Source organism: Sphingomonas sp. BL-S-30 (genome assembly GCF_055521475.1).
In genome coordinates this window covers 117,343-175,013 of sequence record NZ_CM145481.1, presented here as the reverse complement: position 1 = coordinate 175,013, position 57,671 = coordinate 117,343, and the positions used below count along the sequence as shown (strand labels likewise).

Genomic DNA, 57,671 nt, shown 5'->3' with positions numbered 1-57,671 from the left:
AGGTGGGCCAGGGGACGATGGTCTGCATCTATCTTCCCCGCCATTTCGGCGAGGAAGACGTGCAGGGTGACGAGAGCGACGCGGCCGGCTCCCCGCAGGGCAGCGGCGAGCGGATCCTCGTCGTCGACGACGAACCGACGATTCGCATGCTCGTCGTCGATGCGCTTGGCGAGCTCGGCTATCACTGCGCCGAGGCGGCCGACGGTCCGGAAGGTCTCAGGGTGCTGCAGTCGAGCGACCGGTTCGACCTGCTGATCACGGATGTCGGCCTGCCCGGCGGGCTGAACGGCCGCCAGGTCGCCGACGCGGCGCGCGCGCTTCGTCCCGATCTGCGCGTCCTGTTCATCACCGGCTATGCCGAAAACGCGGTGCTCAATCACGGCCATGTCGAGCGCGGCATGGAGATTCTCACCAAGCCGTTCGCGGTGAGCGATCTTGTCGCACGAGTCGAACGACTGCTGCGCGGGGTGTTGCCGAGGGCTTGAGTTGGGTAGGTGAGCGGCCGAGATCAGGCAACGAAGTCAGTCCACGCTCCGCTGTCAGGCCATCGCAGTCCTAGGCGCGCTTGCCCACGATTACCGCCAAGGTAACGGACGCGGCAATCGCGACGATCGTTTCCGAAATAGAATGGCTGTTCCATTCCCAGACTTCGAGGCCAGCAAAGGCCGGCATATTTGCGCGGCGGCCGCCCCCGAACTGTTCAATCCATTGATATTCGCGCTGGGTTATCTCACGCATGACGCAGACAGCGGCACCGGCGAAGCAACCGATCCAGATCGACGCCCTGGCAGGTGCCCGGAACAGATGGCCTATGCCCCAACACGCCAGCTGGATACCAATCGAGATCGGAACATGTGCGAGCATGTCAATCGAACGCCTCATCGCAGTGGGTTGCACTATGGAAACATATCGGTTCCGCCATCCTTGACCAGCGCGTCGATCGCCACCAGTCCTTCCAGCAGTCCTTCCAGCCGATCGAGCGGCCAGCTATTAGGTCCGTCGGATAGCGCGCGATCGGGATCGGGGTGGGTTTCCATGAAAAGGCCCGATATCCCCGCCGCCACCGCCGCTCGGGCGAGAAGCGGCACGAATTCGCGCTGGCCACCCGAGCGATCGCCCTGCCCGCCCGGAAGCTGCACCGAGTGAGTCGCGTCGAATACCACCGGGCATCCGGTGTCCCGCATGATCGCGAGGCTGCGCATGTCCGACACGAGGTTGTTGTAGCCAAAGCTGGCACCGCGTTCGCACACCATGAAATTATCGGTCGGAACACTCGCTGCTTCGGCAGCGGCGCGTGCCTTGGCAACGACATGAACCATGTCTCCGGGAGCAAGGAACTGCGCCTTCTTGATATTGACCGGCTTGCCCGATGCCGCGACCGCCGCGATGAAATCGGTCTGCCGCGCCAGAAAGGCGGGCGTCTGCAGCACGTCGACGACATCCGCCGCCATCCTGACCTGATCCTCCGTATGGACATCAGTCAGGACGGGAAGTCCTGTTTCCTCCCGCACCTTCTCCAGGATGCGCAGCCCTTCTTCGATGCCAGGGCCGCGAAAGGACGTTCCTGAACTGCGATTGGCCTTGTCGAAGGAGCTCTTGTAGATCAGCAGAACGCCCAGCCTGTCGGCAATTCCGGCGAGCTTCGTCGCCGTTTCAATCGCGAAGACCTCGCTTTCGATGGCACAGGGGCCGGCGATGAAAAAAATGCGCCGATTTGGACCAATCTCTTTCCCGCACAGACGCATGTTACCCCCTTCTCGCTTGCCCGCAGGTGGCCTGTCTCTTTAGAGCAACAAGCGATCGCGTTGCGAGGCCTTGCGCTGCAGAAACACTGGAAGTCAACGTGATAGCACTTTAGAAGGTGACCGATCGGTTTGCTGCGCTGTGGGTTTTGGGGAGTTTTATGCAGGCGACGGCTGCAAGTATATTAGACGAGTCGGGTTTGCTTTCCGCACTCCGTACAACGCGGATTGAGATTGATGCGCTCCAGGCCTTTGCTGAGGCGTTGCGCGCGCCGCCGCTACGTTATGGCTTTGTCAACGCAATATCCGCGATCAGCGCCTTGTCGGGGCGCCTGATCGTCACCGGCATGGGGAAGAGCGGATTGGTCGGCCGCAAAATTGCAGCGACCATGACATCGACCGGCACGCCTTCGCTGTTCCTGCATTCCAGTGAAGCGAGCCATGGCGATCTCGGGATGATCGGCCTCGACGATATCGTGTTCGCCTTGAGCTGGTCGGGCGAGACGACCGAGCTCGGCGATATCATTGCCTATTGCCGGCGCTTCGGCGTGAAGCTGATCGTCGCGACCGCAAATGCAGACAGCACAGCAGGCCGGGCGGCCGATATCTGCCTCGCCCTGCCCTCGGTTCGCGAGGCATGCCCGAACGAGCTGGCGCCAACATCGTCGACCACGGTCCAGGCGGTGCTTGGCGATGCACTTGCAGTGGCGCTCATTGAGCGGCGCGGCTTCACCCGGTCCGATTTCCTGACGTTCCATCCCGGCGGCCGGCTCGGCGCGCAATTGACGACGGTTGCGCAGTTGATGGCGCGGGGCGACAATGTACCGATGGTACGGGGCGGCGCCACCTTGCTCGATGCGACCTTCGAGATGAGCCGCAAGCGCTATGGGTGCACCGCAGTCGTCGACGATGACGACCACCTCGTCGGCGCTTTTACCGATGGCGACCTGCGACGCAGCTTCGCGAGCAAACACCTTGGCGACGATATCCGCGAGCATATGAATGCGTCGCCGATCTCGGTAGGCCCGGAAACGCTGACATCGGATGCCCTTCGAATCCTTAACGACAACGCTGTGTCAGTCCTTTTCGTTTGCGAGAATATGCGTCTGGTCGGGGTGATTCATCTCCACGACATCCTGCGTGCGGGCGTTGCCTGATAGCATTTCGCCCGACCTGATTGTGGTCCCCGCGCGGTTCGCGTCCCAGCGGCTGCCGGGCAAGCCGCTTATCCAGATCGCGGGTCGGACCTTGCTGTCGAGGGTTGTGGCCGTCGCCCAGGAGGGCGCACGCCGCGTCGGCAACACCGATGTCATCGTGGCCACCGATGACGTTCGCATCCTGGACCATGCCCGAAGCCTGGGCTGCGACGCCGTCCTGACCGATGCTGCGATCAGCTCCGGTTCGGGGCGCGCCTGGGCGGTGGCGCGCGATCGCGAGATCGCGCCCGCGATTGTCGTGAACTTGCAGGGTGACGCACCCTTCGCGCAGCCGGTGATGATTGCCGCGCTCATCGCCGCGCTGCGTCGTTCGAGCTGTGCGGTGGCGACGCCCGTCGTGCAGCTTTCCTGGGACGCGCTCGATGCGCTACGCGGGCACAAACTGGCCTCACCCTTCAGCGGCACGACCTGCGTGCGGCACGCGGACGGCCGCGCATTGTGGTTTTCGAAGTCGGTAATTCCCTCGATCCGCGGCGAAACGCAGCTCCGGGACCAGAACCCGCTTTCGCCCGTGTTCCGGCATGTCGGGCTCTATGCGTATCGCTTCTCGGCATTGGACCGCTTCGAAAACACCGCGCCGACGCCGTACGAACTGCTCGAAGGCCTTGAGCAGCTGCGCTTCCTCGAGTCGGGCGAAGATATTCTGACAGTAGAAGTAGCCGCATCTCCGCACGCCATGTCCGGCATCGACACCAGGGATGATGTCGCGCTGGCGGAAAGCCTCATCGCGCAGCATGGCGAACCTTCTCAATCATGGATCTGATCGTCACGATCGTCCGACATGGCAACACGTTCGGCTCCGGCGAGGCCCCCCGCAGGATCGGCGCGCGCACTGACCTGCCGCTCGTGCCGAGCGGTCATGAGCAGGCACATGCGCTCGGCGCGTCGTTCGCCCGACAGGGCCGTCGATTCGACCGCGCCCTGGCGGCAGCGCTGGAGCGGACTCAGGCGACGATCGCCGATATTCTCGCTCATCTGCCGGATACTCCCGTCGTCGAGTCCGCCCATTGGCTGACGGAGATCGATCATGGCCCGGATGAGGGGCAGACCGAGGACAATGTCGTCAGCAGGATCGGGCACGAAGCGCTCTCTGCCTGGGATGCGGAGGCAAACGCGCCAGATGGGTGGATCGTCGATGCCGACCAGCGGATCCAGGGCTGGCAGGATTTGTGGCGAGCGGGCGAAGGCCAGGTGTTGATCGTGACCAGCAATGGCGCGGCGCGCTTTGCGTTGCTATCCGATCCGGCGCTGGCGAGTCAGGCGGCTGGGCTTCCCTCACTCAAGCTGCGAACCGGCGCCTATGGCCTGATCGCCCGTGAACGAGGCAAGCTCCGACTCCTCGCCTGGGATCAGCGACCCTGACCATAGCTTGCATCGGAAGCAGCATTGCGGGAAAGCCGGGCGATGACACGCGCCCGATCCCTGCCATCGACGTTATGGACTCGCCGTCGTCCGCAACGAGGCGCCTGCGCGTGAGCGCGGCGGGACCAGTGCGAGCCGCTGTGATGGAGACGAGCAGGCCGCTGCTTCGCGCGCCGCCATTTCCCGGAGCGGATGCGTCGGTCACCCAGCCATGCGGAGCCGTCACCGCGGACCTCACGCCCGACGCGATCGACCAACTCTTTGCGGTGATCCGCGATGCGCGCGTCGGGGGAGCCTTCTGGGCACCACATAGCCAGGACAGCAGGGCGACCTTGATCCTCCGCGCCCGCTCGTCGACCGAAGTCGATTCCACGCTGGCGGCACTGCCGGAGGCGGAGCGCGCCTCAACATTGTGGGTTCCTCCAGCCAGTGACGCCGGCCGAGTCGTTCCCACCCCCGCCGTTTCCCAGGGGTTCGTTGCGACCGGGCCGATCGACCCCTGGTCCGTCCTGGATCGCGGAGTCGCGCTGGTTGCCCATGGTGACGACGAGTGGGTCGCGCTTGGGGTGATTGCTGGTGCGCGGGTGCATCTCCTGTCAGAGGGCCGGTTCGGCGCGCCTGGCGACGACGTCGCCCGGCTGCGAAGCATTGTCGCCGGAGACCTGATGTGCGTCCGTTATCGGGACCCCTTTTTCGCAAGGGAAACGAGTATCGAGGCGGTGGTGGCATTGCTCTCCGAATGGCGCGGAATGTTCGAAGCCAATCGCACGATCATCGCGGCATGCGGATTCAGCTGGTGGAAGCGTCCGGAAATTGCGCGGTTCCTGTGGACACCCGAGCACGCGCTGCGGTTCTTCTGGTCCGAAAGGCGAGCACTCGCTTACGCCGCCCGGCATGGCGGTGCGGTCGCGATATGGCCGTCGCGCGTATCCGGTAACATGGCCGCGACGGCGGCGGCGAAGAGCGTGGCGTTGATCCGCGTCGAGGACGGATTCATTCGGTCGGCGGGCCTTGGCAGCAATCTCGTGCCGCCGTCCTCGGTCGCGGTCGATCGGCGCGGCATCCATTATGATCCGGGTGGGCCGAGCGACCTCGAAGCCCTCCTCGCCGACTCAGACTTCCCGCCCGCGTTGCTCGCCCGGGCCGCGCGATTGCGTACGACGATTCTGGAGGCGGGAATCAGCAAATATGGCAGCGACGCCGGCCATGCCTTCCCTGCTCGCCGGAATGGAAGCCGACTGGTACTCGTACCGGGTCAGGTTGAAGACGACATGTCGGTCCGCCTGGGCGGCGGGGGGGTGTCGACCAATCTGGAGCTGTTGCGCCGCGCCCGCGCGCGGGAGCCCGATGCGGAAATCTGGTTCCGTCCACACCCCGACGTGATTGCGGGGCATCGCAAAGGCGCAGTCAGCGAAGCGGATGCGCTCGAATATGCCGACCGCATCGTCCAGGGCGGCGGGATGGCGGCGTTATTGGATCAGGTCGATGCCGTCCACGTACTGACGTCTCTGACCGGATTCGAGGCGTTGCTGCGCGGGCGCGAGGTGGCGTGCCACGGTACGCCCTTCTATGCCGGCTGGGGACTGACCCGCGATTTCGCACCTGTGCCAGGTCGGCGCGGACGTCATCTGACGCTGGAGCAACTGATCGCAGCGGTGCTGATCGTCTATCCGCGCTATCTCGACCCGGTGACCGGCCTGCCCTGCGCGCCCGAGGTCCTGATTCAACGCATCGGCCAGGGAGCGGCCCGCAATCGCCTGGGGTGGGTGACGCGTTTTCGTCAGATGCAGGGCCGGTTGCGGGGGCAACGGGCCTGATGGCCAGGCAAGTCGTCCTCGACCTGTCTCGCCTGGTGTCGCGTGCGCGGCATCACACGCCATCGGGCGTCGATCGCGTTGAGATGGCCTATGCGCGCGGGCTGCACGCGCGGCTCGGCGACGGGCTCCGCTTTGCGGCGGTGCACCCGTTTGGCCTGTATGGCAGGCTGCCGAATCCAAAGGCACTGCGCTTTCTCGACACGTTGGAAAGGCGCTGGGAAAATCAGGAGGGTGGCGTCGAGAGGCGTCCGCTCGTTGAAGTGCTCCCGACATTGCTGGGACTTTTGCCGGAGGTGGCACGCGGATCGCCCGGAAGCGTCTATGTTCAGGCGTCGCCCCATCATCTTACCAGGCCGGCGTTGGTCAGGCGCATTCTGGCGCGGGAACGGGCGCGATTCCTCTGCCTGGTGCATGATTTGATTCCGATCGAATATCCCGAATATGCGCGTACCGACGGCGCCAGGTTGCACAGGCGCCGGATCGAGACGATCGCAGAGCTTGCCGATAGCGTCATCGTAAATTCGGGCGCGACGGGCGAGTCGCTGCGCCCTTGGCTCGATCGGACCGGCCGAAATGTCGCGATGCGCGTCGCGCTGCTCGGCACGCACGACATTCCCATTCCTTCGCTTACCCCGGCAACGCCGACCGAGCCCTATTTCATTTGCGTGGGCACGATCGAGCCGCGCAAGAATCACCTGCTGTTGCTCAACTTGTGGCGGGCATTGGCGGTCGCGCTGCCGCCGGGCAGCGTCCCGCGCCTGATCATCGTCGGCCGACGCGGCTGGGAGAATGAGCAGGTAATCGATATGCTCGAACGCTGCACCGCGCTCCAGGGACATGTTGAGGAGCTCAACGGGTGTTCAGACCAGCGCATGCGGGCACTGCTGCGCGGCGCGCGCGCGCTGCTGCTGCCCTCCTTCGCGGAAGGCTATGGGATGCCGGTCGCCGAGGCATTGTCGATGGGGACGCCGGTGATCTGCAGCGATCTGCCCGCGCTGCGCGAGGCAGGGGGCGGAGTGCCCGACTTTCTCGATCCGCTGGATGGCCCAGCCTGGAGCGCACACATTCTCGATCACTTCCGTGCTGGCCCGCTCCATGCCGCACAGATGCAGCGCCTGGTGCAGTGGCGCGCGCCCACTTGGGATGATCACATCGCCACCGTGTGCGATGCCATCCGGGAACTGCAGCAGTGAGCGATCGCCCGGTGCGTTCGCTCAGGGCCGTTTTGCTGGAATGTCCGTTCCGAAGACACGATCCCAGAATGTGGCCGTGATCGAGAAATTGCCTTCCTGCTTGGCGTAATGGTGCCGGATATGGTGGCGTCGCAGCTGGCGCAGCACTGGGCTCCGCATCGGCAGCTGGTGGCATGCATAATGAATGGCGTCGTACACGACATAGCCGATCCCGAAGCCCAGATAGACCACTGATCCCGGCGGTCCCAGGAGCATCCAGAATCCGAGCCAGATCAGGGCAGACAGGACGACGCTGACCATCGGCGGCATGATGTTGCGGTATCGATCGCCCGGAGCCTCATGGTGGTTGCCATGCGTCAGAAAAATCAACCAGCGCCCAAATTCCGACTTCAGCTTCAGATGGAAGATGAAACGGTGCATCGCATATTCGAACAGGGTCCAGATCAGACCGCCAAGAAGCACGAGCGCGAGTGACACCGGCAAGCTCGCGACCCCCCAGCTCGCATAGAATGCAAGGCCGAGAAATACCGTCCACGTCAGCGCGAACGCAAGCGGCGATACCAGGGTCAGTCGTTCCAGCAAATCGTTGCGAAACAACCTGATACGCGGCGAGGCAGACCTGTACTTCATCATTCGCAGGTCTCGTTTTCTCCCGTCGGAACATCGGCATGCGCACAGGGGCACGGCCGCTGTCAAGTTTCAATGCGTCGGAAACTGCCGCATCTGCGAAAAAGCGGCAGATTGCCTGGAAGCCTTGCCGCGAGACCGCCATAAGCTTCTCATGAGGGCCCCCGAACCGAATCGAATCCTGATCACGGGCGCTTCAGGCGGCCTGGGTGGAGCACTCGCGCTTCACTATGCGCAACCGGGCCGAACATTACTGCTTTGGGGTCGGGACCATAAGAAGCTGGAGACGATCGCCGTTGCGTGTCGCGCGGCGGGCGCAGCAGCGATCCCGCGCTCGCTCGATCTTTCCGATGGCGCGACAGCCGTCGCCGCACTCGAGCAGGAGGACGATGCAGGCGCGATCGGCCTGGCGCTGTTCGTCGCAGGCGCCGGCGATGTACAGGCATCGGGCGACTTAGTGGAGGACCCGACGCAGGTCGTGCGACTGGGGATGGTGAATTTCGTAACTGCCAGCGCCATGGCCGCGGCCCTGGCGGGGCGCATGGCGCAACGCCGGCAAGGCCGGATCGTCCTTGTCGGATCCGCGTCCGCCTTTCACACCCTGCCCTTCGCTGCAGCCTATGCAGCGTCCAAGGCCGGCCTTGCCCATTTCGCCCAGGCCCTTCGGATCGGCGTGAAGCAATATGGTGTGCAGGTCACGTTGGTCTCACCCGGATTTGTCGATACTGATGCGGGGCGACGGGTGGTCGGCCCCAGGCCGTTCCTGCTCCAACCGTCGGACGCCGCGACTCGAATCGCCCGGGCGGCCTCCCGGGGCAAGTCTCATCTCATCTTTCCCTGGCCGTTCGCGCTGCTACGCTGGATCGATCTCCTCCTACCGGCGGGAATACGCGATCGGCTCCTGCTCGGGCTCAGACCTCCGAGCGACTGAACATGGTCGCGCCGTCCTCCTGCACGCAGCGAAGAATGGCGTGATGAAGCGCAGCCGGAGAAAGATCTGTGCGGCCCGGGCCGCCCTCCCATAGCGATCCGCCGGCACCGAATCGAACGATCACATAAGGCGTATGGCGCGCTCCGCCTGGCGCCGTCGCGCCAGGGATGCTCGGCCGGTGGTCGCCGAAAAACACGAGCAGCGCGGACCGGCCGTCCTTGCCGAGTCGCTCGACCAAGCCGCTCAGCATGGCGTCGCTGCTCTGGAGACGGTGGAGATAGGCTTCCAGCCGCCCGCGGGCGTCGCGCGCATTGTCGCTGTCCCAAGGCCCGTGGTTCTCCATGGTCACGGCGTAGATCAGCGTGGGGCCAGCGGCCTTGTCCAGAAGCTCGGCCAGCGACGCACCGAGAGTGCGGTCATCGACATAGCGGCCACCTCGCGACGAGGTCGGCGGGAACCCTTCTTCGCCTATCATCCGATCGAAACCGAGCGCAGGCATCAACCTGTCGCGATTGTAGAATCGCAGGTCGTGCGGATGGACAAAGGAACAATGATAGCCGGCCTCTCGCACCCGCGCCGGCAGCGCATAGGACGTTTCGCCCTGCGCGCTCAAAAACGGGTCGTAGCGACGGAAACCAAGCTCGTCCTCGCTGCGGCCAAACAGGACCCCATATTCCGTGCGCATCGTATAGGCACCGAAGCCGCTGACATCGAGGTCGCCCCATTGCCACGCGACCTTCCGCGCGCTGGCAAGGCCGGGCAGCGCGTGGTGCGCCTCGCCGGTAATCTCCACCGGATCTCCGAACGACTCGCATTGCACGATGACGATCAGTTCGGGGGGGGCGGGATCGGTTTCCCAGGTGACGCTGAGCGGAGGACAGGGTTGCGGGTCCGGACTATGCCGCCAGCGCCGCCAATAGAGAAACAGACTGGCGATTAATCCATATCGGACAAAGTCGCCTGCAAGGTCGGGCGTCTGAGCCACTGACTCGAGCCATTTACTGCGAGCGAGCAATAGCGCTGCTCCGCTCCCTACCGCCAGCAGCACGGCCCCCACAAGGTGAGGTTGAAACGACATCGAGAACAGCAAGAGCAGAACGATGAGCGCGATCGCCGCGCCGATCGCCAGTAGGGCGCGCTGGCGCACTGAAAGCGCGGTAAAATAGAAGCGGGGATGCCGAAACACGGCAATTATTAGCGCCAAATCGGAGAAGATTAGCGGCTCGCCCAGCATTTTGTGCTTGGCATTGGAAGCGCCCGCAAGGAGCGCCATCAAGGCGCTCGCCAGAATGGCCGCGACCGGGGCATTGCCGGAGACTGCGAGCCAGAAGCCGAAAAGAGCCGTCATGACCAGCAGGTGCAACGCAAGCCCGCGCCGGTCCCGCAGATACGCGCGCGGCCGCACGGCCGCGTCGAGCATCAGCGATGCGACCAGCATCGCCAGGAGAGAGATCACACCATTCGCCACAGAGAGTCGCCGCGTTGCCAGTCTCGATTAAGCCGTGCCCTCTGGCCGCGAAAATGAATCGTGACCTCGTCCTCTAGCGGAGCTTCGCGGCACTGTCACTGTCCCGGCGCATCACACCGCAACTTGGAAAAATCCAACGCGATCTGTATGCGTTGTCGGAATGGCGGTCTGGTTGACGAGGCCGCCATTGGAACCCGAAAGTGAAATTCGCGAATGCCAGACATGTTTGCCGAAGGCCCGGTCCTGATGCCGCAAGTCGCAGCACCAGGACCCGCGCAGCCGCTGGCGAACCGCAACATCTTGCTGCTCCAAGGATTGATGGGTCCGTTGTTCCACAAACTCGGTCGGGCGCTGCGGCGAGACGGCTATGGGGTCCACAAGGTCAATTTCAACGGCGGCGACCGGCTGTTCTGGCGCCTCCCGAACGGAATCGATTACCGCGGCTCACTGGCGGAATGGCCGGATGCGCTGAGGCAGTTGATCGCCGATCGCGAGATCACGGATGTCGTGCTGTTCGGCGACTGCCGCCCGATCCACATGGCGGCCACCGCCGTTTGCCGGGACCTGCATGTGCCGGTCCACGTATTCGAGGAAGGATATATCCGCCCGGACTGGGTCACGCTCGAACTGGGCGGCGTGAACGGCCATTCGACATTGCCGCGCGACCCCGCCTGGTATCGCGCCGAAGCCGCAGCGCTGCCGCCGGCGCCGGAACATCATCCGGTGCCCTCCTCTTTCCGCCGCCGCGCGACTGAAGGCGTGATCTACAATGCCGCCGATGTGCTGACACGGTGGCACTATCCCTATTGGGACAATCATCGGCCATGGCACCCGCTGATCGAAGGGATGGGATGGGCGCGTCGGCTGTTGCGACGCAAGGCCGCGGCAGCAAGGACGGCTGATGTCCTCATAAGGCTCGAGTCAAGCGACGCGCCCTACATGATCTTCCCGCTGCAGCTCGATTCGGACGCGCAGATCCGACTGCATTCCTCCTTCGCAGGCATCGCTGACGCCCTCCGGCTGGTAATCGCGTCGTTCGCTGCCAATGCGCCGCCTGAGATGCGGCTGGTGGTGAAGGAACACCCGCTCGACAACGGCGTACGCGACTGGCGGCTCGAAACGCAGGCGCTCGCCGAACTTTATGGGGTGGACGGCCGGATAGACTATCTCGAAGGCGGCGACATCGTCCCGGTCGCGCAACGCTCCAGGGGCATGGTGACGATCAACAGTACCAGCGGCACCCTGGCGCTCGCGCTCGACGTGCCGGTGATCGCGCTCGGCCAGGCGGTCTATGATATCGAGGGGATCACCTTTCAGGGCGGGCTCGACAATTTCTGGCGCGATCCGGGAAAGCCCGATGCCGAGACCTTCGCCGCTTTCCGCCGCGTGCTCATCGATCGCTGCCTCGTGGCGGGTGGCTTTTTCTCGGACGAGGCACTCACCAAGGTGACTGAAGGCGTGATCGCGCGTCTGGAGGCGGCAAGTCCGCTTAAACTTGCGTCCGGCGGTCAGAAGAGCGTTCCCAAATCCTGGAAAAGGGTTCTGGTCCGGGATTGAGTGGATTGATTTCGTCCGGTAGGACGCAAGACATCAGGCGCCGGGCGCCTTGACACTCCGGCGTGGATGCTGACGGAGGAAGGTTTGAGCTGGAACGACACGGTTAACGCGCGCGGGTGGAAAGTCCCTTTCGTGCGCAAATCCCCGTACCAGATCGGCAAGGAATTGCGCCCCCGGATCGATGCGATCATCATGCGTCGGTCACCGGTTCCGGACGAACCGATCATCGACAAGGCATTTTTCCCCTGGATTCCAATTCTTGAAAGCCGCTGGCGCGACATCCGAACCGAAGCGACCCGAATCCGGACCGAGGATATCCCTTCACTCGGTGACATCTCGTTCGACCATGGCCGGATCGCAAAGGATCGCCGTTGGAAGTCGTTCTTTCTCAAAGGCTATGGCTACCGGCTGGAAGGAAATTGCGCGCGTGCGCCGATTACAGCGTCCCTGATCGAACAGGTGCCTGGCCTCGTTACCGCGACATTCTCGGTTCTCGAGGCCGGCGGCCATATTCCGCGCCATACTGGCATGACGAAAGGAATGCTGACCTATCACCTCGCGCTCAAGACGCCCGTCGAGCGCGAGAAATGCCGCATGAACATCGAAGGCGCCGACCAGCTTCACGTTTTGCCGTGGGAGGAGGGCCAGTCCTTCGTCTTCGATGACCTGTACAACCACGAGGTGTGGAACGAGACGAGCGAGGATCGCTACATTCTCCTGATTCAGGTCAAACGCCCCTGTCGCGGACTGGGCAATTTCATCCAGAACCTGTTTCTGTTCTGCGTGCGCTACTCGCGCTTCGTTCAGGATATCGTGCGCAATATCAATGATGCGGGTCATAAGCTCTCGACCACGGGAGCTCCGGCGTCGCCCGTGCATTGATCGCGTGTCCAGGCGTCAGCGTCGCCGCGCCTCCCGATGGCGCAATCGTTTCCAGACCACCCACGCAAGGCGCAGGTTCCGCCTGCTGAGAGCCTGGCGAAAAATCTCCTGGTGCTCGCGTCGATTCAGGAGACCGGGTTCGATGCCCTTGAAAAGCGCGACGAGCTCATCGGGCGATACGTGGTCGAGCATATTGAGCGCACCATGAAAGCCGAACTCGTCGCCCGTCGGTATCATGCGCTCATAGGCAAAGCGCCGCGCCACCTCTTCGGGCGCAAAGCGTAACCCGAAGCGCTCCTCCAGCAACCGGCGATGGGTGCGGCAAATTGCAATATCTTCGGGCTCTTCGGAAATCGGAAGCGCCGCGCAGGCCTCAATAAGCCTACGAGATCGCAGGGAAAACCCCCCGTTTCCGACCCGCGGTCCATCAGCGAAATGAGGCCAGGGCGCACCGATATAGTCATAGTCGAGAAAGGCGGAGTCCCACCGGGTCGAGTCGAGAACATAGCCGTCCCACTGCACACAAAGGGCATGTGGGGTCGTGAGATGCGCCGCGAGCTGATGCAACATAAAGCGCGAATATCCGGCTCGCGAACCGAGGGGCGGAATTGGCCTCCACTCGGCCCGCGTACCCGGCGGCGGTGGACGATCGCTCAGGAACAATACTTCGCCGAAGCGTAGCCCTCGCTGCGAGAGCTCCAGCGCATGCGCGGTCGCCGCCAGGCCGACGTCCGTCACCGTCAGCAGAGTTACCTCCGGCAAGGGGCGAGTCGGCGGCACCGCCGCTTCCTGCGAGGTCAGAATGCCAGCAGGCATCGTTCGGATTGTCGGCGAAACAAGGTGCTGTGGTACGGATCGACAGCCGTTTCCGTGCCCCAGCGGGAACGCAAGGCGCCAAGTTCGCGCTCGAATCGAACAAGGCTGGCGCCCCGGCGTATCTTGCCGCGTGAGCGGGACTCATGATGGATCAGCGTCGCGTGCGCGCAATATACCGTTCGCCATCCTCGCGCGGCCAGTCTCAGGCACAGATCGACATCGTTGAAATCAATTGCGAAGTGTCGTTCGTCCATACCGCCGACCGCTACAAACTTTGCCCGGTCGACGAGCAGGCACGCGCCGGTGACAGCGGATACGGTGCGGGTTTCGTCATGCCAGGGCGCGAACTTTCCCGGAACGGGCCGAACCCCCTTGTCGACATGCCCGGCGGCGCCGCCGATCCCCAGCGCGACTCCGGCATGTTGAATCGCGCCGTCGGGATATAGCAGCCTGGCACCTACTGCGCCGACCTCATCGCGCAACGCCAATACCGTCATCTGTTCAAGCCAGTCGGACGAAGCAATTTCGATGTCGTTGTTGAGCAAGCAGACCAGATCCCCGCTCGCCGAGGCGACGCCGACATTGGCCAGCGCCGCGAAGTTGAAGGGACCTGGCTGTGCGACGATACGCGCGGCTCCCGTTGCCTCCAACTGCTCGAACAGCACCCTCGTGCGGGGTTCCCTGCTATCATTGTCGACGATGATGATTTCGCGGGCACCAGGAAACCTGGTTCTTGACAGGCCGTCCAGGCAGATTTCCAGCAGATCCGCCCCGTCGCGCGTCGGAATGATCACGCTGATCGCGACTGGCGACGCGGCGGCCGGGGGGCATATGGAAGTCATGCGCGCCCCTCGCCGGTGTGTCAGGACGAGCGGAAGATGAAGCGGGGCACCGTCCCTCTCCGCAATGTCCCGCAAAAGTGCAGCCCAGTCCTCGACCTGCCCAGCGATCACCGCATCCGCCCGCACCGCGCAACTGCCGACCAGACCATCATGCGCTTGAAAAAGCAGCGAGTCCCAATCGGGCTTGATCCAGGGCGCGCACCGGCGGCCCGAATCCAGCTGATCCTCGTCCCAATAAACGAGCTGCGAGTCACAGCTCTTCAAGCGCGTAGCCAGCACAGCGCCCAGTGCAGGGGCCACGCAGTCCCCAGCGCGGATCGGCAGGAGCCAGGGCGGATGGCCGGATAGGGGAAAATCGGTGGACGCGTTGAAAATCGGGAGATCGTGACCGAAGGATGCGGTGAGGCTCGCGCGCGTCACGGCACTGTCGCCGTCCAGCAGGACCGCGCCGACACGATCGGACACGGCACTGTCCCTGGGTGGCAACATCCCCGGTTCGACCGCCTTGATCCAGGCGTCATAATGGCCAGGGTGCTCGGCGGCGGCCAGGCAAAGCCGATTCCAGCCCCGCACCCTTAGGCCACGCAACAGCGCGTAGAGCCCGCTCAACGCCAGGCCCGGCCTGGCCGCAAGCGCAAGGCGCAGAACCGTCAGCCACGCCCGCGGCACTGTTCCAGCTGGCGCAGCTGGCATGTTCCTAAACGTGGCCGCCCATCATAACGCGTCGAATCGCTGAGGCGTGATGCTGGGGGCGGTGTCACACTTGGTCATTGTGATCACTTTAGCAGCTGAACCGCGCTCGTGGCTGTCACGATCGGCGAGAACAACTGACTGATAATCTGAACGAGCTTGCTCGGCTGATTCGCGCGCGCATTGCCAATATACAGTACATCTTTGTCCTGCGTCATGAACCGCTGCGCCAGGAAATAGCTGCCGGCTTTCATCATGTTCACGTGATAGACGACGGGGCGCAATACGCCATCCTTGTCGAGAACGTAGCGAAATACGAAGATGGCAGCGGGGTCGCCGAATGCTGGGCTGGAACCGCCCGCTTGCGCCACGGCTTCGACCAGAGAAATATTGGGTGCGCCGAACGGAAAAAGCTGGACCTGCCCAGGCGCGCCCATCACCGAAAAGCTTCGCGGCGCGCGAACAATCGACAAGCGGTCGCCGGGATAGACCCGAAGCTCCGCTTGAATGCCGCTCACCGCATCGCTCAGGCGAAACTCTTCGGTCACGTTTTGACGTTGCAGCCGGACGGCAAGATCCTTCACGTCGCCGCGGTATCCACCAGCAAGCGCGATCGCGTCTGCGACAGTCTCACGATTCGTCGGCAGCACCAGGCGACCAGGCCTGTTCACCTCGCCGCCGACGATGACGCTGTTGGTGATCACGTCGCGCATCGTGACGAGGACTTGCGGATTCTGGGAATAACCCTGCAGCGCACCGCGGATCTGTCGGGCTACCTCGCCGACCGTACGCCCGGCCACGTGCAAGCGACCGGCATAGGGAACCTGGATATCGCCGGAATCGTCCACACGGCTACCCGGCAGACGCTCCACCTTCGCGGAGGAATCGAACGACGCCGTATCGGACGAAAGCTTCGTCGCACCGCCGCCGAACAACGTCACCCCGGACTCGTAGACGGATATATCGAGAACGTCGCCAGGTCCGACCAGATCGGTGGGCGGGGGCGCCAGGTTCATCAGCGCCAATGGTGTAGGGACCGGAGGGGGCGGCAATGATGATGCGTCTTCGAGCTCGACCAACTGGATGCCCGAGTCCGGCGCGGCGACGGCACGTTCGATCTGATGGCCAGTCGGGCCGCTCGACGGCAGCGTCGCGCACGCCGACAGACCGATCACGCTGAGCGTCGCCAGAGCGGACCTGTTCAGGCCGCAAGCCCATCTAAAATTTCGAGAAAAACTCATGAGCTCCAGGCAGTCAGGTGTATGCGCCATTATGGGCACAGGCCCTAGCACCTCCATTTGGCCCAAGGCAATGATGTGCAGGATCGGCATCGAATACGGGATGGGCCGAAGCGATGCCAGAGTTGCCCGCCACGCCGCTTGCCCCTAGAGCGATCGTCATCGACGTGGCCCGTCTTCTGGATGTGTCCGTCCTACCGAGGTGCGTACGAATGTTGATGGAAGCTTTGGATGCAAGTGCCGCTACGGAGCGCGAGCCGGGACTCGGCGCGCGTACGCGGCGATGGATCAGCCGGCAGCGATGGTTCATCCTGCTGGTTGTGCTTCCGGTTCTGGCCAGCACGATTTATTATGGTTTCATCGCATCGGACATCTACGTCTCCGAGGCCCGCTTCGTCATCAAGTCGCCCGACCAGAAGCGGTCGACATCATCGACACTTGCGAATCTGATCCAGACAACCGGACTGTCGGCCGGCGAGGAGCAGACCAACGAGGTGCTCGATTATGTTCGTTCGCGCAATGCGCTCGGTGATTTGTCCAAGACCATTAACGTACGCGCTGCGTTCGCGCGGCCCGAAGCGGACTGGTTGAGCGGTTATCCGCCAGTGTTCCGGCGCGATTCATTCGAGAGCTTGTATAAATATTACAACCATATGGTCGGTGCCAATCTCGATCATGATACCAACCTGGCCGTCCTGAAGGTAAAGGCCTTCACGCCACGGGACGCGCACGCCATGGCCGCTGGCCTCCTCGATCTTAGCGAAAACCTTGTCAATCGTCTCAACATGAGAGCGCAAGCCAAGCAGATCGCCGAGGCGGAGGGACGCGTGCGCGAGGCGGAAGGGCGGGTTCGCAAAGCCCGCATCGCCATGCGCCAATATCGCAACACGGAGCGCCTGCTCGACCCGAGCAAGGAAGCCACCGGCGTCCTGCAGGTCTCGACGGAACTCACCGCACAGCGGGCGGCCCTTCAGGCACAGTTGCAGACGATACAGGCCGCCGCGCCTCGCAATCCTTCCATTCCGGCATTGCGGAGCCGGATCGCGGCAATCGACACCCAGATCAGCGGGCAGGCCGGGCGTGCAACGGGTACGTCCAGCGGACTTGCCAGCAAGCTCTCCCAATATGAAAATCTGCTCGTCGAGCAGGAGTTCGCGACGCAGATGTTCAGCACGGCCAATGCTTCGCTAGAGCAATCCCGCGCTGAGGCGCTTCGGCAGCAATTCTATCTCGAACGCGTGGTGGAGCCGCACACCCCCGACATGGCGCTCCTGCCCAACCGCCTGACCTCGATTCTCACCGTGGCGGGCGTCTGCCTGTGTCTCTATATGGTCGGCTGGATGCTTGTCGTCGGCATCCTCGAGCACAGGCCCGAGAGCTGATGTCGGCGCTTAGCGAAGGCTGGGAAAGCCAGGTCAGGGTCGTCAAAGCCCTCATGATCCGGGAGCTGACGACGCGTTTTGGACGTGAGAATATCGGCTTTCTGTGGATCATGGCCGAGCCATTGCTGTTCGCCGTGCTGGTGGGCGTTATGTGGACGTACCTCAAGGGGCCTGAGGAACACGGCGTGGGCATTATTGCCTTCGTTGCGAGCGGCTATATTCCGCTGACCTTCCTGCGCTCATCGTTCACCAGGAGCACCAGTATTTTTTTAGTCAACGGCAGCCTGCTGTATCATCGCCAGGTTAAGATAACGGACTTCATCCTGGTGCGTGTGATAATTGAATTCATCGGTGCGACAATGGCGTGGCTCTTCATCGCGCTTGCCCTGGGCCTCTTGGGATATATTCCGGCCCCGGCCAACCCAGGTATGATGGTCGCGGGGTGGGCGCTCTACGGCATACTCATCCTGTCGATCTGCTTCGTACTCGCGCCGCTTTCCGTGATGTCCGAAGTCGTCGAAAAGATCATGCCGGTTTCAGTTTATATTGCCATCCCGCTTTCCGGTACCTTCACCATGGTTTCGTGGGCTCCTCCATCCATTCGCGAGTATCTCCTGATGTCGCCGATGGTGAACACGATGGAGATGATCCGCTACGGCTTGTTCGGCGACTATGTGGAGCCCTATTACGACGTTTGGAATCCAATCCTCGTGTCAATCGTGTTCATGATGATCGGCCTCGCTCTGTGCCGGCGGGTCCGCCGGGATTTGGTGGTAGAATGATCGCCTGTGAATCGCTCTACAAATCGTACCGCGCCGGTCATGGGCGGAAGCGTGTGCTGGAAAACATCAACCTCACGTTCAATCGCGGTGATCGCGTCGGCTTGCTGGGTCGCAACGGCGCCGGCAAGACGACGCTGATCAAGATGATCGGCGGTGTCGAAATGCCGACGTCGGGCAGAATTTTGCGCAAGATGAGTTGTTCGTGGCCACTCGGGTTCAATGGCGGTTTCCAGGGCAGCCTCACAGGATATGACAACGCCCGCTTCATTGCCCGTATCTACGGCCGGGATTACAAGGATCTGCGGAGTTTCGTCGAAGACTTTACGGAACTCGGTGCGCAATTGCGCGCGCCGGTAAAGACCTATTCCGCGGGCATGCGCGCGCGCCTGGCCTTCGGCCTTTCGTTGGCAATCGAATTCGATTGCTACCTGATCGACGAGGTTATCATGGTGGGCGACCGCAATTTCCAGTTGAAATGCCACGCCGAGATTTTTGAGAAGCGGCACGATCGCGCCTTGGTGCTCGCCACACACGGCGTGGATTATATTCGTGAGTATTGCAATCTGGCGGTGGTTTTACGCAACGGCCAGGCGGAAGTTTACGAGGACATCGAAGAGGCACTGGCGATCTACCAAGCGTTGTAGAAGCCCGCACCTTAATCCAGTACCGCGCCAAGGTTGACGAGAGGCGTCTCCGCAGTTCATTCACGACAAGAATCATAACCCAGCCACGACGCCAATCCAGTCGCGTGTAACACCGGCCCGGGCGGCGAAGTCGACTCGGGGTACTGTTATCGCACGACGCTTTGCCCGGTTGCTAGCGACGGCGCTTGCACCTAGAAAGGGTTCGGAAAAGCGACGCATTTCAAGATAATGACGGCACCTCCGGATGCCGGGCGATGTCGGTGCAAGCTTAGGATGCGATTGTCGGCAGTGGGTAATTCCCCTGGCGGCTTCAGATTAGACGGCGGGCATGAACGAGACGGTTTATAAGTCGGCATTGCCCGGCGTCCCTAGAATCGAGTCGCCGGCCTTCCGCGCCGAACTCCCGCATCTCGGCCTGTCTGAAGCCGAACAGGCGATTGCGACCAAGCTGCATGTCGATGGCTTCGCCGTCGTAGATTTCGAGGATGTCGAATTCGACCATCGGGTGGATCGAATCCGCGCGTCGCTGATTCCTCGCTTGGGCGCCCATCTGAACGACCCGGAAAGCGACAAGACCCAAGGCCTGAGACGCATCCAGGATGCGTGGAAGTTCGACGAGGATGTCCGGGCGATCGCAGTGAATCCTGCCATCCTGGATTTGCTCTCGCGTCTCTATGGCCGTCGCGCATTCCCTTTCCAGACGCTCAACTTTCCCGTCGGCACGCAACAGGCAGTGCATGCCGACGCGGTTCATTTTTCAAGTCTGCCAGAGCGATTCATGTGTGGCGTCTGGGTCGCTATGGAAGATGTACCTGCCGAGGCGGGACCGCTCTTCTATGCACCGGGATCGCATCGCTGGCCGATCGTCAGCAATTCCATGATCGGACGCCGCGGCTATGCCAGCCATCTGGAATCGGCGCAGGACCCCTATGCGGACGCGTGGAACGCAATGATGGCGGCCAACGGCACACCCACCGAAACTTTTCTGGCGCGCAAGGGCCAGGCGCTGATATGGTGCGCAAACCTGCTTCACGGCGGCGCGCTGCAGTCCGATCCACGCCTGACCCGCTGGTCGCAAGTCACGCATTATTATTTCGAGGATTGCATATATTATACCCCGGCCTTCTCGGATGAGACGCTTGGTCAGTTACAACTGCGCGACATCGTCGGGATCGACGATGGTAAGCTACGCCCGAACTCCTATCTCGGTGTGCCACTGCCATCACAGCGAAAGCGCTCCCGGATGGGTCAGATGCTTCGTAAGCTCGATCCCTGGCGCAACGATTGATCGCAAAGTATCGTTGACGCGCGCCTCGTCGTCGCGCGTTGCACGGAAAGGGACGCTGCAGCGGTGATGATCGCGACGGTCCTGGAATCATTGCTGCTGCTGTTGCTGAGCCCCGGGAAGGCGCTGAAGATCATTTATTGGCGAATCACCGGCAGACGCTTGCGCGCGCGCCTGCAATTCGGAGAAGCAGTCGCGGCTCTGCCCTTTGCCTATGCGCAATGGAATGGCCGATGTGCGCGCGCCGATCGTCCTGCGCTGGCGTCGGTCGTCGCCGAGGCGAACGCTATCGCTGTGCATCTGCATTTTGCCCGGTCAGTCTTACCAGGGGACTTCGCCCGCGCCGTGCGATCGGTTATCCGCCAGACATGGCCGCACTGGCGCCTGCTCGTCACGAGCCAGGACGGGAATGTGCCCGACTTGCCGGATGATCCGCGCATTTCGGCGCTCGATGGCGCATTCGACAGCTATGGAGCTGGGCTCAAGGCCGCGTTGTCCTCGGCGGAAACGCGGTATCTGGTGCCGTTGCGGCGGGATTGCCGCCTGCCGCGCATGGCGCTGGCCGCCTATGGCATTCATCTGAGCACGATGCCCGCCGGCCATTTTCCGATCCTCTATGGCGATCAGGATGAGTTCGACCGGTTCGGCTGGAGGCGCAATCCCTGGTTCAAGCCGGCATGGGATCCGGAAATGTTTCTCGCCCAGGATTATCTTTCGGCAGCAATCGCCGTTCCAGTTGCCATAGCACGTGAGCTTCGCGTCGATGAGAGCGACGAGGCTGCAATTTACGGAATGCTGCTCCGCGCGACGCTGCGGCAAGGTCAGGCGGTGCAGCATCTCCACCGGATAACCGCATCGACTCCGCCGTGCCATTGGCGGCGCCCCGATGCGAGGCGGCTCGCATTGCTGCGCGACGCATTGGCGGGGGTGAATGGAACCGCGGTCGTCGCAGGCCCTTTCGGCACCGCATCGATTCGCTGGCCACTGCCCGTATCGGCGCCGCTGGTCAGCATCATCGTACCCACACGCGATCAGGTCGCCTTGCTGAAGACCTGTATCCGGGGCCTGCTTGACCGGACACGCTATCCCAATCTTGAAATCGTGATCGCCGACAATGACAGCCACGAGCCGGCGACCCACGCCTTTTTGTCCGAAATCTGTGCCGATCCCCGGGTGCGGGTGGTGACCTGGTCGCATCCGTTCAATTATTCGGCGATCAACAATTTCGCCGTCAAAGCAGCGCGCGGCGCGTATCTCTGCCTGCTCAACAACGACATCGAGATCATCGACGACCACTGGCTCTGCGAACTCATGCGTTACGCGGTGCGGTCCGACGCGGGGGCGATCGGCGCCCGGTTACTCTATCCCGATCGCACCATTCAACATGCTGGCGTAACCGTGGGAATGGGCAACGCTGCGGGCCATGCGCATCGCGGCCTTCCCGAACACGCCGCAGGTCATTTCGCGCATGCCCTAATCGCGCACCGCGCGATCGCCGTCACGGCCGCCTGCCTCCTCGTGCGGCGCGACAGGTTCGAAGCGGTGGGCGGATTCGACGAGGTGGCGCTTCGTATTGCCTATAACGATGTCGATCTGTGCCTGAAGTTGCACCATGCCGGCTTCGAGAATTATTACGTGCCGAGCGCCGTCCTGATCCATCACGAGAGCAAGTCGCGCGGCCTCGACATGGCGCCCGAACACATCGAACGGTATCGAACGGAGCTCGCTACGCTACAGGCGCGATGGGGAACCGAAACCTATCAAGATCCGACGCACCATCCGGTGCTGAGCCGCAGCAGCGAAGTCTACAAACCAGAATTCATCTTCTATGCGTCACCGTTTGATCGGCCTATCCCGACAAAGGGTCTCGCTGCCCACCGGCATAGTCCGAAAGCTGACGTATCGTAATCCGCCGGGTGCATTCGCAATCGAGTCGACCGCTCAGGTTGCCCGAAAATGAAACCGCGCGTGTGGGCACTGTCGGTGTCTTGGTTGCGCCCTACCCGCGTTCCAGGCACATGGCTGGTGCGAATCGCTGAACTGGCCATCACGGCGCTACAACCCGACAGATCGACACGTAAGCGTTTGTAAAAACGCTAAGATAGAGCCTGGTCCACCTCTCACTCCCCGCATTCACCCCGAATCCTGCCCGAACAGCTCATACAAGGCTTGTTCGACCGAATTTTCGAGGCGGTGTCGAGCGACCCTGACATGGAGTGGATCGCGATCGATGCGACCCTCATCCGCGCTCAGGCCCAAGCCGCTGGAGCGCGGCAAAAAAGGGGGGCCAGGAAGCCCAGGCTCTTGGCCGGTCACGCGGCGGGTTCGGCACCAAAATCCATGCCGTAGTAGATGCGCTCGGCCTGCCGGTTCGCTTCGATCTCGGCCCTGGGCAGCAGAACGACATGGTGCCCGCAAACGACCTGATCGATGGCCTCAAGGCCGAGCAGGTTCTCGCTGACAAGGCCTATGATGCCAACAGCCTATGCGAGAAGATCGAGGCGCAGGGCGGCATTGTCGTCATCCCGCCACGACGCCATCGCAAACAGCCGCGCGACTATGACCGCATTGCCTACAAGAACCGGTGGGGGATCAAGGGCTTCTTCTTTAAGCTCAAGCAATACCGACGCATTGCCACGCGGTACGACAAGCTTGCCGCTAACTTCATCGGCTTCATCAAACTCGCCAGCATCATGCTATGGCTTAAATGATCAATTTGTCACTACAGCCTAAAAACGGCAACTAGATTACTGCCCGGGGTGCGCCAATCTCCCATGAAACGGATCGTTTGGGCCGTAGCGCACGATACACTTGATTACAGTGTATCCTACAACAACCCTTCGGCTCTCAACCAGGCGGAGAAATCGCCCGACGGCCCACGTCCGAACGGATCGGGAAAGGCCTTCTGTAAATCCATTCGTTCACGATACAATAGACGGTGCGAACGCTGGATTGGCGTACCATCGGCAAACTGACTGAACGCCCAGTACCGATCAGGAATGTCTTTCGAGGTAGCTGCGACAACCTGCGCGCGGTACCAGCGCCATAGCTCGTAAACGACGATCTGATCCCTCGCATAGCGCCGCGTCATTGTGTCGCCGAGCGGGCCCAGCTTGGTGAAGTGCCAGAATCGTAAAAGACTGTCGTTCGAGCGTACATTGCCCATATCATCGACTCGGATACGGCGCTGATTGATGTTCCAGCTGGCCGTATTGTAGCCCGGATCCTTCAGGATCTTCACTTTGTCGAAGAATACCGGCACGTGGTCACACCATTTCTGGTCGACGAAAAGGCCCTTTGCCGGCGCATCGTGGCAGAATTCCAGCAGGCGGTCGCTCCACCATTGCGCGAAGCGGGCGCCTTCCCCGGTGGTGCGGATTGCCACGAAACCGAGATTGAAGATGCCCGCCCACATCGGGCAGATTTCGTTGTCGACAATGGCACCCAGTTCCTTCTCCGGCTCAAGCAGATGTGGAGTAAGGACGATATCGTGATCCTCGAGCAGTTCCAGTAACGGGGAGAGCGGGTTGAACAGACATGTGTCGGGATCGAGGTAGATTACTGCGTCGAAGTCGCGGCGGGTCGCCTCGGCCAGAAAGGGGCCCTTAACTGCCGTACAGATCTCGACGATGTCGTGTTTGAACAACCAGCCCTCGACATTGTCGATCCCCAACTCGTCATGCCAGACTACTTCATCGAAAGGCTCGTCGGCGACATCGAAAGCAAAGCCAGCCGGCACCTTATCGGTCATCAGCGCGACGAGGTGCCAGTCGGGATGATGACGACGCAAGCTCTGATAGAGTACGCGCGCGCGATTAAGGTAGCTGAAGCTGAAGCTGGAGAAGCAAAGGACTTTCACGCGCCACCCTCCAGAAGCTCGATGGTCATCGCGCTGTATTCCAGATAAAAGTGTTGTACGCTGCGGCGCGCACGTGCGAATCTGAGTATGTCGCCCGTATCAAAGGCGGCAAAGAGGTCGGCCTCACTCTTAAGGACTATGCCCGGGCCGATTCCTTCAACCAGATCGACGACGTTGCCGGCGCATTCGCTGGTAACGATCGCGGCGCCGCCGGCCAGCGCCTCGTACGCGGTGAGGCAAAACGTCTCGGGCCAGATCGACCACATGATCGCCACGTCGAGACGCGTGGCGGCCGTCGCCTTGCGCATAAGGTCAGGTTCACTCTCGCAAGCCACGACCTCTCGATATGTGACCGGTAGTCCACCTCGGCGGCCCTTGCCCAGGTGATGGAACTCATAGCGCGGGTCATCACCCAGCTTCAGGACCAATTCCTGGAACACCGACCAGCCCTTGTGATCGGCAGGATAGCCGATGAAGCCGACTCGTAAGGGTTGCCCCTCGTCCGCCTCGCTGGGTCCGGATGCGCCAGCCTCTCCTAGAGTCACATGCGGAATGACCCGGCTGGAACGTGACGCGTGGATGCCCGCTTCCTCCCAAATCGCCAACGCTGATCGGGAAGGCGAAAGCAGGTCGACCACAAACCTGTCGAACAGCTTTGCGAATTCGTCGCGATGTGAAAAATCGGCCTTCGTGAACTCGCACAACTCCCACGCCAATGTGTCCGGCTTCGGCACACCGGTATATTCCACATCGTTTCGCAACAATTTGAAATTATTATATAAAGCAGCGAAATCATGTATCCAGAAACTGCCTTGATGCGCGCCGCTCGCGGTGATGATGGCAATTACCTGATCCATGTTGTGGCCAAGCAGGTTGTGGATCACGAACTGGGGATCATGGGCAGCGGTGTCAGCATCGGTCAGGCATGCGACGATATCGTGCGGATGGAAGACTCCAACCAGTTCGCCATCCAGCAATACGCCCAACTGTACCGGATCGCCCGAAGTATCGAGAAATGGTAGGGGATGCACCGGGTAGAAGTGCATTTGTAAATAGCCGTGAACCCGCAGCAGTTCAACCTCACGGCGGAGCAGAAGCTGCACCCCGCCAACGTGCCGCGTATAGTCGTCATGCGAGAACGACAGAAGCAGTTTCGTCGAATATTTCTTAAACGCCTGTACAAGTTTGCTTTGCAGTAGCGCGCGTGGATCACAGGAGACTGGGCTGCGGTGCGACCTGTATTCGGCGATCTGATCGGCCACGGGCTTGAGACGCGAAAGAATATCCCAACGAAATCCAAGTTCGTGTCGCCCGACGCGCCCTTCGTCCTTTCCTGCCGTCAGATAGTGGTAGAAAGGATTGACCTCCGCGGCAGCCACGTCTGGATTATTTTCTAGATAGAATCTGGTCGAGAACGCCAGCGACGGGTTTCGTCCCTCACGCCAGCCATGCTGTAGATAATGTTCGAGCGGATCGACACCAGCCTCTGCGATGTCGGGATATGCGGTAATGTAATAATCGACGTCAAAGCCTTTTTCGGCCACATCGCGCAAGTGTGGGTCGATGTCGCTATCACGGCGTTTGAACCGCGACGTCGCTTTTTTGACCAATCGGGCAGCAAACGAGGCGGTGTCCGAATCCGAAAGGACGGCAGCACGGACCATGGTGACCTCTCCTTCGGCCAAGACTGACGTGACCGCTGCCAATGTATCCCCTGCGGAAGGACGCCGCCCCAACCGCCGACCGATCCACAGGTAATGCCGCGCTGGATCGATACCGGTGATCGCGACGTCGGGATATTCGGTCAGGTACCACGACGCATCGAATACCCCCGATGCCCGAAGGGCGGCGACGTCTTCGTCTGAAACATCAACCACTATTTAGCCCCCAGAAAAACTGTCACCATGACCGGCCTTCGAAAATGCCATGGCGGGTATAATGTACCAGCGGATCCATCCGAGATTGGGCAACATCTGGATGTTTCGAGAGATATGCCGCTGCGTCAAACATACCCGACGCCTCAACCCTGGCAAGCAGCCGGCGGGCCCGCTCTTTGGCCGGCAGCAGCGCCCACCACCGTGGAAATCGTCGCTGCAGGTCGTAAAGGTCCCGCAGCCATTCGACGCGCCCCTGCAAATGGCTAACGCGCTGCGCCTCTTCCGCAACCATGTTCGTCAATTGCGCGATCTCTCCATGCTGTCTCGCGACATCGGCTAACGCCGCTTCGCTTGCGGTTTCGACCAAGGGATCGGTAGCGGTGGGCGAGGAAATGGATGCCAGCCCGGACGGGGCGTCTGGTGGTGGTGCGGTAGCGGCTACGCGTTCGGCAGAATCTGCCCGTTCAATAGCAGCGCGCAGTGCAGCTTCCAGTTCCGACTGCAGTCTGACCAAATACGCCACTTCGCCCTCGTATCGAGCCAAACGGCCCAGGTGGTCGCGCTGGTTCAGCGTGAGCTTGTCCAGTTCCTCCTCCTGGCGGGCAATCAGGTTTTGTGCCTGCGTCTCCCGGAGAGTGGTTTCCTTGGCGGCCCATCCGGCTTCTAGTATCCGCACCTCGGCTGCCAGGACGGCCTCTGCCTGTTGGCGCGATCGCCTTTCCATCTCGGCGGAATGGAGATCAAGGGCGTCACAGCGGGCACGTGTGCGGTCGAGCTCGCTACGCAGCAGTTCGTTCGTGCGCCGCTCGACAGTGACGTCCGCCCAAGCCTGCCGCGCCTCTTCCTGGCGCTGGATAAGAGCGCTTTCCGATTGGGAAAGGCGGTCCTTCAGGGTGCCGATCGTCTCGGCCGCCTGTTCTTGCTGACGCGCGAGATTATCTTCGTATGCGACAACTGCCTCGGACGCCTTGGCGAGTTGGTCGCGCAGCGCCTCCACCTCACTCTGAGCCAGTGCCAGCTGCGTGCCAAAACGTTCCTGATCGTGCGCGCGAAGAGCTTCCGTCTCGCCCTGGATTTGCACGATACGAGCCGCCAGTCGTCCTTGCTCCTCTTCCCCAGCCATCTGCAGCGACACTGCCGAATCCCGATCCGCTGCGGCTTCCTCCAGAACCCGCTTCAGTGCTGCACATTCGTCGCGCGCCAATTCAGCTGCGTGCTCGGCCGCGGCGAGGCCTTGGCTCGCGGCCTCACGACCCTGTACTGCCGAATCCCGATCCGCTGCGACTTCCTCCAGAACCCGCTTCAGTGCCGCACATTCGTCGCGCGCCAATTCAGCTGCGTGCTCGGCCGCGGCGAGGCCTTGGCTCGCGGCCTCACGACCCTGTACTGCCGAATCCCGATCCGCTGCGGCTTCCTCCAGAACCCGCTTCAGTGCTGCACATTCGGCGCGCGCCAATTCAGCTGCGTGCTCGGCCGCGGCGAGACCTTGGCTCGCGGCCTCATGACGCTGTTCAGCCTGCGACAACTCCTGAGCCAGTCGGGCGACGTCCTCCTCCAATCGCTGACGCTGCCGGACTCCCTCCCCGACACCGTCACCGCGCACCGTACCTTGCGTTATCAACTGGGCGAAAGTCGGCGCCGAGGCATCGAAGTCACCGCGGATGCTGTCCAAGCGGGCGCGATCCTCACCGTCCTCGCCCTGTTTGCACCACTTTGTCAGAATGGCATAAGTGTCACGTACCCAAACCGGCGTACGCGGGCCGAGCGCGATCTTCTCGTTATATTCCTGATGCCGAGCATGAGGCGTCAAGAAGGCATCTATTTCCGAGGCTGTCAGTACCGACTTGCGGGGCCAGGTGATTCCGGTCGCGTTTCCCATCTCTTCTGCGACCGTGCTCCAGTCGCTCAACAGATCCTCATAGCTGAACACAAAGCGCGGCAGGTCACGGCTTGCAAATTCGGCGTCGAGCACGTTGCGCAGCCAAACCAGCAAGCCGTGCCCTGGCGCGGATCCATCTCGTGCCGCCAGCGATTCGGCCACTTCGACCGGGTTTCGCACCGGAATGGCCACCACCGGCCGAACATCGAGCACCGTCAGCGCTTCCAGCCACAACGGCAATAGGCGGCAAATTCTCGGGTCCTTGAGAACGAACAGTGACGATTCACCGTATTCCTCACGCAATGCATCTACCGCGCGATCAAGGAATTCTTCGCGCAATACCGAGCCATTCCAGTCGTTGCTCAGCGAGAGCCAGTCGTCCCAGCGGCTGCCGGCTGACGCCAGTAATTGGTCGTTGAGTGTGGTGACGACATTCGATTCCCAATGACCGAGCGCGTTCCCCTCGCTGGCAGCCATCAGATCTCTGGGCAACGCGCATCCGAGCAAGTTGGCCACACGGGCAAAGGCGCTGGTGCCAGATCGGTGTGCACCCAGCACGACGATGCAGGTTCGACGGCGGCCTGCTGCTTTCGTGGCCTTGCGATCCGCAACCGATCGTGGCCCGCGGCTGCTCGGCACCTCCGGCCTGGAATGTGTCGTGTTCAGAACCACCTCACCTTAATCTTCGCCACCGAAGCTTGGCCGCGCGTTGCTTGGCCGCACGTTCGAGCAACCTGCAGGCGCGACGCCCAGCGCCCGCGATTACACGGCGCGTGCGACTTCACGCCGCCGAGTCCGCCCTATGTCAACAACGGAGATGCCGGCCCCCACATTACTGAGGCGCGTATGAACCATCTTCACTTCAACCTCAAGGACCATACCCTCTGAAATGTCAGGCGGAATGCCTTTTTGCAACGAGGCACCGCTCGTCTCGATCGGCAGCGCAAAGTGATTGAACGTCACCATATCGCCGGTCTTCGCCACCGGTTTCTCCGACGCTATAAGAGCTGGATGTTCTTATATTCTCCGAGCCGGAAATTTGAATTAGAGTCTTGATTAGAAAGGAATTTTAGCAAAATAGGCGTCACAAAATGGCTAACTTGCCAGCAACGATCGCACCGCCATATTCCTCGATTTGACGCGTTTGATTTTGGGCTAGAACCGAAAGTCAGGCGGCGATCGCCTGAGGAAACAGCGCGCGCAGCGGCGAGGCAAAAGCCTGACCAACAGCTTGACGCTGCAACCGAGGGTCAGGCAAGGCGATGGAGATTAGGTACGGGGTGGTCATGGCCAATTTGATGCAGCATCTTCTCGCGCGGGCGAATCGCGCGCATTCGGTGCGATCATACAACGCGCTGGTCGCGCGGTTCCGACGACAGTATCGCGGCGATTATGACATGGCGATGATCGCCTCCATCGGCGCATTGTCGGCGTCTGAATTTGAACGGCAGGGCGATGGCCACGTAGCGGTGCTGCAGCATCACGGCCTGCGGGACGGAATGTCGATCTACGATCTTGGCTGCGGTTCTGGGCGCACCGCAATGGCGCTGCAACGATCGGGCTGGCAGGGGCAATACAAGGGCGCCGATATCGTCAAGCCGCTCGTCCAGTATTTACGGTCCAAATGCCCCGGCTACGATGCGGTAGTGCACCGGCAGCTGACTATCGCGGCACCGGATGCGTCGATCGATATGGTTTTCCATTGGTCTGTATTTACCCATCTTTATCCGGAAGAATGCTTCCTCTACATGGAAGACACCTTCCGTGCCCTGAAACCCGGTGGCATCTTGGTATTTTCTTTTCTTGAACTTGAAGATTCCAAGCACCACGCAGTCTTTCAGAGCCGGCTGGGCCGTTTTCGTAAATTTGGCTGGTCCGATACGCTGGATGTGTTCCTGCACCGCGACTGGATACGCTTCTGGGCGCAATCGATCGGTTTTGAGGATATTTCCTTCACTGACGGCACTGACGGAACCAATCATCCCCAGTTCTGGCAAGCTCTGGCGTCAATGAAAAAGCCAGCCTGACGCCCCGGGGTCTGGCGCCGCCTCTGGCGGCATCGTTGCGACCTCCAGATCAATGCCATCCCGACGCCAATCTTCCCGGTTCCGAACATGTCCGACGGTCGTGTCCGGTTGGTGGTGTAGCTCGGCGGTAGCGGAGCTGACGGGCCGCTCGCCGTGCAGTACCGTTCTTCCAGCTCGATCGCGACGAATCCCGCCTCGAGGTGAACCGCGTTCTGGCAAAATCGGTGAAGACGGCGCTATTGGACGCGCGGCTCAAATCATACCGGCCAGCACTGCGACACAGCGCACCCGCGAAAATTCGGCTCTCATATAGAAGGATTCGAAAGGCCTTCTGCAGCAGGCCGGGATTTCCCTCGTGGAAGGAATGGTGCCGCTTACAGGACTCGAACCTGTGACCCCCGCATTACGAATGCGATGCTCTACCAACTGAGCTAAAGCGGCATATCCCGGTGCGGCCCGTGGACGGGCGTTCGCGAGGGGGCGGCGCTTATCATCTGGTTCGGCGGCTGACAAGCGCTCACGCCAGCGAGCGGTCGCCGCTTTACACAAGATTTACCACATCCGGTGCACACCGCCTGGGTAACGGGCTGGGACAAGCCCTGAAGGGTGGCAATCGCATGGATAAGGTCCGCGGTTTCGAAGACGGTCGTGGGCCCGGGCGCGAACCCGATTCGGCGGCGGGGTACCTCGGGCATCCGCGACCCGAAATCGGCACCGACGAGCGGCGCCTGCATGTCCGCGCTTATCATCGTTGGGTCTCGCTGCTGCGCGGTCGCGCCTGTCCGTCGATCGAGGATCTCGATGCCGCGACGATCGCCGATTTCGGCCCGCACAGCGTGCTGCTCGATGTCGCGGGCGGCGTCGCCGATCCGGCGATCGTCTGGGTCGGCCGGCGCCTGCGCGAGGAATGCGGGCTCGACCAGGACCTCGCGCACATCGCCGCGATACCCGACCGATCACTGCTGTCGCGCCTGACCGACCAGTATCGCCGGATCATCGCCGATCGCGCGCCGATCGACTTCGAGGAGGAGTTCGTCGACTGGCGCGGTCACGATACGCTGTGCCGCGGCGTCCTGATGCCCTTTTCGTCGGGCGGGAGGTCGGTCGACTATATCTATGGCGTGATCAGCTGGAAGCAGCTGGTCGACGCCGGCACCCAGGCGATGCTGGATGCCGAGCTCGGCGCCGCGCGCGGCGCGGTCGCCGGGCCGTTCGCGACGGCCATGGCCTGGCCGGGCGACGCGGAAGAGCGGGTCGGCCGCGGGATCGGGTCGAGGGCCCCGGCCGGTCGCCTGGCCGAGCAGCTGCTGCGCGCGCGACAGGCCGCGGCGGCGGTCGGCGACAGACGGACGGGCGGCACGCTCCACCACGCGCTGGGCCTGGCGCATGACGTCGCGCTCGCCGCCGATGCCGATCCCGCGGCCTATGCGCTGCTGCTCGAGCGTGCCGGGATCGCGGTTCAGCTGCGCGCGCCGATGATGCCGGTGGTGATGCTCGTATTCGGCGCCGATGGCGACAGGACGCGGCTTGCCGACTATGCCGCGATCCTCTCCCATGCCCGCCGCCTCGGCGTAGCCCCGGGGGGTCTGGCGGCGTTCCTCGACGGGTTCGAGGGCGGGATCAGGGGCGTGATCAGGGCCGAGCGCCGGGCGACGAAACCGGCATCCGCCCGGCCGGTCGCCGCGCGGTCGCGCCGCGGCGACATGGTCTCGCTCAGCTGATCGCCGGCGGATCGCTCGCCGGGAAACTCTCCTCCAATGCTTCGTCGAGCTGCTCGTCGAGGTGGCGCGCCCGCGCCGAGCCGCCGAGCCAGCGCGCCAGGTTGGTCACGTAGAGCCGCGCCGAGCGCAGCGCCTCGGGGGTCGCGACCAGGCTTCCGCCGGGCGGCTCGCTGACGAAGCTCGGCGCGCCGAGCGCCACGTCCCAATTGTAATCGACGAAATGATGGAAGGTCGATTGCGCGACCGCCGGGCCGGCGCCGCCCTGCGGCTCGAACGCCACCGCGATCGCGAACTCGGCCCCGGTCACCTTGCTGCGTCCGGTGGCGATGACGCGCGCGCTGGGATCGTCAGACGGCGCGGAGACATCACCTTCATGTGGATGCGCCGGCAGATAGCGCAGATGGCCGTCCGGCGACTCGGGATCGGCGAGCAGCGGATGGACCGGCGCCACCGGCACGATCTCCTGATAATCGCCGTTCGCGCCCGAATGGAAATTCGGCCACAGGATGCTCGTCGTATAGGGATCGTCGACCGCCTGGCGCGCCGGATCGGGATCGACATTGTGCGTGTGGAAATGATGCGCCGCACCGACCCCGCCCAGGTCGCAGACCGAGGAGCCCAGGTCCATATGATCGCGCGAGACGAGCAGCCCGCCGCCGGCGGCGCGAAAGCGGCTGATCGCCGCGCATTCGGCCGCGTTCAGCCCGTCGCCGACATCGACCGCGAACAGCCAGAGCTGGTCGAAATCGCTCTCGTCGATCCGCGCCAGCACGGGATCGTCGGTGCCGGGCGGGGCGGCGCGGTCGCGCGCGGTCACCTCGTAGAGCGGCGCGCCGTCATAGTCCCGCGCGCGCTCGAGCAGGTCGCGCAGCACGGAGAAGCGCGCGATGCTCCAGTCGTCCTCGGCGGGTTCGATCGTCGTCTGCAACAGGATGCGAAGGGGGGTCGTCACTGGCTCGCTCCTCGGTGGATCGGCGGAGGCCAGCAGCCCCCGCCCAGGGCGAAGATAGGATGCACGATCCGCATTTCATCCTGCACCAAGGTGTTAATTGACGCTGGCAACACGCTGTCCCTAGGCGCACCCTGCCGTGCCGACGACAGTCGTGGGCATCGAGTCGGGAAAAACGGGGCAAGAAAGACAGGGACGTGGCGGAATATGTCTTCAAGCCGCACGAACGGCCGACCCTGCCGGGCTCCCCGGCCAATCCCGATCATCCCGCGCGCCGGCGTGTCCTCTATTTCCTGATCGGCTGCCTGGTCGGCCTGACCGGCGGGCTCGGCAATGCGCTGGTCACGGTCAATCTGAACTTCGCGCAAGGCACGCTGGGCCTCAACAGCGACGAGAGCGCCTGGCTGACCGGCGCCTATTTCATGACCAACATCACGGCGAACCTGTTGCTGGTGAAATACCGCCAGCAATTCGGGCTGCAGCCGTTCATCCGCTACACGCTCGGCGCCTATGCCGCGATCACGCTGCTGCACCTGTTCGTCCATGGCTTCTGGACCTCGGTCGCGGTGCGCGCGGTGAGCGGGGTCGCGGCGAGCGGCCTCTCCACGCTCACCATCCTCTATTTCTTCCAGGCGATGCCTGCGCCGAAACGGCTGGCGGCGGTGATGATCGGCATTTCCATCCCGCAGCTCGCCGCGCCGCTCGCGCGGGTCTTCTCGCCGCGGCTGCTCGAATGGGGCGACTGGCACAATCTCTACTGGTTCGAATTCGGCCTGGCGCTGGCGACCCTGTCCGCGGTGATGAGCCTGCCGCTGCCGCCGAGCGAGCGCGAGAAAGTGTTCGAGCCGCTCGACTTCCTCACCTTCGGCCTGCTCGCGCCGGGGCTGTGGCTGCTGATCGCGGTGCTGTCCGAAGGCCGCATCGAATGGTGGACGGAGCGGGCCTGGATGGGCTGGGCGCTCGCCGCCAGCATCGCGCTGATCGCGGGCGCGCTGATCGTCGAGCATCGCCGCGCCAACCCGCTGATCAACACCCGCTGGCTCGCGACGCGCGAAGTGGTGCGGCTGATGGCGGTGGCGGCGTCGGTGCGCGTGCTGCTGTCGGAACAGGCCTATGGCTCGGTCGGGCTGCTCACCGTTCTCGGCATGATCAACGACCAGATGGTGGTGCTGAACGTGATCGTCGTGCTCGCCTCGATTGCCGGGCTCGTCACCGCCGTCCTGACCTTCCGCCCCGACAATGTCGCCCGCCCGATCACCATCGCGGTCGTGCTGATCGTCATCGCGTCCTTCATGGATGCCGATGCGAACAACCTGACGCGGCCGAGCAGCTTCTACCTCAGCCAGGCGCTGATCGGCTTCGCTTCCCTGCTGTTCCTGGCGCAGGCGATGGTCATCGGCATCGCGCGCACGCTGCTGGCCGGCGGGCGCAACTTCATCAGCTTCGTCGTGCTGTTCAGCATCAGCCAGAGCATCGGCGGGCTGGTCGGCAACGCGCTGCTCGGCACGTTCCAGGTGGTGCGCGAGAAATATCATTCGCATGAGCTGGTCCAGCGCATCGTGATGACCGATCCGCTGGTCGCGGCGCGGGTGCGCGCGGGCGGCGGCGCGGTGACGGGCGTGGTCGGCGACCCGGCGCTGCGCAGCGCGGAAGGCGCCGCCATCCTGGCGCAGCAGGTCGCGCGCGAGGCGAACATCCTCGCCTTCAACGACGTGTTCCTGCTGGTCGGGGTGCTCGCGATCTTCGTGGCGCTGTGGGGCTATGCGATCCGCTGGTCGATCCGGCGGCGGGGGGAAAAATCGCCGGTCGTGCTGCTGCAACAGGCAATGCTGAAGGCACAAGAGGCACAGGCGCAACAGGGGCAATGAGATGACCGACACCGAAACGAAAGCGCCACCACCCGAAGCCGCGCCCGCCGCGGCGCTGCCCGCGGAAGCGGCGCCCAGCGCGTGGCGCCCGGCCACCAAGTCCACCCCGGTGATCGTGGTGATCCTGGTGGTGGCGATCGCCGCGATCCTGACCATCCTCTACGCCTGGCGCCTGCCGCCCTTTGCCGGCTGGAGCGAGCGGACCGACAATGCCTATGTCCGCGGCCGGGTGACGATCATCAGCCCGCAGGTCAGCGGTTATGTCACCGAAGTGCCGGTGCAGGATTTCGCCGAGGTGAAGGCGGGCCAGGTGCTCGCGACGATCGACGACCGCATCTATCGCGCGCGCGTCGCCCAGGCCGAGGCGAACGTCGCCGCGCAACAGGCCGCGCTCGCCAATTCGAGCCAGGCGCAGCGATCGCGCGAGGTCGCGATCCAGAGCCAGGACGCCGGCATCGCCAATGCCAGCGCCCAGCTGGTCCGCGCCCAGGCCGACATGAAGCGCGCCCAGGCGCTGGTCGCCGATGGCTCCATCTCGACCCGCGAATTCGACCAGACCCGCGCGACCCTGCTCGCCGCCGAGGCGGGGGTGCGCCAGGCCCAGGCGAGCCGGTCGATCGGCACGCAGGACGTGCGCACCGTGATGGTCGGGCGCGGCGGGCTGGAGGCGTCGGTCGAGGCGGCGAGGGCACAGCTTCGCCTCGCCCAGATCGACCTCGACAACACCATCATCCGCGCGCCCGAGGCGGGCCAGCTGTCCGAGATCGGGGTGCGGCGCGGCGCCTATGTGACGGCGGGCACGCAATTGCTGTTCCTCGTGCCCCACAATGTGTGGGTCGTCGCCAATTACAAGGAAGCGCAGACGCGCGACATGGCGATCGGCCAGAGCGCTCGGTTCAAGGTCGATGCGCTGGGCAATGCGGCGCTGACCGGTCATGTCGAGAACATGGCGCCGGCCGCCGGATCCGAATTCGCGGTGCTGAAATCGGACAATGCGACGGGCAATTTCGTGAAGGTGGCGCAGCGCATCGCGGTGCGCATCCGCATCGACCCGAACCAGCCGCTCGCGGCGCGGCTGCGCCCCGGCATGTCGGTCGAGCTGAGCATCGACACGCGCGGCGGCAAGCGCCCATGATGCGCCCCTCCCCCCTGATCGCCCCCCTCGCGCTGCTGCTGCTCGCCGCCTGCGCCGGCCCGGCGGTGGAGACGGCGCGCGTCGCCCCGCTCGCCCCGCCGCCCGCCTGGCGCACCGATGCGGGGCCCGTCGCCCCGCTGGACCGCGCCTGGTGGCAGGCGTTCGGCGATCCCGTGCTCACCGCGCTGGTCGAGAAGGCGCTGGCCAACAATCCGGACATCGCCATCGCCGCCGGCCGCATCCGCGAGGCGCGCGCCAATCTCGCCCTTGCCCGGTCGCAGATGCTGCCGGCGATCGATGCCGGGCTCAGCGGCGGCCGATCGCGCTCGGTCAACGCGTTCGGCCAGCCGGTCGAACAGAATGCGGCGCAGCCCCAGCTCCAGGCAAGCTACGAGATCGACCTGTTCGGCCGCCTCGCCGACCAGCGCGCCGCCGCGCGCGACGCCTGGCTGGCGAGCGAAGCGGCGCGCGACACCGTCCGGCTCTCGGTCGCGGCGGCGACGGCGAGCGGCTATGTCACCCTGCGCGGGCTCGACGCGCGGCTCGAGGTCGCCCGCTCCACGCTTGCCGCGCGCACCGAGTCGCTGCGCATCGCCCGGTCGCGCGTCGGGCGGGGCTATTCGCCCAAGCTCGAGCTGCAACAGGCCGAGGCCGAATATGAGGCGACCGCGCAGATCATCCCCCAGATCCAGCTCGGCATCGCCCGCACCGAGGATGTGCTCAGCACCCTCACCGGCGAGACGCCCCAGGCCATCGCGCGCGGCCTGGCGCTCGACGCGCTGGCCGAGCCCGCCATCCCGGCCGGCCTGCCGTCCGAGCTGCTGCGCCGCCGCCCCGATGTGGCGCAGGCCGAATATCAGCTCGCCGCGACCGACAAATCGCTGGCCGCCGCGCGGAAACGCTTCCTGCCCCAAATTCGGCTCACCGCCGCGGCGGGCGCGGCCTTTTCCACCTTGCTGCAGGACCCGATCACCATCTGGTCGCTCGGCGGCAGCATACTCGCGCCGATCTTCGAGGGCGGGCGGCTGACCGCCCAGGCCGAGGCGGCGGGGGCGCAGCGCGACCAGGCCGCCTTCGCCTATCGCCGCGCCGCGCTGACCGCGTTCCGCGAAGTGGAGGACGCGCTGGCCGCGGCTGCCCGGCTCGACGAACAGGCCGCCTCCGCCCGGCGCCAGCGCGACGCGCTGGCCGAGGGGCTGCGCCTCGCCACGAACCGGTACCGCGAGGGCTATTCGCCCTATCTCGAACAGCTCGACGCGCAGCGCGGGCTGCTCGGCGCGCAGCTCTCGCTGCTCCAGGTCCGCACTGACGCGCTGACCGCGCGCATCCAGCTCTACCAGGCGATGGGCGGCGGCTGGTCGATGTGCCTGCCCGATGCCGCGACCTGCGACCCGGCCAGGCTGAACCCGACCCCCTGAGCCCCGACCCCCTGAGCCCCGACCCCCTGCCCCTCGTCGCGCGCGGTTCATCTTCGCGGCGCTATCGGGGGCCGAACCGAGATTGGAGACACCATGGTTTCGTTCCCGAAGATCGCCCTGGCCGCAGCCCTGCTGAGCCTTGGCGCCTGCGCCGCCCCCGGCACCCCGCCCGCGACCGCAACCCCGCCTGCCGCCGAGACGATCGCCGTCTCGGTCGGCCCGTGCTTCGGCTTCTGCCCGGTCTATAGCGTCGCGGTGAGCCCGGCCGGCACGGTGACCTTCACCGGCGAGCGCCACACCGCCGAGCTGGGCGTGAAGACCCGCGAGGCCGGCCCGGCCAGCTACCGCGCGCTCGCCGCCGCGCTCGCGGCCTATCGTCCCGCCACCGGCACGACCGCCGACACCCAGTGCGACACGCGGATCAGCGACCAGTCGCACACCCGCATCACCTGGACCGCGCCCGATGCCGGCGTGACGACCCTGCAGCACGACAAAGGCTGCCGCTCCGCCGCCAACGACCGGCTCAACGCGCTGCTGCAGGACCTGCCGGCGCGGCTGGGCATCGAGCCCTGGACGCGCCAGACGACCCGGCCGGGGGTGTCGCGGGGGTGATGGCGTTGCAGCGAAGATCTGGCCGTGATGTGCGCCGGGATCGGTGCGGTATGGCGTAGTATCTAAGTAGATCAACGATGCGCGCTGCCGGAGGCCGGCAACTAATCGCGGAATTATGCGACCCACCTGCGAGAGGGGCGAAATCGAGCGATTCTTGCGGCCTGCGCGCGATTTAGGCGCGGGTCTGCACTGGCGCGTATCGTAATGCTTCACCGGTACGGACGGCGCGATTCGATCGGATGCGAGTTCGACTGTCATTTTACTCGCCGAATTCCGCGAGGGGTATCAGTTTTGCTTGGCGCTTTACTTGCCGGGGAAATGAACATCGCTGGCTCTCCGAGCGCCTTTATGGCGCTGCGGGGAGTTCAGCAGAAATGCGGGAGTCAGTGAATCGACGCGGCGATTTGGAATCAGGCGGTTTGCGTCAAAACCCGCAGATTTCCTTTCCCACCGGCTGACCGAAATCGACCTCCTCCGGGAATGTCTCCGGCGTCATCCCGGCGACGAGAGCATCCAGATTATAGGAGGGCGTTGAAGCCGGGTCGATAACGATCCGACCATCATCCTCGCGCGACACTTTCTCAATCGCTGGGGACAGATTGGTACCTGTGCCAGCCTCAGTCGCGTGTTTCAAACGCCTGCCCATGTCAAAAATCATAGCAGGAATCTCGCCGCATGTCACCGTGGGAAGGGCCGGGGAATCAGGACGTCAGTGGTCAAGCAATCCTGACGACTGGCTGTCACGCCGTGACGCGCGTTATGGTCCGTTACCGGGCGTTAGGGCGCTGCGTCACACGTTACGGGCGCGCCATTTCGGCCACAACTGATTCAACAGACTCGCGAATCGCCCCATAGCGCGCCGCCCGGCCGGGTTGGTTCGATACTCTGGCGGCCGGGCGAAGCGCGCTACCAGAAGGGGTCCGATCAGAGCGCAACCCGAGTCCGCAAGGCAGAGCGGGGATCGGCGGGGCGGGAATGCCTCGCAAGCAACTGCCGATCGCTCCGCCATTCCCGGCACGAGCGAGCACGCGAAGCGACGGGTGGCTCCAAAGGTCATGCGGTCGGAAGCGGGCGGGACTGCCTCTGCCGGAGCGGCGGGGGTAGTTGTCCTATGCCCGCTTCGCTCCGGGTTCACCAAAGATCAGGCGGGCCCAACGCGGGGCGCTTCCGACGTCATTCGTAGCTGATAAGCCGCCACTCCACACCCTTGCCAAAGGAGTGAAAGCGACTCCCCTTTTCGTACCGGTGCGTCGTGGTCGGCACGGCACCCACTTTCCAAATGCCGGTTTCGGGACAGATTTCGCCAGCACGCCCAGTGGTTCCGATAGGCATCCTCATTGGACCTTCTCCGGCGACGGATTGTCGGACATTGCCCCAGGGAGCAACCTCCAGGCGTTGGGGCCTGGAGGCTCCGCGAGGCGATCGGCCCTGATGGTGCCGCGAAGCCACCAGGACCAACCGGAAGGGCCAGGCCGTTGGCGCGGCCTCGCCTTCATCTGTTGTTCTACCCCGCTTTGTATGCCGGCTTGGCAGAGTCAGTTTCCAACGGATAATGTCTGTCAGAATCGGGCAAATGTCGATCGCTCAGCCATTCCCGGCACAGGCGGGCACGAGACGCGACGGTGGCGCCAAACGTCATGCGGTCGAAGCGGGCGGGTTGCCTCTGCCTAGTGGCGGGGCCTGTCCTATGCCCGGTTGATCAAAGATCAGGCGGTCCTGCCTTTTGAGGGGCGCCCCCTCCATACCTGGCGGACCACCGCTAAAAATGCACTGTCACCGGTCTCCACAGGTATCCCACCGGTATCCTCACCGTTTTTCGCACGAAATCCTGTAGCCGCCTTTCGATAACCCTTGACGTTTCCACCGAACGATGACTCAACGCGCAATACATCGCGCTTGGAGGCATAATGGATGTGATCGCTGCCCCAGAACCCGATGAATGCGAGTCGGTAACGCTGCTTGATTGGTTAGGCGATCGTCGCCCTTTCCATCTATCGACTAACGCCGGAAGCGAACTCGTTGCGTTCCAGTCATGGCGCAATTTTAAGGAGGCTTTCGCACCTGAGCTAATCGCGCAAGCTTTTGAAGAAACTGCTATTGCGCTTGAGCGGCCTATCAGAAGTTCAATCGACCCCTTCGGCGGATCGGGAACAACCGCTCTTTCGAGTCAGTTCCTGGCTGCCAAACCGTTCACGATCGAGGTTAATCCCTACCTCGCGGATCTAATCGAAGCGAAGCTCGCGTCGTACAATCCGGACGCGTTGCGTACAGATCTCGATGCCGTTTTTCGGAGGTACGCTCCCTACCAAGGCGAGGATCCGTTTCCGGGGGCACCGCCAACGTTTGTCGAACCTGGCGTCAAAGGCCGTTATATATTTTCTCGTGCTGTGGCCAACAGCATCGCCGGCTTTCGGGCAGCGATAGCCAAGATTAGAAATCCGACGAACCGCCGTTTGCTTCGCGTGGTTTTGGCCTCATTGACAGTTCCGGTGAGTAATGTCGTAATCAGCGGCAAAGGCAGACGATACCGTCGCGGTTGGACCAATCGCCTGATTACGGCTGAGACGGTTGTTGCGATGTTTCGTCAGGCTTCCGAACAAGCGATTGGCGACATCCTTCGCTATCGCAAGCGGCTATGCTTGGATTTTGAGCTTGCCCGAGGGGATTGCCGCGAGCTCATCCCCGTGGACCGCACCTTCGATGTTGCGATTTTCTCGCCACCCTATCCGAACTCCTTCGACTATACGGACGTGTATAATGTCGAACTTTGGGCATGCGGCTATCTGACCGCCGGCAGTGACAACAGGACATTGCGCCTCAAAACACTTAGAAGCCATGTCCAGATTTCACGATCCTTCGGCGCCGCGAATATGGAATCGGAAACGCTCAAACGTGTTTCACTAGAGCTTCAAGCGGTCCGAGCCGAACTTTGGAATAAGTCGATTCCAGACATGGTGGTCGCTTATTTCGACGATATGGTTACGGTTCTGTCAAAGCTTCATACTTCACTCGTCCATCATGGCAGGGCATATCTCGTTGTAGGTGACAGCCTTTATCACGGCGTCTACGTCCCAGTCGCCAAGATCTTAACTGAACTCGCTGAAACTATTGGCTTCGATAAGGTATCAGAGGAGCCTTTTCGCTCGATGCGAGCCTCTCCTCAGCAGGGTGGCAAAAAGGAACTGGTTGAAACACTCCTCGTATTTTCGAAATCAGATTAAATTACTCATACCGTGTGGGGCTCCGCAAACATACGCACTGGAAGTGCGAAATCCGTACGCTGCACATGATAATCGGGATTATAGGCAATGCCACGATCACGATAATAGAGACCGTCAGCTTGTGTGATTGTCAACTGACCTTCCACCAATCCCCGACGTCTCGCATCGAAGACGACTAGATACCCACGCGTACGCAAACCTGCGGCAGTTTCAGCATCGCCATCAAGGTATTCACTCAACTGTTTAGCGCCCGCTCTAGCGCGGGCATCTCGATACGGAGTGGTCAACCTGCCCTCTTCGTCGACAGAATCTCCTACCCACTTGATCTCGATGATCGCGCGATGAGTCGTGTCGGCCCAAGTTATTTTTATGTCCACGGGGTGGCTCTCATCGACGATCTGCTCGGGCCGTACCTCAGCATCGGGGAAGGCATCCCGCAGATATTGATGGAGAGATCTTCTCATGACTTCTTCGGGCTTCGCGCGAAGGAAGAGGCGATTATCATCCGCCCAAATTCCATCGGCCTCATGCGCGAGGATGAAGCAAACAGTCTTGCGAACTACCTCACTGGCGTATCTGGTGAGCGCAGCATCAAGGCCAGAAAATGTCGGGCGCGCGAAAATACTTGCCATCGCCGCCGGCGAGGGGTTGCGGATTGTGAAGGTCTCGCCCTCAACATACACTCGTTCAGTTCGATCGTGGTAGGAGTAGACGACCGCCTCAGCTGACAAAGCAATCGGATCGACCAAACTGTCTCGAATCTCCAACCGCCCGTTTGCTAAAGCCTCTACGGAATGATTTCCTGCGAGTTGGTGCTGAACCATTTGGCCCGCCGGGATAGTATGGGTTGGCTGGCCCAAGACCACCACGGGCAGCTTGCCAGCGGGCCGAGCGTAAACGATCAAATTTCCTGCGTACAATGAGGGATCGATATCCCTGTATATCCGGCGAATGGCGCTAACGAGCTGCCGAAGAGCATCCACGCCAGACGATCCGAAATGCCTCTGGACGTGAGGGATATACATGGCCTCAGCGATTTCACGCATCGCATCCATATCGATCTCGAAAGTCACGCTACAGCATTCCCGTTCGCCGACGAAACCGGCTGCCTTGCCGAGTAGCTCATCCAGAGCATTGAAGGAGTAAGTAAATCTTCTGCCGCAGCTCCGACTACCTGCCGTACTGCCCTGATTTGCTCATAGAGCAAGCTTTGCGCGCTATTGTTGAGAAGCGGGCGCCCACCTTCTTGTAACGCAGCACTCTTCGATGTCGGCTCTGCATCGATGCCGGCGGCGAGCGTTGAAGCCGGAAGAAACAACGCGCTGTCGCAGGCCGGAATCAGGACACGCTCACGAGCGGCTAGGCGACCTGCGAGGAACGGTCGAAGGCGGTCGCTGCTATTGGAATTTTCAGCAAAACGGCCATTCACGCTGATACGCATCAGCGATTGCTCTGAAAGCCAATCCATAGCTGCGTTGACGTCTCCACTGAATGGCGCGCCAAAATCGGACCGAATAAAGAGGTACCCCCAGTCAGCCAAAGGCTGTCCGTCATAGAGCCCAAGCAAACATGCCAGATAGGCAACCCGCTGCACCTCGAAGCGGCTTACCCCACCGAGTTCGGGAGCCATCCTGCGAATGATTGTCACCGCATCGAAAAAGGCTTCTGGGCTGATCTTCATGATCCGCCCCCCTGAGATTGTTCGAGAGCATCCGAAATCTCGCCATAGGCGTCATGGAAGAGCTGGCTGGCGTTCTGCTGGACGTCTGAAAGTTCAGTCCAGCCAGTCATTTGGGATAATGCCATACGCTCCGCGCCGCATTTTCTGGCAAGGGTCTTCAAGAGAAGCGACGTATTGATATTAGCAGTCATCAGGATGTTGTGGCCGCTTTTCACGAAGTTCGCGAACATTTCCCCGGCGCGATCCTCATAGGCGATATCGAGCGACCCTTCTGGGGTATCGATGAAAAGTGTCGCCCGATCTGTTTCCCGCGACATCTGCTGCGCCAACGACATACGAAGAGCGATGTCGATAAAGAAACGCTGACTTTCCGAAAGTTCTTGTGGATCTTGCCGCGCATCACCATCGAGCTCTATCGCAAGGCGCAGTTCTGTAGGTGCGGTTTCAAGGAGGCCGACAGTGAGGTCAATACCAAGGAACAACTCAGCGAGTTCACGAAAACGAGGAACAAACTCCTTCTCAGTGGAAGCGTACCTGCTCTCCAAGCGGTCTTGCAATTCCCTGTATTGCAACCGCAATTCATCCCTACGTCGATAGTGACTATCGCGGACACCAATTGAATCCGCATAACTGTCATTCAGGCTTTCAATCGTCTTTTCAAGCTTAGCATTGCCAAGATTGCGATGCTCTCGCAAGGCATCAGCTACCGAGGAATTCGCCTCTTCAAACTTAGAAAGCGCGGCTCGGGCTTCAATTACCGCATTGCGTTGGCCCTGGTGCTCGCGTTCCAAGCGAGACCGTGCCGCCTCCGCCTCATCAAGCTCACCCTTCGCAATGGTGAGTTTGTCATCCAGCGCCCTGAGTTCTTGTTCTATTTCGAGCGTATCATGGCCTTCAGAAGTCAGATCGCTTTCACAAAGCGGACAGACATGACGTCTGATCTTCGCTTCAATCGTCGAAACAATTTGCGGGCCAATGTGATGACAAATGGCGCATTCGCCGCCGGAAAGCGACCCAACAATGGCCGGATGCGCCGCCGCGTTCACTGGTCCAGTGAGCATACGGTTAAATGCGTCTGAATAAGCGGCTCGCTGTGTGGCGAAAACCGCAGTCGCTCGCGCAAATTTTAGTTCCGCCTCGTTTAGGCGCGCTTCGGCTCGTTCGGAAGTGCCTACAGCCGCATTCAAAGCATCTTGAAGTTGCACGTGCTCGCGCGCCAGCGCGTCAAAATCTGCGTCGAGGCCCACTCCGCCAAGCTCTTCTCGCAAAATTTGGATACGTTTGCGCGTATTGTTTGCTTGATACTGAGCATTGCGCGCCCGGCTATCTTCCTGATCCGCCTCACGCTTGAGAGCATCGGCCTGAGCCGCATCTTCGGGGTCACCGCCGAACGTTAGAAACAAGACTTGTGACGATGCGCGATCATCCCAAAAAAGAAGATGCCTACTTTCATCGAACGTGAAGACAAAATGCTGAAGAAAAATAAATTGATCAAAATTCTTCAAACCAATCGCGTCGGCGAGCAGGCGCTTGTATTCTTCGGCGCGCTGGTAAGAAGCCAGCGCGGATCCGTCAAAAAAATCGTCTCCATTTTTCGTAACTTGGAGGCGACTCAAGTTTTGGCTGGCAAAGAGGCCCCGTGTTGCCACAAATTTGAACTCGCCTACGTCGAACTCCAACGTAACGGAGGCCAAATCCCTATCTTTCTCGTCGATACGCCCATCAAAATAATGCTGAGTAAAGCGGTGCGCTTCAGCCACATACCGTTCGGCAGACAGGAACTTTCTAGCCGGATCAGGCACATAGCCCGTCAACCCATAATTCACCGTCGATAGGAAGGTCGATTTCCCAATACCGTTAGCGCCGGCGAGGCAATGAACGCCATCTTGAAGATGAAGTGAAATGTTTGGCTGTAGCTTATATAAAGAAAAGTTGCTGAGAGTTACCCGACGAATTCGCGGAAACGCGAAACGCATTGCCAGAGGCACTCCGCCGCTTTGTCCGCTGGACATAATCGCCAAACGTGCCCCTTTTGCTTCAACTGCAGTCCTTCTGCTGATTGGAGTGCCCTTTGGCAACCTACATATCTGTCGACTGGGCCAGATTGAGCGCAGGGTGATTCCGGTGCAGCAGTAGGATAAGCCCAACGCCTCCCAAGGGCGGTCACTCCAGACCCAAGCGATGCTCAGTCTAACGATCTTTCGGCAGGCAATTCGCAGTTCTTAGCTTTAAATCCCAGCCGTCGATTCAAACCTTACCCAGAATCCCCCACAAAGCGCCTCATGCCAAGAGGACGCCCTACCACCTATCGCCCCGCCTATGCCGATATCGCGCGCAAGGCCTATGCCAATGGATCGGTCGCCGAGGAGGTGGCCGATTTGCTGGAGATCGACATCTCCACCTTCTACCGATGGCGCAGCACGCACACGGACTTCGCCGAGGCGTGCACCACCGGCAAGAGCCTGGCCGACGAGCATGTGGTGAATTCGCTCCACCAGCGGGCGTGCGGCTATGACTATACCGCCGAGCGCGCCTTCATGTTCGCGAGCTGGAGCGAGCCGAAGGTCGCGAGATTCCGGCGGCGCGTGCTCGCCGACCCGCAGGCGGCGCTGCAATGGCTGCGCCGCCGCCGGCCCGAGGAGTGGCGCATTCCGATCGAGGAGCGCGACGCGGACGAGCTGGGCGAGATTATCCTGCAGGCCTTTGCCCGCGTGGGAAAGACACCCGATTATGACTGACCCCAAACCCCTGTCGCGCCGCGCGCTCGTCAACGAGATGAAGAAGCTGGCGCATGATCCCGTCCGGTACGCCGAGTTCGCCTTTCGCTGGGGCGAAGGCCCGCTCGCCAGCGTCACCGGCCCGCGCGCGTGGCAGCGCGAGGTGATGGAGACGATCGGCGCGCACCTGTCCAACCCCGCCACGCGGCACATGCCGTGCCGCATCGCCCGCGCCTCCGGCCACGGCATCGGCAAATCGGCGCTGATCGCGATGCTGATCAAATGGGGCCTCGACACCGGCATCGACACGCGCATCGTCGCCACCGCCAATACCGAGGTGCAGCTGCTGACCAAGACCGCGCCGGAGATCGTCAAATGGCACAACCTGTCGATCACCAGGGACTGGTTCAGCGCGACCGCGACGTCGCTCGTCTCCACCGTGGCCGGGCACGACAAGAGCTGGCGGTCCGATCTCGTCACCTGGAGCGTCGCCAATACCGAGGCATTCGCCGGGCTGCACAACCAGGGCAAGCGCATCATCCTGATCTTCGACGAAGCATCGGGCATAGCGCCGAAAGTGTGGGAAGTGGCGCTGGGCGCGCTGACCGACGAGGGGACCGAGATCATCTTCCTCGCCTTCGGCAACCCGACGCACAATACCGGCCCTTTTCGTGATTGTTTCGGGCGGCACCGGCATTTGTGGAACGGGCGGCAGATCGATAGCCGCTCGGTCGAGGGGGTCAACCGCGCCTATCTCGACGAGCTGGTCGCGACCTATGGCGAGGACAGCGACGTGGTGCGGGTGCGGGTGCGCGGGCAGTTCCCGTCCAACTCCTCGATGCAGTTCATCGGGCATGATCTGGTCGCGGCGGCGCGGGCGCGCGAATTGTTCGGCGGGGTGACCTGGGATCCGGTGATCTTCGGGCTGGATTGCGCGCGCTTCGGCGACGATCATTCGACCCTCGCCATCCGCTGCGGGCGGGATGCGCGGACGCGGCCGTGGAAACGCTGGCACGGGGTGGATGCGATGACGCTCGCGGGCGACGTCGCGCTGCAGGTGCAGGGCTTCCATCCCGATGCGATCTTCGTCGACGCCGGCAATATCGGCGGCGCGGTGGTCGACCGGCTGCGCCAGCTCGGCGTGCCCAACGTGCATGAGGTGTGGTTCGGCGGCAAGGGGCGCGAGGCGATCTGGGCCGGCGAGATGCGGGTGAAGTGCGCCAACAAGCGTTCCGAGATGTGGACCAACATGCGCGGCTGGCTGTCTGGCGGGGCGATCCCCGACGAGGAGGCGCTGGCGGCCGACCTGACTGGGGTCGAATATGGCTATGCCGCGGACCAGGTGTCGATCCTGCTGGAGAAGAAGGAGCATATGAAGGCGCGCGGGCTCGGCTCCCCCGACGATGCCGACGCGCTGGCGCTGACCTTCGCCGAACCCGTGCTGCACCGCGACCCGAGCTGGCTGGACCCGTCGCGCTACGGCGTGACGGAGCAAAGGCGGAGCCGGGACGAGGAGGAGGATCTCTACCGCGACCTGGACGACGGCTACGATCTCTACCGCGAGCTGCGGGAGGACTATTACTAACTCCTCCCCGACACGGGGAGGGGGACCATTCGCTTCTTCAGCGAATGGTGGAGGGGGCTCTCCACAGCCGTACCGTTTGCGGAAGCCCCCCTCCACCGCGCAAGCGCGGTCCCCCTCCCCGTTCCGGGGAGGATACCCTCCCCCCGAATCCATTGTGCAGCGCCACAAGGGTTGAGGTAATTTTCTTGCGGGAGCATAGGGCCCGCATGGCCAAGACCACGCTGAAATCGCTGTCGGACGCGCTTGCCGCCCGGCTGACCAAGGGCGCACTTCCGGGGGAATTGCAGGGGTTCGGCAAGGCCGAGCGGGCCGATGCCGCCGCCTTCGTCGCCGCCACCGCGGAGACGCGGCCGCCGGGCAAGCCGGTGCTCGCGCTGGAGCCGATCGCGGGCTCGGAGCCGCGCCGGACGATGCGACTCGCCATCGTCAATGACGACATGCCTTTCCTGGTCGATTCGATCGCGGCGACGATCGGCGCGCAGAACATCGTGATCGATCGCATCATCCACCCGGTGCTGAGCGTCACGCGCGATGCCGCGGGCGCGCTGACCAGCGTCGGCGGGGCGAGCGGCGAAGGCGGCAAGCCCGAATCGATGATCTATATCGAGATGGAGCGCGCCGATTCGCGCGAACGCCGCGACCTGCTCGCCGCGCTCGAGCGCAACCTGGCCGATGTCCGTTCCGCGGTGGACGACTGGGCGCCGATGCAGGCGCGCATGGCCTCCGACGCGGAGGCGCTGGGGACGAGCGAGGGCGGCGAATTGCTGCTGTGGTTCCTCGACCGCAACTTCACCCTGCTCGGCCATGAATTGTGGCAGGGCAAGAGCGACAAGCCGCTGGGCATCGCGCGCCACCCGCACAGCGTGCCGATCCTCGCCGAGGCGTCGCGCGCGCTCGCCATGGCGTGGTTCGAAAAGGGCGGGGAAGCGCCGCTGCTGCTCAAGTCCAACCAGATCTCGGGCGTGCACCGCCATGTCCCGCTCGACCTGGTGCTGGTGCCGATCCGCGAGGGGCGCAAGGTCACCGGCCTGTCGATCCATGCCGGGCTGTGGACCAGTTCGGCGCTCAACGCCCCGCCGCAGGAAGTGCCGGTGCTGCGCGCGCGGCTCGCCGCGCTGGAGGCGAAGTTCGGCTTCGATCCCAAGGGGCATACCGGCAAGGCGCTGACGCATGCGCTCGCCTCGCTGCCGCACGACCTGATCACCGCGTTCGACGTCGCCTCGCTGGAGGATGTCGCGCTGACCGCGATGTCGCTGGCGGACCGGCCGCGCCCGGCCCTGGTGCTGGTGCGCTCGATCCTGGGGCGGCATCTGTTCGCGTTCGTGTGGCTGCCGCGCGACGACCTGACCACCGCGCGGCGCGTCGCGATCGGCGACATGCTGGCCGAGGCGGCGCATGGCGGGCTGCTCAACTGGGGCATCTCGATGGAGGGCAGCGTGGTCGCGCAGATCCGCTACACCATCGATCTGCGCGGCGAGGGCGTGATGCCCGATACGGCGGCGCTCGACGCGCGGATCGCGCGCATGGTGCGCGGCTGGGTCCCGGCGGTCGAGGCGGCGCTGGCCGAGGCGGTCGAGCCGGCACGCGCCACGCGCCTCGCGCTGCGCCATGCCGCGACCTTCCCGCAAGGCTATCGCGCGGCGGGCAGCGCCGAGGAGGCCGCGCGCGACATCCTGCGCCTGTGCCGGCTCGATACGCCCGGCGACCGCTCGGTGCGGCTGTTCCGCGATGCGAAAGGCGCGACGCGGCTCAAGATCTACCGCGTCGGCGGCCCGCTGCCGCTGTCGGACGCGGTGCCGGTGCTGGAGAATTTCGGCTTCCGCGTGATCGAGGAAGTGCCGACCGCGCTGAACGACGACGCGCAAGGCTTCGTGCACGAGTTCCTGGTCGAGAGCGCCAACCCGGCGCGCGGCGAACCGGCGGTGCTGGAAGGCGCGATCGCCGCGGTGCTGGAGGCCGGGGCGGAGAATGACGCGTTCAACCGGCTGATCGTCGATGCGGGCATGGCGCCCGCCTCGGTCGTGCTGTTCCGCGCCTGGTTCCGCTATCTGCGCCAGGCCGGCCTGCCCTATTCGCTGGCGACGGTGGTCGATGCGCTGCGCCGTGCGCCCAAGGTGGCCGCCGCGCTGATCGAGCGCTTCGGCGCGGCGCACGACCCCGCGCGCGCCGTTAAAGGGGGGCCAAAGATCGAGGCGATCCTGGCGGCCGACGCGGCGATCGACGCGGGCCTCGACGCCGTCTCGGCGATCGACGACGACCGCATCCTGCGCGCGTTGCGCAATGTGATCGCGGCGACCTTGCGCACCAACGCCTTCGCCCCCGCGGGCCAGACGGCGCTGGCGTTCAAGCTCGACAGCCACCTCATCCCCGGCCTGCCCGCGCCCGTGCCGTGGCGCGAGATCTGGGTGTACAGCCCTCGCGTGGAAGGCATCCATCTGCGCGCCGGGCCGGTGGCGCGCGGCGGGCTGCGCTGGTCGGACCGGCGCGATGACTTCCGCACCGAGATCCTCGGCCTGATGAAGGCGCAGCGCGTGAAGAACGCGGTGATCGTGCCCACGGGCGCCAAGGGCGGATTCTATCCCAAGCAACTGCCCCCCGTCGCCAACCGCGACGCGTGGCTGGCCGAGGGGACCGAGAGTTACCGGGTGTTCATCCGCTCGCTCTTGTCGATCACCGACAACATCGTCGAGGGCAAGGTCGTCCATCCCGCGCATGTCATCGTGCATGACGGCGAGGACCCCTATTTCGTCGTCGCCGCCGACAAGGGCACCGCGACCTTCTCCGACGTGGCCAATGCGATCGCGCTCGACCATGGCTTCTGGCTGGGCGACGCCTTCGCCAGCGGCGGGTCGGTCGGGTACGACCACAAGGCGATGGGCATCACCGCCAAGGGCGCCTGGATCTCGGTCCAGCGCCACTTCGCGGAGCGCGGCGTGGACGTGCAGCGCGAGTCGATCCGCGTGGTCGGCTGCGGCGACATGTCGGGCGACGTGTTCGGCAACGGCATGTTGCTGTCGAAGACGCTGAAGATCGTCGCCGCGTTCGACCACCGCCACATCTTCCTCGATCCCGATCCCGATCCCGCCGCGAGTTGGGAGGAGCGCAACCGCATGTTCGCGCTGCCGCGGTCGAGTTGGGCGGACTATAACCCCTCGCTGATCTCCAAGGGCGGCGGCGTGTTCCCGCGCACCGACAAGACGATCAAATTGTCGAAACAGGTCCGCGCTGCACTGGGCCTCGAGGCGAGCGAGATGGAGCCGGGCGCGCTGATCTCGGCGATCCTGAAGGCGCCCGTCGACCTGATCTGGTTCGGCGGCATCGGCACCTATGTCAAGGCGGCATACGAGAACAACATCCAGGTCGGCGATCCGGCCAATGATCGCCTCCGCGTCAATGCCGAGGAGATCCGCGCGACCGCGATCGGCGAGGGCGCGAATCTCGGCGTCACCCAGGCGGGACGCATCGCGTTCGCGGCGCATGGCGGGCGGATCAACACCGACTTCATCGACAATTCGGCCGGCGTCGATTGTTCGGATAACGAGGTCAACATCAAGATCGCGCTCAACCGCGAGATGATCGAGGGCCGGCTGGCGTACGAGAAGCGCAACAGCTTCCTCGCCGCGATGACCGACGATGTCGCATTCATCGTGCTGGAGGATAACCGCCTCCAGACGCTCGCCTTGTCGATCGCGGAGAATGACGGCGCGCAGGCGGTGCCGAGTTATGTCCGGCTGATCGAGATCTTCGAGGCATCGGGCAAACTCGACCGCGCGGTCGAGGGGCTTGCCTCGAACGACGATCTGCTGCGCCGCTCGCAGGAAGGCCATGGCCTCACCCGGCCCGAACTGGCGGTGCTGCTCGCCACCGCCAAACTGGCGCTGCAGGAAGCGATCGAACTCGCCGATCTCGGCCTCGACACCGAACTGGCGCCCGATCTCCACGCCGCCTTCCCGCCGGCGATGCGCAGGAAGTTCGGCAAGGCGATCGACGAGCATCGCCTGCGCGGCGAGATCGTCGCGACCAAGCTGGCCAACCGCATCGTCAACCGGCTCGGCGTGCTCCACCCGTTCGAGCTGGCCGAGGAGGAAGGCGCCGCGATGAGCGACATCGCCGCGATGTTCGTCGTGACCGAACGGCTGTTCGGCCTTCCCGCGCTCTGGGCGGAGATCGAGACCGCGGTGATGCCCGAGGGTGCGCGCATCGCGCTGTTCGAGGAAGTGGCGGTGGCCACCCGCTCGCAGATCGCCGACCTGCTGCGCGTCGTGCGATCCGGCACTGGACCGGGCCCGGCGCTGGCGCGGCTGGCGAAGGGCACCGCGCAACTCGACCGGCAGACCAAGGCCCTGCTGCTAGAGGAAGCGAGCGCGCAGAGCGCGCGCATCGCCGCCACGCTGGAGGCGGCCGGCGCGCCGAAGAAGCTGGTGCAGAAGGTGGTGCGGCTGTTCGAGCTTGACGGCGCGGTCGGCCTGGCCGATCTCGGCGAGCGGCTCGGGCTGGACGAAGCGGTGCTGACGCGCGCCTTCACCCGGCTCGGCCAGGCATTGGGGCTCGACTGGGCGCAGGCCAATGCCGCGCGCATCGCGTCGAGCGATCCGTGGGAGCGGCTGCTCATCGCGGGCCTCGCGCGCGATTTCCAGCAGCTGCGGCTCGAATTCCTCGGCCGCGGCGGCGGCGATCCACAGGCGCTGGTCGAGACATGGCTCGCCGCCAATGCCGGCCGCGTCGCGCAGTTCAAGTCGGTGGTGGACCGTGCCCGGCACGCCCCGGCACCGAACGCCGCGATGCTGGCGCAGATCGCCGGCCAGGCGCGGGTACTGCTGGGGCGCTAGATCAGGCCCAGCAACGGCCAGAGGATGATGGCCCAGATCGTCAGGCTGATCGGCACGGCATATAACAGGCCGCGCATGGGGTCGCCGTGCTCTTCGTCATCGCGGGCACCCACGCGCGCGCGGTCGAACAGGTCGTGCCGTGTCTGGAACATCTCGCTCTCCTGAGCCGAGATGTACGCGCGACCGCTTGCCCAAAGATTAAGAGGAAATGCGGTTTGCGCCCGTGCGCAGCGCCTGGACGCCGCGCACGCGGAAGACGGGCAGGTCGGCACTGGCCAGCCAGGCGCTCGCCTTGTCGACAAAGGCCGGCGTCGCGGTCTCGCCGGCGCGCTTCAGCCAGTCCATCGCCTCATCAGCCCTGCCCGCGGCGCCGAGCATCCGCGCATGGTTGAAACAGCCGCGAAAATCCCCGCCGCGCGCCGCGCGGGCATAACAGCGCGCGGCCTTGGCCAGGTCGCGCGGTACCACCCAGCCATCCTCATGGAAGCTGCCGACGAAGTTGATCGCCTTGGCATTGCCCAGTTTCGCGGCGCGCTGGAACCAGTCGAGCGCCGCGGCCTTGTCTTCCGCCACGCCGGCACCCAGCGCGAGCAGCGTCGCATAATTATACATACCCCAGTCGAGCCCGCGCTCGGCGGCGATGCGGTAGCATTCGGCCGCGCGCGCCTTGTCCGGCGCGGTGCCCCAGCCGAGATCGTAGCAGCGGCCGACCATGTTGATCGCTATCAGGTGATGCTGCGCCGCCGCCCTGGTGAACCAGGCGAGCGCGGCGGGCTCGTCCTTCGCCACGCCGGCGCCGTCGAGCAGCATCTGCCCGTACACCGCCTGCGCTTCCGCCATACCGGCCTCCGCCGCCGATCGAACGAACGCCGCGCGCTCCTCGGGAGGACCCGAGAGGCGCGCGGCGATGTCGTCAGCGGTCAGCCCGTCGAGATCGAGGGCCGCCGTCATCAATAACGGACGTTCAGCGTCGCAAAGGCCGAGCGGCCGGGCGCGATCGCGGCATAATGCGAGGTATAGGCCTGGTTGAAATAGGTCTTGTCCGTCAGGTTCTGGACGTTGACCGACAGTTCGAAATTACGGTTGAACCGGTAGGAGGCCCGCGCATCGAAGCGCCAATATTCCGGGATCGTGCGGTAGAGTATCTTGGTCGCGGGGCTCACCGTGACCACGCCCGCATTGGTCTGGGTCGCCGCGCGGTTGTCGGCATAACCACCGAACACGCGGCTGGTGTAGAAGGCGCCGCCACCGATCGAGAAACCCCTGACCGGCTCGACCGTGGTCCACATCGTGAAGCTGTCACGCGCGGTCTGGGTCGCCTGCTTGCCATTGTTGACCGACGGCACCAGCACCGTCTTCGCGGCCTGGATGGTGGTCGTCACGCCGCCCACCGTCTGCGTGATCGCCGCCGCCGTCAGCGCGGTGAAACCGCCATCGACGATCTTGGGATCGAGATGAGTATAGCCGCCGAAGATCGTCCAGCCAGGCAGGATCTGACCGCTGGCGGTGAATTCGATACCGCGGATGCGACGCTTGCCAATGAATTCCACCGTATTGCCCGGGCCCGTGACGCGCGCATTGTCGGTATCGGTCTGGAAACCGGCGAGGCTGAGCGCGAGCTTGCTGTCGAACAGATTGGCCTTGGCGCCGACCTCATAGGATTTGGTCTTCTCGACCTTCAGCGAGTCGAGCAGCAGGAGATTGGCCGCCGTATCGGTCGTCGGCAGCGCGTTCGCCTCCTGTCCTTCGCCCAGCAGGGCGTTCGGCGGGGTCGCCGCAGTGGCGTAGGATGCGTAGAGGCTGGTCTCTGACGTCGGCTTGAACACCAGGCCCGCCTGCCAGTTGAACAGATTGTCCACCCGCTCGAGCTGCACCGTCTGCGTCGCCGCATAGGCCTGACCCGGCGTCAGCACCGATTTGAAGCGATCGTAGCGCGCGCCGAGGTTGAGGATCAGCGACGGCAGCAGCGTGATCGAGTCGAAGCCATAGACGCTCTGTGTGTTGGCGTCGTTCTGGGTTTCCTCGATCGGGATCATCTTCGAGATCGGCGCCGTCACGCCCGACGTGTCGCTCGCATAGTTCACCCAGGGATCGTTCGGGTTGGGATTGAAGATGCTCGTGCAATAATAGCGCGACACCGTGGCGGTGTTGCAGCGCGGGCTCACGGTCGACCCGGTCGACAGGATCTCGACGCCGGTGGTGGCGTTGAGATAGCCGCGTGTGACGAAGGCGCCGCGCCGCGCCTTCTCCCAGGAGAACTCGGCGCCGATCGAGATGTTGTGCTTGACGCTGCCGGTGTTGAACGAGCCGTACAGGTCGGTCTGATTCACCATGCTCTGCGAATAGCCGTAGCGGGTGTTGGCACGCCGCCACAAATAACCGCCGGTGAGGATATCGCCGCGTGTCGCAGCGGCGCTGCCGGCGGCCGGCGGGGTCGCCGACGTACCATAGACGTTGCCGGTGCTGTCGTCGGGCAGCAGGAAGATATAGGCCTGATAATTGTGGGTGAAGCGCGAGGTGTTGCGCAGGGTCAGCCCGCCGAAATCATGCTCGACGCGGATCGTCGCCTGATCAGTGGTCGCGTCGCGGAAGTCGCGGTCGACCAGGCCGTAATAGGTCGAGCGATCGACATGGCCCTTGGTGCCGCCGATGGTGGTGATGTCCCCAAGCGCGGGCGCGCTGTAGATGTCGCCGGTGCCGGGCGCGTTGCCGATCGTATAGAGATAGGGGATGCCGCTGTCGGGCAGCTCATGGCTGGTCAGGTGGTAATAGGATGCGGTCAGGCGGGTGTCGGTACCCAGCCCGATCGTGACGGACGGCGCGACACCCCAGCGGCGCTGCCAGATCGCGTCGCGGCCGGCGACGTCCTGGTCGTGCCACATTCCCTCGATGCGGAAGGCGATGGTGTCGTTGAGCTTGTAGTTCGCATCGACGGTCACGCGCTTGTAGTCGGCGGTGCCGAAGCTCGCCGATGCGTTCACGAAGGTGCGGTCGGTCGGCAGCTTGGACACGATGTTGATCGAGCCGCCGGCGCTGCCGCGACCGCCGAGCGTCGAGTCCGAGCCGCGCACGACCTGGATCTCTTCGACCGCGAACACTTCGCGGGTCTGCGCCGCAAGATCGCGCACGCCGTCGACATAGGTCGAGCCCTGGCTGTCGAAGCCACGGATGAACGGGCGGTCGCCGATCGGGTTGCCGCCCTCGGCCGCGCCGAAGGTGATGCCGGGCACGGTGCGAAGCGCGTCCTGCAGGCTGGCCGAGCCAGTCTGCTCGATCACTTCCTTGGGCAGGACCACGATCGACTTGGGGGTGTTGACCGGGGCTGCGACCTGCTTGGGCGCCTTTTCGCGGGCGCCGGTGACCAACACGTCCTCGCGATCCTGCTCGTCGGTTGCATCGGTCGCCTTGGGATCGGGCTCCTCGGCGGCGAACGCCGTGCTGCTGGCGAAGGCCCCGACGCAGGAGAGCGCGAGGAACGCGGGCTTGGCGATAGGCGTGCGGCGAGAAGTGCTGGAAGTACGCAATTTCTGTCCCCTTTGGTGTCGAGGTCCGGCTATTGCGAGTCACTCTCATTGTCAACGCTATTGAGAGCTATTCTCACTCGTATTTCCGCGGCAATTCGGCTTCGTGAGGGCAACGCTGGTTGACCGCTGCATCGATGGTGCTATCGCGACGCTTCCTTGGGGAGTAGCCACCTGCTTCGAGCAGGGCCTTCGTCAACATACTCGGACCCGGCCTTTGGCGCGGTTCGTGGCGACGGCAGCGGCGCATGCGCCAGCCCGGCAAGACCAACGATGTGATTCCTCTTTCAGGCCAGAGGTGACTCCACATCGTTTGTCGACGGCCTCGGGAAGAATGATATGACTGGAATTCTCACACTGGGCGGTCTTAGCCTCAGCCTGTCGGTCGACGCTTTCGCCGCCGCGATCGGCAAGGGCGCTGACGGCAATTCGACCCGGTGGCGCGACGCGCTACGCATTGGTGTCATCTTCGGTTTCTTCGAGGCGATCACGCCGGCAATCGGCTGGGCGGTCGGGCTGGTGTTGAGCGCGTGGATCGCCGAGGTGGATCATTGGGTGGCCTTCACCCTCCTGGGCGGCGTGGGCCTGCATATGCTCTGGCAGGCAAGCAAGCCCGCAGAGGAGACGGACGGTATGGATCGGCCGAACCGGCCTCATGGGCTCCTGAGCCTCGCGGCCACGGCGATCGCGACCAGCATCGACGCGACAGCGGTGGGTGTGAGCCTTGCCTTTCTCGACGTCAATATCGTCACGGCATGTCTGGTGATCGGCGGCATCACGACGATCGTGGCAACCACCGGCGTATTGATCGGCAAACATGTCGGCAGTTTTCTCGGCCGGTACGCTGAGGTGCTGGGTGGGCTCACACTGATCGTGATTGGGAGCCTGATCCTGTACACGCATCTAACGGCCTGAGGGCGACCGTGCCGACACGGACAGGCGAAACGTTTGTGGTGACGGTTGGGTTAGTGCTGCGCCAGCAACCACGTTCGCAAGGCGCTAGCCAGATTGGGCGGGTCATCGACCGTGATGCGCAGCGCGTCGATCTCCGCGATCAAGGCATTGAGCGGCAGGGTGCGTGCCTCGGCCGCGCCCTCCAGCGCCTCCCAGAACAAAGGCTCCAGGCTGATCGACGTCGCGTGACCGGCGATCGTCACCGATCGCTTGACCGGGCCGACAAACCCGCCAGGCGGCGCGGCGATCATTCGTCCCCGCTCTTTCAGTCAGTGTCGAACAGCGCGGCGAGCTGCTCGATGATCGTGCCGCCGAGCTGTTCGGCATCCATGATCGTCACCGCGCGGGCATAATAGCGGGTCACGTCATGGCCGATGCCGATCGCGGCCAGCTCGACCGGGGACTTGGTCTCGATCCAGTTGATCACCTGGCGCAGATGGCGTTCGAGATAACTTCCGGAGTTCACGCTGAGCGTCGAATCATCGACCGGCGCGCCGTCCGAGATGACCATCAGGATCTTGCGCTCCTCGGGCCGCGCAACCAGTCGGCTGTGCGCCCAGAGCAGCGCTTCGCCGTCGATATTCTCCTTGAGCAGCCCCTCGCGCATCATCAGGCCGAGCGAGGTGCGCGCGCGGCGCCACGGCTCGTCGGCTTTTTTGTAGACGATATGGCGCACGTCGTTGAGCCGGCCCGGCTGGGGCGGACGACCCGCGGCAAGCCAGGTCTCGCGCGCCTGCCCGCCCTTCCACGCGCGGGTGGTGAAACCGAGGATCTCGGTCTTCACGCCGCAGCGTTCGAGCGTGCGGGCAAGGATGTCGGCGCTGATCGCCGCGATCGAGATCGGGCGGCCGCGCATCGACCCCGAATTGTCGATCAGCAGGGTGACGACGGTGTCGCGGAAATCGGTTTCGCGTTCGATCTTGTAGCTCAGCGACTGAGTCGGGTTGACCACGACGCGCGCGAGGCGAGCGGCATCGAGCAGCCCCTCCTCCTGATCGAAATCCCAGCTGCGGTTCTGCTGCGCCATCAGCCGGCGCTGCAGCCGGTTGGCGAGCTTGGTCACCGCGCCCTGGAGATGGACGAGCTGCTGGTCGAGATAGGAGCGAAGCCGCGCCAACTCGTCCGCGTCGCACAGATCGGTCGCGGCGATCACTTCGTCGAAGCTGGTCGTCCACGCCTTGTATTCGAACTGCGGCGAGAAATCGGAGAAGGGGCGATTGGGGCGGACGGGCAGCATGCCCTCGTCGCCGTCATCGCCCGCTTCGCCGTCCATGTCCTGGAATTCGTCGTCGCTGGCGTCGGCGCTCTCGCCATCCTGCGATTCGGCGTCGCGATCGGAACCG

At 63.3% G+C, this 57,671-nt stretch carries 46 protein-coding genes, 1 tRNA gene and 1 pseudogene (2 of these 48 only partly in view); 26 read left to right on the top strand and 22 right to left on the bottom strand.

The features are described 5' to 3' along the window. Positions 1-485, top strand: the final stretch of a protein-coding gene (locus tag ACZ1I5_RS00715; protein ID WP_465171827.1) for a PAS domain-containing protein. 1,999 nt of this gene lie to the left of the window's left edge; the window shows 485 of its 2,484 coding nt (coding positions 2,000-2,484); its start codon lies beyond the left edge, outside the window; its stop codon occupies positions 483-485. Positions 486-555: 70 nt separating this feature from the next. Here ACZ1I5_RS00715 and ACZ1I5_RS00710 read toward each other — a convergent pair whose 3' ends face one another. Together ACZ1I5_RS00710 and kdsA are read right to left on the bottom strand one after the other, a co-directional pair. Then, positions 556-864, bottom strand: a complete 309-nt coding sequence (locus ACZ1I5_RS00710) for a hypothetical protein (RefSeq protein WP_465171826.1) — start codon at positions 862-864, stop codon at positions 556-558. Between the two features lie 32 nt (positions 865-896). Beyond that, positions 897-1,745, bottom strand: a complete 849-nt coding sequence (gene kdsA / locus ACZ1I5_RS00705; protein WP_465171825.1) for a 3-deoxy-8-phosphooctulonate synthase — start codon at positions 1,743-1,745, stop codon at positions 897-899. 158 nt (positions 1,746-1,903) lie between these two features. Between kdsA and ACZ1I5_RS00700 the strand changes: the two genes are divergently transcribed. The 5 genes from ACZ1I5_RS00700 to ACZ1I5_RS00680 all read left to right on the top strand — a co-directional run bounded on the left by ACZ1I5_RS00700 (position 1,904) and on the right by ACZ1I5_RS00680 (position 7,331). Continuing rightward, positions 1,904-2,899 (top strand): KpsF/GutQ family sugar-phosphate isomerase, encoded by a 996-nt coding sequence (locus ACZ1I5_RS00700; protein WP_465173869.1) that lies wholly within the window; start codon positions 1,904-1,906, stop codon positions 2,897-2,899. Next, positions 2,892-3,722, top strand: a complete 831-nt coding sequence (locus ACZ1I5_RS00695; protein ID WP_465173868.1) for a 3-deoxy-manno-octulosonate cytidylyltransferase family protein — start codon at positions 2,892-2,894, stop codon at positions 3,720-3,722. Before ACZ1I5_RS00700 ends, ACZ1I5_RS00695 begins: the two co-directional genes overlap by 8 nt. Next, positions 3,713-4,321, top strand: coding sequence for a histidine phosphatase family protein (locus ACZ1I5_RS00690; RefSeq protein ID WP_465171824.1), 609 nt, complete (start codon positions 3,713-3,715; stop codon positions 4,319-4,321). Before ACZ1I5_RS00695 ends, ACZ1I5_RS00690 begins: the two co-directional genes overlap by 10 nt. Positions 4,322-4,464: 143 nt before the next feature. Continuing rightward, the gene (locus ACZ1I5_RS00685) at positions 4,465-6,138 is read left to right on the top strand and encodes a capsular polysaccharide export protein, LipB/KpsS family (protein ID WP_465171823.1); all 1,674 of its coding nucleotides are present in this window, start codon (positions 4,465-4,467) and stop codon (positions 6,136-6,138) included. Beyond that, on the top strand, positions 6,138-7,331 hold the full coding sequence (locus ACZ1I5_RS00680; RefSeq protein ID WP_465173867.1) for a glycosyltransferase family 4 protein: 1,194 nt from the start codon (positions 6,138-6,140) through the stop codon (positions 7,329-7,331). Before ACZ1I5_RS00685 ends, ACZ1I5_RS00680 begins: the two co-directional genes overlap by 1 nt. 21 nt (positions 7,332-7,352) lie before the next feature. Here ACZ1I5_RS00680 and ACZ1I5_RS00675 read toward each other — a convergent pair whose 3' ends face one another. Further along, positions 7,353-7,961 carry a sterol desaturase family protein gene (locus tag ACZ1I5_RS00675; RefSeq protein ID WP_465171822.1) on the bottom strand — a complete coding sequence of 203 codons (609 nt, stop codon included), beginning with the start codon at positions 7,959-7,961 and terminating at the stop codon, positions 7,353-7,355. Positions 7,962-8,112: 151 nt separating this feature from the next. On the opposite strand from ACZ1I5_RS00675, the gene ACZ1I5_RS00670 reads away from it, so the two are divergent. Next, positions 8,113-8,889, top strand: coding sequence for an SDR family NAD(P)-dependent oxidoreductase (locus ACZ1I5_RS00670; RefSeq protein ID WP_465171821.1), 777 nt, complete (start codon positions 8,113-8,115; stop codon positions 8,887-8,889). Here ACZ1I5_RS00670 and ACZ1I5_RS00665 read toward each other — a convergent pair. Next, positions 8,870-10,345 carry an LTA synthase family protein gene (locus tag ACZ1I5_RS00665; protein WP_465171820.1) on the bottom strand — a complete coding sequence of 492 codons (1,476 nt, stop codon included), beginning with the start codon at positions 10,343-10,345 and terminating at the stop codon, positions 8,870-8,872. The genes ACZ1I5_RS00670 and ACZ1I5_RS00665 overlap by 20 nt on opposite strands. Before the next feature lie 225 nt (positions 10,346-10,570). Here ACZ1I5_RS00665 and ACZ1I5_RS00660 point away from each other — a divergent pair, with 225 nt between their 5' ends. Beyond that, the gene (locus ACZ1I5_RS00660) at positions 10,571-11,914 is read left to right on the top strand and encodes a capsule biosynthesis protein (protein ID WP_465171819.1); all 1,344 of its coding nucleotides are present in this window, start codon (positions 10,571-10,573) and stop codon (positions 11,912-11,914) included. 66 nt (positions 11,915-11,980) lie between these two features. Then, the gene (locus tag ACZ1I5_RS00655; RefSeq protein WP_465171818.1) at positions 11,981-12,796 is read left to right on the top strand and encodes an aspartyl/asparaginyl beta-hydroxylase domain-containing protein; all 816 of its coding nucleotides are present in this window, start codon (positions 11,981-11,983) and stop codon (positions 12,794-12,796) included. A gap of 15 nt (positions 12,797-12,811) precedes the next feature. On the opposite strand, the gene ACZ1I5_RS00650 is transcribed toward ACZ1I5_RS00655, so the two are convergent. The 3 genes from ACZ1I5_RS00650 to ACZ1I5_RS00640 form a co-directional block, all read right to left on the bottom strand. Further along, positions 12,812-13,612: a DUF5672 family protein gene (locus ACZ1I5_RS00650; protein ID WP_465171817.1), complete on the bottom strand. Its 801-nt coding sequence runs from the start codon at positions 13,610-13,612 to the stop codon at positions 12,812-12,814. After that, positions 13,594-15,063, bottom strand: a complete 1,470-nt coding sequence (locus ACZ1I5_RS00645; RefSeq protein ID WP_465171816.1) for a glycosyltransferase family 2 protein — start codon at positions 15,061-15,063, stop codon at positions 13,594-13,596. Before ACZ1I5_RS00645 ends, ACZ1I5_RS00650 begins: the two co-directional genes overlap by 19 nt. 167 nt (positions 15,064-15,230) lie before the next feature. Then, a complete protein-coding gene (locus ACZ1I5_RS00640; protein WP_465171815.1) occupies positions 15,231-16,475 on the bottom strand; it encodes a polysaccharide biosynthesis/export family protein in 1,245 nt (414 codons plus the stop codon). Between the two features lie 119 nt (positions 16,476-16,594). Between ACZ1I5_RS00640 and ACZ1I5_RS00635 the strand changes: the two genes are divergently transcribed. The 6 genes and pseudogenes from ACZ1I5_RS00635 to ACZ1I5_RS00610 all read left to right on the top strand — a co-directional run. Further along, positions 16,595-17,764, top strand: a complete 1,170-nt coding sequence (locus ACZ1I5_RS00635) for a KpsE/RkpR family capsule polysaccharide export protein (RefSeq protein ID WP_465171814.1) — start codon at positions 16,595-16,597, stop codon at positions 17,762-17,764. Next, positions 17,764-18,546: an ABC transporter permease gene (locus tag ACZ1I5_RS00630; protein WP_465171813.1), complete on the top strand. Its 783-nt coding sequence runs from the start codon at positions 17,764-17,766 to the stop codon at positions 18,544-18,546. The genes ACZ1I5_RS00635 and ACZ1I5_RS00630 overlap by 1 nt, the downstream gene beginning before the upstream one ends. Further along, entirely contained in the window at positions 18,543-19,190 is a 648-nt protein-coding gene (locus ACZ1I5_RS00625) for an ABC transporter ATP-binding protein (protein ID WP_465171812.1), read from the top strand. The genes ACZ1I5_RS00630 and ACZ1I5_RS00625 overlap by 4 nt, the downstream gene beginning before the upstream one ends. Before the next feature lie 328 nt (positions 19,191-19,518). Next, complete coding sequence (locus ACZ1I5_RS00620; RefSeq protein ID WP_465171811.1) at positions 19,519-20,478, top strand: phytanoyl-CoA dioxygenase family protein; 960 nt, start codon at positions 19,519-19,521, stop codon at positions 20,476-20,478. 66 nt (positions 20,479-20,544) lie between these two features. Continuing rightward, a complete protein-coding gene (locus ACZ1I5_RS00615) occupies positions 20,545-22,383 on the top strand; it encodes a glycosyltransferase family 2 protein (protein WP_465171810.1) in 1,839 nt (612 codons plus the stop codon). Positions 22,384-22,641: 258 nt separating this feature from the next. Continuing rightward, positions 22,642-23,186: pseudogene (locus tag ACZ1I5_RS00610) on the top strand (IS5 family transposase); the annotation flags it as partial. Between the two features lie 116 nt (positions 23,187-23,302). On the opposite strand, the gene ACZ1I5_RS00605 reads toward ACZ1I5_RS00610, so the two are convergent. The 4 genes from ACZ1I5_RS00605 to ACZ1I5_RS00590 all read right to left on the bottom strand — a co-directional run bounded on the left by ACZ1I5_RS00605 (position 23,303) and on the right by ACZ1I5_RS00590 (position 29,074). Further along, entirely contained in the window at positions 23,303-24,334 is a 1,032-nt protein-coding gene (locus ACZ1I5_RS00605; RefSeq protein ID WP_465171809.1) for a hypothetical protein, read from the bottom strand. Further along, complete coding sequence (locus ACZ1I5_RS00600) at positions 24,331-26,211, bottom strand: glycosyltransferase family protein (protein WP_465171808.1); 1,881 nt, start codon at positions 26,209-26,211, stop codon at positions 24,331-24,333. Before ACZ1I5_RS00600 ends, ACZ1I5_RS00605 begins: the two co-directional genes overlap by 4 nt. 22 nt (positions 26,212-26,233) lie before the next feature. Next, positions 26,234-28,567 carry a hypothetical protein gene (locus tag ACZ1I5_RS00595; RefSeq protein ID WP_465171807.1) on the bottom strand — a complete coding sequence of 778 codons (2,334 nt, stop codon included), beginning with the start codon at positions 28,565-28,567 and terminating at the stop codon, positions 26,234-26,236. 285 nt (positions 28,568-28,852) lie between these two features. Further along, complete coding sequence (locus ACZ1I5_RS00590) at positions 28,853-29,074, bottom strand: hypothetical protein (protein WP_465171806.1); 222 nt, start codon at positions 29,072-29,074, stop codon at positions 28,853-28,855. 302 nt (positions 29,075-29,376) lie between these two features. On the opposite strand from ACZ1I5_RS00590, the gene ACZ1I5_RS00585 reads away from it, so the two are divergent. Continuing rightward, a complete protein-coding gene (locus ACZ1I5_RS00585) occupies positions 29,377-30,117 on the top strand; it encodes a class I SAM-dependent methyltransferase (protein WP_465171805.1) in 741 nt (246 codons plus the stop codon). 365 nt (positions 30,118-30,482) lie between these two features. Here ACZ1I5_RS00585 and ACZ1I5_RS00580 read toward each other — a convergent pair. After that, a tRNA-Thr gene (locus tag ACZ1I5_RS00580) sits at positions 30,483-30,558 on the bottom strand. A 176-nt stretch (positions 30,559-30,734) separates the two neighbouring features. Here ACZ1I5_RS00580 and ACZ1I5_RS00575 point away from each other — a divergent pair. Further along, complete coding sequence (locus tag ACZ1I5_RS00575; RefSeq protein ID WP_465171804.1) at positions 30,735-31,838, top strand: PAS domain-containing protein; 1,104 nt, start codon at positions 30,735-30,737, stop codon at positions 31,836-31,838. Here ACZ1I5_RS00575 and ACZ1I5_RS00570 read toward each other — a convergent pair. Continuing rightward, positions 31,831-32,790, bottom strand: coding sequence for a hypothetical protein (locus ACZ1I5_RS00570; protein ID WP_465171803.1), 960 nt, complete (start codon positions 32,788-32,790; stop codon positions 31,831-31,833). The two genes, ACZ1I5_RS00575 and ACZ1I5_RS00570, sit on opposite strands and share 8 nt — an antisense overlap. 194 nt (positions 32,791-32,984) lie before the next feature. On the opposite strand from ACZ1I5_RS00570, the gene ACZ1I5_RS00565 reads away from it, so the two are divergent. The 4 genes from ACZ1I5_RS00565 (at position 32,985) to ACZ1I5_RS00550 (ending at position 37,820) form a co-directional block, all read left to right on the top strand. Further along, positions 32,985-34,655, top strand: coding sequence for an MFS transporter (locus ACZ1I5_RS00565; protein WP_465171802.1), 1,671 nt, complete (start codon positions 32,985-32,987; stop codon positions 34,653-34,655). 1 nt (position 34,656) lies between these two features. Then, on the top strand, positions 34,657-35,790 hold the full coding sequence (locus ACZ1I5_RS00560) for an HlyD family secretion protein (RefSeq protein WP_465171801.1): 1,134 nt from the start codon (positions 34,657-34,659) through the stop codon (positions 35,788-35,790). Further along, a complete protein-coding gene (locus ACZ1I5_RS00555; RefSeq protein WP_465171800.1) occupies positions 35,790-37,208 on the top strand; it encodes an efflux transporter outer membrane subunit in 1,419 nt (472 codons plus the stop codon). The genes ACZ1I5_RS00560 and ACZ1I5_RS00555 overlap by 1 nt, the downstream gene beginning before the upstream one ends. Positions 37,209-37,301: 93 nt before the next feature. Continuing rightward, entirely contained in the window at positions 37,302-37,820 is a 519-nt protein-coding gene (locus ACZ1I5_RS00550; RefSeq protein ID WP_465171799.1) for a DUF6438 domain-containing protein, read from the top strand. A 424-nt stretch (positions 37,821-38,244) separates the two neighbouring features. On the opposite strand, the gene ACZ1I5_RS00545 is transcribed toward ACZ1I5_RS00550, so the two are convergent. Beyond that, complete coding sequence (locus ACZ1I5_RS00545) at positions 38,245-38,478, bottom strand: AbrB/MazE/SpoVT family DNA-binding domain-containing protein (protein WP_465171798.1); 234 nt, start codon at positions 38,476-38,478, stop codon at positions 38,245-38,247. 1,249 nt (positions 38,479-39,727) lie between these two features. Here ACZ1I5_RS00545 and ACZ1I5_RS00540 point away from each other — a divergent pair. Then, positions 39,728-41,041 (top strand): hypothetical protein, encoded by a 1,314-nt coding sequence (locus ACZ1I5_RS00540; protein WP_465171797.1) that lies wholly within the window; start codon positions 39,728-39,730, stop codon positions 41,039-41,041. Positions 41,042-41,046: 5 nt separating this feature from the next. Here ACZ1I5_RS00540 and ACZ1I5_RS00535 read toward each other — a convergent pair whose 3' ends face one another. The 3 genes from ACZ1I5_RS00535 to ACZ1I5_RS00525 are packed head-to-tail and all read right to left on the bottom strand — an operon-like array spanning position 41,047 to position 44,698. After that, positions 41,047-42,114, bottom strand: a complete 1,068-nt coding sequence (locus ACZ1I5_RS00535) for a hypothetical protein (RefSeq protein ID WP_465171796.1) — start codon at positions 42,112-42,114, stop codon at positions 41,047-41,049. Beyond that, the gene (locus tag ACZ1I5_RS00530; protein WP_465171795.1) at positions 42,111-42,722 is read right to left on the bottom strand and encodes a hypothetical protein; all 612 of its coding nucleotides are present in this window, start codon (positions 42,720-42,722) and stop codon (positions 42,111-42,113) included. The genes ACZ1I5_RS00535 and ACZ1I5_RS00530 overlap by 4 nt, the downstream gene beginning before the upstream one ends. Beyond that, entirely contained in the window at positions 42,719-44,698 is a 1,980-nt protein-coding gene (locus ACZ1I5_RS00525) for an AAA family ATPase (protein WP_465171794.1), read from the bottom strand. The genes ACZ1I5_RS00530 and ACZ1I5_RS00525 overlap by 4 nt, the downstream gene beginning before the upstream one ends. Before the next feature lie 306 nt (positions 44,699-45,004). Here ACZ1I5_RS00525 and ACZ1I5_RS00520 point away from each other — a divergent pair, with 306 nt between their 5' ends. From ACZ1I5_RS00520 to ACZ1I5_RS00510, 3 genes are all read left to right on the top strand, one after another. Continuing rightward, the gene (locus tag ACZ1I5_RS00520) at positions 45,005-45,460 is read left to right on the top strand and encodes a hypothetical protein (RefSeq protein WP_465171793.1); all 456 of its coding nucleotides are present in this window, start codon (positions 45,005-45,007) and stop codon (positions 45,458-45,460) included. Beyond that, positions 45,453-47,024, top strand: a complete 1,572-nt coding sequence (locus ACZ1I5_RS00515) for a terminase (RefSeq protein WP_465171792.1) — start codon at positions 45,453-45,455, stop codon at positions 47,022-47,024. Before ACZ1I5_RS00520 ends, ACZ1I5_RS00515 begins: the two co-directional genes overlap by 8 nt. Positions 47,025-47,230: 206 nt before the next feature. Next, positions 47,231-51,853, top strand: a complete 4,623-nt coding sequence (locus ACZ1I5_RS00510; RefSeq protein ID WP_465171791.1) for an NAD-glutamate dehydrogenase — start codon at positions 47,231-47,233, stop codon at positions 51,851-51,853. Here ACZ1I5_RS00510 and ACZ1I5_RS00505 read toward each other — a convergent pair. From ACZ1I5_RS00505 to ACZ1I5_RS00495, 3 genes are read right to left on the bottom strand one after another with little or no spacing between them, the layout of a single operon-like run. Beyond that, positions 51,850-52,005 (bottom strand): hypothetical protein, encoded by a 156-nt coding sequence (locus tag ACZ1I5_RS00505; protein WP_465171790.1) that lies wholly within the window; start codon positions 52,003-52,005, stop codon positions 51,850-51,852. The genes ACZ1I5_RS00510 and ACZ1I5_RS00505 overlap by 4 nt on opposite strands. Positions 52,006-52,051: 46 nt before the next feature. Continuing rightward, on the bottom strand, positions 52,052-52,804 hold the full coding sequence (locus ACZ1I5_RS00500; RefSeq protein WP_465171789.1) for a tetratricopeptide repeat protein: 753 nt from the start codon (positions 52,802-52,804) through the stop codon (positions 52,052-52,054). After that, entirely contained in the window at positions 52,804-55,377 is a 2,574-nt protein-coding gene (locus ACZ1I5_RS00495) for a TonB-dependent receptor (RefSeq protein ID WP_465171788.1), read from the bottom strand. Before ACZ1I5_RS00495 ends, ACZ1I5_RS00500 begins: the two co-directional genes overlap by 1 nt. A gap of 336 nt (positions 55,378-55,713) precedes the next feature. Between ACZ1I5_RS00495 and ACZ1I5_RS00490 the strand changes: the two genes are divergently transcribed. Then, positions 55,714-56,289, top strand: coding sequence for a manganese efflux pump MntP (locus ACZ1I5_RS00490; RefSeq protein WP_465171787.1), 576 nt, complete (start codon positions 55,714-55,716; stop codon positions 56,287-56,289). Positions 56,290-56,339: 50 nt separating this feature from the next. Here the strand turns inward: ACZ1I5_RS00490 and ACZ1I5_RS00485 are convergent, their stop codons facing one another. Together ACZ1I5_RS00485 and cobT are read right to left on the bottom strand one after the other, a co-directional pair. Then, the gene (locus tag ACZ1I5_RS00485; RefSeq protein ID WP_465171786.1) at positions 56,340-56,579 is read right to left on the bottom strand and encodes a ribbon-helix-helix domain-containing protein; all 240 of its coding nucleotides are present in this window, start codon (positions 56,577-56,579) and stop codon (positions 56,340-56,342) included. Between the two features lie 14 nt (positions 56,580-56,593). Next, on the bottom strand, positions 56,594-57,671 hold the 3' portion of the coding sequence (cobT, locus tag ACZ1I5_RS00480) for a cobaltochelatase subunit CobT (RefSeq protein ID WP_465171785.1). It continues 752 nt past the right edge of the window; 1,078 of the gene's 1,830 nt are visible here — the last part of the coding sequence; its start codon lies off the right edge, out of view; the stop codon is at positions 56,594-56,596.

Bases quoted from the DNA above. Each gene is read 5' to 3' on its own strand.
- ACZ1I5_RS00710 (WP_465171826.1), bottom strand. From the start codon at position 864: ATGCTCGCACATGTTCCGATCTCGATTGGTATCCAGCTGGCGTGTTGG.
- kdsA (WP_465171825.1), bottom strand. From the start codon at position 1,745: ATGCGTCTGTGCGGGAAAGAGATTGGTCCAAATCGGCGCATTTTTTTC.
- ACZ1I5_RS00700 (WP_465173869.1), top strand. From the start codon at position 1,904: ATGCAGGCGACGGCTGCAAGTATATTAGACGAGTCGGGTTTGCTTTCC.
- ACZ1I5_RS00690 (WP_465171824.1), top strand. From the start codon at position 3,713: ATGGATCTGATCGTCACGATCGTCCGACATGGCAACACGTTCGGCTCC.
- ACZ1I5_RS00685 (WP_465171823.1), top strand. From the start codon at position 4,465: ATGGAGACGAGCAGGCCGCTGCTTCGCGCGCCGCCATTTCCCGGAGCG.
- ACZ1I5_RS00680 (WP_465173867.1), top strand. From the start codon at position 6,138: ATGGCCAGGCAAGTCGTCCTCGACCTGTCTCGCCTGGTGTCGCGTGCG.
- ACZ1I5_RS00675 (WP_465171822.1), bottom strand. From the start codon at position 7,961: ATGAAGTACAGGTCTGCCTCGCCGCGTATCAGGTTGTTTCGCAACGAT.
- ACZ1I5_RS00670 (WP_465171821.1), top strand. From the start codon at position 8,113: ATGAGGGCCCCCGAACCGAATCGAATCCTGATCACGGGCGCTTCAGGC.
- ACZ1I5_RS00660 (WP_465171819.1), top strand. From the start codon at position 10,571: ATGCCAGACATGTTTGCCGAAGGCCCGGTCCTGATGCCGCAAGTCGCA.
- ACZ1I5_RS00655 (WP_465171818.1), top strand. From the start codon at position 11,981: ATGCTGACGGAGGAAGGTTTGAGCTGGAACGACACGGTTAACGCGCGC.
- ACZ1I5_RS00650 (WP_465171817.1), bottom strand. From the start codon at position 13,612: ATGCCTGCTGGCATTCTGACCTCGCAGGAAGCGGCGGTGCCGCCGACT.
- ACZ1I5_RS00640 (WP_465171815.1), bottom strand. From the start codon at position 16,475: ATGCCGATCCTGCACATCATTGCCTTGGGCCAAATGGAGGTGCTAGGG.
- ACZ1I5_RS00635 (WP_465171814.1), top strand. From the start codon at position 16,595: ATGTTGATGGAAGCTTTGGATGCAAGTGCCGCTACGGAGCGCGAGCCG.
- ACZ1I5_RS00630 (WP_465171813.1), top strand. From the start codon at position 17,764: ATGTCGGCGCTTAGCGAAGGCTGGGAAAGCCAGGTCAGGGTCGTCAAA.
- ACZ1I5_RS00625 (WP_465171812.1), top strand. From the start codon at position 18,543: ATGATCGCCTGTGAATCGCTCTACAAATCGTACCGCGCCGGTCATGGG.
- ACZ1I5_RS00620 (WP_465171811.1), top strand. From the start codon at position 19,519: ATGAACGAGACGGTTTATAAGTCGGCATTGCCCGGCGTCCCTAGAATC.
- ACZ1I5_RS00615 (WP_465171810.1), top strand. From the start codon at position 20,545: ATGATCGCGACGGTCCTGGAATCATTGCTGCTGCTGTTGCTGAGCCCC.
- ACZ1I5_RS00595 (WP_465171807.1), bottom strand. From the start codon at position 28,567: ATGGCTGCCAGCGAGGGGAACGCGCTCGGTCATTGGGAATCGAATGTC.
- ACZ1I5_RS00585 (WP_465171805.1), top strand. From the start codon at position 29,377: ATGGCCAATTTGATGCAGCATCTTCTCGCGCGGGCGAATCGCGCGCAT.
- ACZ1I5_RS00575 (WP_465171804.1), top strand. From the start codon at position 30,735: ATGGATAAGGTCCGCGGTTTCGAAGACGGTCGTGGGCCCGGGCGCGAA.
- ACZ1I5_RS00560 (WP_465171801.1), top strand. From the start codon at position 34,657: ATGACCGACACCGAAACGAAAGCGCCACCACCCGAAGCCGCGCCCGCC.
- ACZ1I5_RS00555 (WP_465171800.1), top strand. From the start codon at position 35,790: ATGCGCCCCTCCCCCCTGATCGCCCCCCTCGCGCTGCTGCTGCTCGCC.
- ACZ1I5_RS00550 (WP_465171799.1), top strand. From the start codon at position 37,302: ATGGTTTCGTTCCCGAAGATCGCCCTGGCCGCAGCCCTGCTGAGCCTT.
- ACZ1I5_RS00545 (WP_465171798.1), bottom strand. From the start codon at position 38,478: ATGATTTTTGACATGGGCAGGCGTTTGAAACACGCGACTGAGGCTGGC.
- ACZ1I5_RS00540 (WP_465171797.1), top strand. From the start codon at position 39,728: ATGGATGTGATCGCTGCCCCAGAACCCGATGAATGCGAGTCGGTAACG.
- ACZ1I5_RS00530 (WP_465171795.1), bottom strand. From the start codon at position 42,722: ATGAAGATCAGCCCAGAAGCCTTTTTCGATGCGGTGACAATCATTCGC.
- ACZ1I5_RS00525 (WP_465171794.1), bottom strand. From the start codon at position 44,698: ATGCGTTTCGCGTTTCCGCGAATTCGTCGGGTAACTCTCAGCAACTTT.
- ACZ1I5_RS00520 (WP_465171793.1), top strand. From the start codon at position 45,005: ATGCCAAGAGGACGCCCTACCACCTATCGCCCCGCCTATGCCGATATC.
- ACZ1I5_RS00515 (WP_465171792.1), top strand. From the start codon at position 45,453: ATGACTGACCCCAAACCCCTGTCGCGCCGCGCGCTCGTCAACGAGATG.
- ACZ1I5_RS00510 (WP_465171791.1), top strand. From the start codon at position 47,231: ATGGCCAAGACCACGCTGAAATCGCTGTCGGACGCGCTTGCCGCCCGG.
- ACZ1I5_RS00505 (WP_465171790.1), bottom strand. From the start codon at position 52,005: ATGTTCCAGACACGGCACGACCTGTTCGACCGCGCGCGCGTGGGTGCC.
- ACZ1I5_RS00500 (WP_465171789.1), bottom strand. From the start codon at position 52,804: ATGACGGCGGCCCTCGATCTCGACGGGCTGACCGCTGACGACATCGCC.
- ACZ1I5_RS00490 (WP_465171787.1), top strand. From the start codon at position 55,714: ATGACTGGAATTCTCACACTGGGCGGTCTTAGCCTCAGCCTGTCGGTC.
- ACZ1I5_RS00485 (WP_465171786.1), bottom strand. From the start codon at position 56,579: ATGATCGCCGCGCCGCCTGGCGGGTTTGTCGGCCCGGTCAAGCGATCG.